Source organism: Polynucleobacter sp. MWH-UH35A (genome assembly GCF_018687075.1).
Taxonomy (GTDB): domain Bacteria; phylum Pseudomonadota; class Gammaproteobacteria; order Burkholderiales; family Burkholderiaceae; genus Polynucleobacter.
In genome coordinates, this window is sequence record NZ_CP061285.1 from 1,588,955 (window position 1) to 1,646,625 (window position 57,671).

Sequence of the window (57,671 nt, forward strand, 5' to 3'; positions counted from 1 at the left end):
CCCGCTTTTGGGCCAAACCGCCCCCCAATTCCCATTTATTGCCCTTCTGGTATCCGGAGGACATACCCAACTCATGAAGGTTTCCGGAATTGGGCAATACGAACTACTGGGCGAATCGCTGGATGACGCAGCAGGAGAGGCGTTTGATAAGACGGCCAAATTGCTCGGATTGGACTATCCGGGCGGCGCTGCGATTTCTAAATTAGCAGAACAGGGGCGTCCAGGGATTTTTGATTTACCAAAACCCATGCTGCACTCAGGAGATTTGGATTTCTCTTTCTCAGGATTAAAAACGGCCGTTCTCAATCAAATGAAAAAATTTGAAGAGAAAAAAATTGCCGATGCTGTACAGATAGCGCAATGTCATGCGGATCTTGCCAGAGGTTTTGTTGATGCCATCGTGACCGTGCTTGTCAGTAAATCTGAAAAAGCCCTAAAGCAAAGCGGCTGCAAACATTTGGTGCTTGCCGGCGGTGTCGGTGCCAACCTGCAATTACGTGCCGCACTCAATGAAAAAGCCAACCGCAATGGTTTTGCAGTGCATTACCCGCCACTTGAGCTATGCACAGACAATGGCGTAATGATTGCTTTTGCTGGAGCGCTTCGCTTGCTCGAAAAAAATAATGGCTCCACACATTCTGGAGCCTTTGATGTCAAACCCCGCTGGGATTTACAAAGCAATAATCTAAAATAAATTGACTGCTTATTAAAAGATGTTGGTTATTTGATGATGACTACTTCTTGTGGCTAATCCTAGCGAAGGCGCTGTGATTATGAATAGACTCGAAATTCTCTGCCTCAACCACAAAAGACTGGATACGCTGATCTGCCTTGAGGTTACCGGCAACATCCCGCACTAAATCTTCCACAAACTTAGGGTTGCTGTATGAATGCTCGGTTACCCACTTTTCATCAGGGCGCTTAAGCAATCCCCACAATTCGCTAGAGGCTTCGCTTTCAGCGGCGGCTACCAAATCTTCCACAGTCATCTGCGTTCTGGAATCCAAGGTCACAGTCATCGTGACATGTGAGCGTTGGTTGTGAGCGCCAAACTCAGAAATCTCTTTTGAGCATGGGCACAAACTCATTACTGGAACTTGTGCGCGCAAACCCAATTCAACATCGGAACCGCCGGCTGCATTTTGCTTAGCACTAGCCATCCAAGTCACTTCGTAATCCATCAAGCTTTCCACACCAGAAACCGGCGCCGCTTTTTTAACAAAGTGCGTATAAGTAAATTGCACATGGCCTTCGTTGGCATCCAGCAAAGGCAACATCTCCCGCACTAGTGCTACAACGGTAGCGCTATCGACAGCCTCATCCTGCTTCTGCAAAAGCGCCATGAAGCGGGACATATGCGTACCCTTCACATGCGCAGGCAAAGCCACATCCATTTCAAATGTGCCTACAGATGGAAAGTTGCCAGTCTTGCTACGAATCGTCAACGGATGACGCACACCACGAATACCTACCTGCTCAATTGGCAAAGCGCGTTCATCCCGTGTGGATTGCACATCAGGCATAGCGCTTGGCTTGAGAAAAGCGGGATTCATATCATTCATAGCTCTATTTTCAGGCAAAACTGGCTTATTTGCCTACAAGCACTGAATTTGTGGTCAATATTGTTGGAAAACGTTGTTTGATCGAGTTCGCAATACCTTCTACATCCAAGCCACACTTGGTCATCAGCAAGTTGTAATCGCCGTGTTCAATAAATTGATCGGGAAGACCTAACTGCAACAAGGGCTTATTAATGCCAAGATTCGATAAAGCCTCTAAACATGCGCTGCCAGCGCCACCAGCAATCGAACCATCTTCAATCGTTACAAAATAATCATGATCCGCCGCTAAAGATTGAATTAAATCCACATCCAGCGGTTTAACAAAACGCATATTGGCTACAGTGGCATTAATACCCTCCGCTACTTCAAGAGCTGGATAGAGCAAAGTGCCAAATGCCAAAATCGCAACGCGTTGACCAGCAGGCGCTGTGGATTTACAACGGATCTCGCCTTTGCCCATAGGTAATGTGCGCAGCTCTTTAGAAGGAGTTGTGCCAACACCCGCACCACGCGGATAGCGCACCGCACTTGGATGAGGCTGATGGAAAGCTGTTGTTAACAAGTCGCGGCACTCTGCTTCATCTGCAGGTGTCATCACCAACATATTTGGAATACAGCGCAAGAATGGAATGTCATATGCGCCAGCATGGGTTGCACCATCAGCGCCAACCAAGCCTGCTCGATCTAATGCGAAAAGCACCGGCAAATCCTGTAATGCAACATCATGAATGAGTTGATCATAGGCGCGTTGCAAGAAAGTCGAGTAAATAGCGACCACTGGCTTCATTCCCTCGCAAGCCATACCAGCTGCAAAAGTAACTGCATGTTGCTCAGCAATACCTACGTCGTAGTAACGCTTAGGGAAATTTTTCTCAAACTCAACCAAGCCAGAGCCTTCGCGCATAGCAGGTGTGATGCCAATCAACAAAGGATCGGCATGCGCCATGTCGCATAGCCACTCGCCAAATACTTGTGTAAACGTTTTCTTACTAGCAAGTGACTTCTTGACACCCTCTTCAGGATTAAATTTACTAGGGCCGTGATACAGCACAGGATCTGCTTCAGCCAATTCGTAACCCTGACCTTTTTTAGTCACTACATGCAAGAACTGTGGGCCCCGACCTTCTAGGGCTAAGCGACGCACGTTCTGCAACATTGGAATCAAGGCATCTAAATCGTGGCCATCAATCGGACCAAAGTAATTGAAGCCAAACTCTTGGAAGATTGTTGATGGCGAAACCATACCTTTTGCATGATCTTCAAGGCGTTTAGCAAATTCCCGTAGTGGCGGTGCAATGGACAAAACGCTATCAATCCCCTTTTTGGTCGCTGAGTAAATATTGCCGCTCAGCAATCTTGCTAGATGACGGTTAAGCGCCCCCACCGCAGGAGAGATCGACATGTCGTTGTCATTCAAAATCACTACCAGCGGCAAGTCGTCATATACGCCCGCATTGTTCATCGCCTCAAAGGCTTGTCCACCAGTCATGGCGCTATCACCAATCACAGCCACAGCGACGTGTCGTTCGCCTTTAGTTTGGAATGCACGAGCCATACCCATTGCCGCAGAAATACTCGTTGATGAGTGACCAGTACCAAACGCATCAAACTCGCTTTCAGAGCGATGCGGGAAACCAGACAGGCCTTTGTACTGGCGCAGAGTATTCATGCGCTCTCGACGGCCAGTCAGAATCTTGTGTGGATAGCTTTGATGTCCAACATCCCAAACGATACGATCTTCGGGCGTATCAAAAACATAATGCAAAGCAATCGATAACTCCACCGTTCCCAAATTTGACGACAAGTGTCCGCCTGTTTTCGAAACCGAATCCAAAACAAACTGACGTAACTCATCTGCTAAAGCGGGAAGCTCTTCACGTGTAAGTTTTTTAAGATCGTCAGGAGAGTTAATGGAATGTAAAGTCATTGAATCTAAGTAATCTGTACTGATGAATTTCTCTTTTGCTTCTGTTTTGCTTCTGTTTTGTTTCTCTTTTGTTTCTATCTTGCCTCTTAGTTGCTACGGTCTACAACCAAAAGAGCCAAATCTTTCAATGCTTGCGCTGATGCGCCAAAACTTTCTAAGCTGGCGATCGCTACCTCTTGTAGCTCTTTAGCCTGCTTCTGTGCATAGTCTAAACCCATCAAGGTCACATAAGTCGGCTTATTCGCTGCAGCATCCTTGCCGGCTGTTTTACCCAAGGTTTGACTATCGGCAGTGGCATCCAGTACGTCATCCACAATCTGAAATGCTAGGCCCAGGGATTTTGAATAACTCTCTAGATGCGCCATTTCTATTGGGTTAAGTTGTGCGGCAATGCCCCCTAACTCAACCGCGCATGACAACAGCGCGCCGGTTTTCATGGCATGCATTTGCTTAAGACCTGAAAGATCCAATTTCTTGCCTACGCTCTCCAAATCAATCGCCTGACCACCAGCCATACCTCGCGAACCTGAGGCCGCCGCTAATGCAGAAATCATCTTCAAGCGCACATCCGCATCAGCGTTTGTGTTGGCCAGGATTTCAAAGGCACGCGTTTGCAATGCATCGCCCACAAGCAATGCGGTTGCCTCGTCATATGCTTTATGTACCGTAGGGCGACCGCGACGTAAATCATCATCATCCATGCACGGCAAGTCATCGTGCACCAAAGAGTAAGCATGAATACACTCAATTGCTACAGCGGCTGCATCTAATGCCTCATTACATTCTTTGCCATCACCAAGCTGCCCAGCGGCATACACCAGCAGCGGACGGATACGCTTGCCACCACCCTGCGCTGCATAACGCATGGCCTCATGCAAACGGCGTGGAGTGTTTTGTGCAGCATCAAGCAAACGATCCAACGCTAGTTCAGTTCGCTCAGAGTGTGAATGAAGCCACCCCTGAAATTGCAAAGCATTACTCAAAATTAAGCCTCAAATACCCGAACTTGTTGCTCAACCCGAGCCAACATTCCTTGGCAGTGTTTTAGTAAAGCAGCGCCACGTTGATAGGCTAATAAGGTTTCCTCAAGCGAAAATTTGCCGGATTCCATGTCAGAAATAAGCTTCTCAAGCTCTTTGACGGCTTGCTCATAGCGCAAATCGGGGTCAATCTGGACCTCTAGATCGGTTTTTTGAGTCTCTGACTTCTTGGTTGCCATAAGCTGTTTCCTTCGTATTTCCTACACGGATAGCCCTACATATTAAAGCGAGAACCCTCTTGGATGGGTATAATCCACCCCTTCCTTTCCAATATCGATCCGTCGATGGTTGGATTGGTTATTCCGCTTAGCTTCGGCTGACGTTTTCGGGGGTGGGGAGAATGACTAATCTGGCTACCGCGCAGAAGCTTGCGCCGTCCAATCTACAACTGCCGGTTTCGGCATATTTTGACGCTGATTTATATCAGCGGGAAATTGAACTGCTTTTTAAGCAGGGACCTGGCTATGTTGGCCACGAACTCATGGTGCCTGAAATGGGCTCCTATCAAACCTTAAGCGCTGAAAACGAAGGACGCATCCTCGTTCGCAATGAATCTGGTGTTGAGCTACTTTCCAATGTTTGCCGCCATCGTCAAGCACTCATGTTGAATGGCAAAGGCAAGACTGACAATATTGTTTGCCCCCTACATCGCTGGACATATGACTTAGGCGGAAACTTATTAGGCGCTCCACACTTTGAAGATAAGCCTTGTTTAAATTTGGGTAAGTCACCCTTGCAAAATTGGCAAGGACTCCTATTCGAAGGTCCGCGAGATGTTCGCACTGATTTAGCCAAACTCGGCGTTGCCGATGATCTGAAATTTGATGGGTATGTTTTAGACCATGTAGAAGTGCATGATTGCAATTACAACTGGAAAACATTCATCGAAGTTTATCTCGAGGACTACCATGTGGTGCCATTTCATCCAGGCCTAGGAAAGTTCGTTTCTTGCGAAGATCTGCGCTGGGAATTTGGTGATTGGCATAGCGTACAAACCGTTGGCATCCACAAGGATTTGCAAACACCTGGCTCACCTACTTATCGCAATTGGCATGAAGCGGTATTGCGTCAATTTAACGGCAAAGTCCCACGCCATGGGGCTATCTGGCTAACCTACTACCCCAATGTGATGGTGGAATGGTACCCAGGCGTTCTTTGCGTATCCACATTGCATCCCATGGGGCCAGGCAAGACGCGCAATATTGTCGAGTTCTATTACCCAGAGGAAATTGCCTTATTTGAACGCGAATTTGTGGAAGCAGAACGTGCCGCCTATATGGAAACCTGCATCGAAGATGATGAAATTGCCGAGCGCATGGATCAAGGACGCGCAGCACTTTTAGCACGCGGCATCAATGAAGTGGGGCCATATCAAAGTCCCATGGAAGATGGCATGCAACATTTTCATGAATGGTATCGCCGCGTGATGAATTTTGATGGCGCATAATCAAATCAGGTTTATTTCATTTGGCTAGCAAATCTCACTACTACTAATAGGAAGCATCATGAGCCCACTCATCTCAGCAAACCAGTTAGAAGAAATCATCAATAGTGGTGAAGATGTATTGCTCTGTGATTGCCGCTTTGATTTGGTAGATCCGCTGATTGGCAAAAAGTCTTACGAAGAAAGCCATATCCCCGGCGCAATTTATGTTGATTTAGACCGGGATCTATCCGGTGCAAAAACCGGTGTAAATGGTCGCCACCCCCTTCCCAGCCCAGAGGCTTGGGCGCAAACCAAAGCTCGCCTCGGGATTAGCCCAAATACTTTAGTAGTGGCCTATGACAAACAAGGCTCTGTCTATGCAAGTCGCTTATGGTGGATGTTGAAAGCCACTGGTCATGCCAAGGTTCAAGTTCTGGATGGCGGCCTAGATGCCTGGAGTGGACCCATGGGCAAGATCCCAAGGGTGCCCACCCCTTGCAGTCAAGCAATTGGTGTAATGCCTTATACAGGACTTGTTTTGGTTGATGACGTCGTAGGAAATCTGCAGACTCAGAAAAGCAAAATTATCGATGCGCGTGCCAATGATCGCTTTCATGGTCAAAATGAAACGCTTGATCCAGTTGGCGGACATATTCCGGGCGCCATGAATCGTTTCTTTAAAGACAATCTCAATGCGACAGCATTTAAATCTCCAGAGCAATTATTCAAAGAATTCTCAGAACTTCTCGGTTCAATTAAAGCCTCTGAAGTGATCCACCAATGTGGATCTGGCGTTACTGCTTGCCATAACCTTCTAGCAATGGAGCTTGCTGGATTTAAAGGGTCGCGCCTATATGCAGGCAGTTGGAGCGAGTGGTGTGCAGACCCTACTAGACCTGTAGAGCTCTAGAGCACAGGACTCTGAGCGGGTTTATTTGTATCAATGCAGTAGAGATAGCAAGATAACAAAGCCCACCCCGCAGGCAATCAATACTGTTTGACGCAAAGACTCCACCCAGTGTGGGCGGCGATGCATTTGTGGAATGAGATCACTCACCGCGATATAAATAAAACTACTAGAGGCAATTACCAGCAAGTAAGGCATTGCTGCGTGAGCACGCTCAAGGAAGAAGTAGGCGAGCACGCCACCAACTACTGCCGATAAGCCACAAATAAAGTTGTATAGCAATGCCCGAGCACGCGAAAAGCCTGCATTCAACAACACAATGAAATCACCAATCTCTTGTGGAATCTCATGAGCGATGATGGCAATAGCAGTAAAGATACCTACCTGATAATCAGCCATGAAGGCAGCAGCGATCAAAATACCATCAACAAAATTATGAATTCCATCGCCAACCAAAATCATCCAACCACTTCGACCAGCATTCTCAGCGTCATGGCCATGGTGGTGATGGTGACCATCACCCTCGTGATGATGGTCGTGACGCAGTAAAGCAATCTTCTCCAGCAAAAAGAAGCCTAGCAGCCCAGCAAGCAAAGTAGCAAATAACAGCTGAGGCTTTGCGCCCTCCATGTTGAAAGCTTCAGGCAAGGAGTGCAGCAAGGCGGTGGCCAACAAAATACCCACCGACAGACTCACCAGATTGTTGACCATCTTTGAAAGCATGGCCAACGAACAGCTTGCAGCAACTAGAACGCTAGCGGTACCTGCTAATGCAGTAACCAAGAGAATGCTTTGTAACACCGTCATCGCGATTACGCTACTCCGTTTTTCTTAAACCAAGCGAGGCACTTTTCCCAACCATCTTTGGCGGGACCTTCGCGATATGTGGCGCGATAGTCTGCATGGAACGCATGCGGCGCATCTGGATACACCTCAAACTGACAGGCTTTGGCTGCCGGATTTTTTTGGGCCGCTTGCGCTAGGGCTGCACGCATTTGATCAATACTCTCCAATGAGATACCGGTATCAGCAGCGCCATACAAACCGAGTACTGGTGCCTTTAAATCAGCTGCGATATCCACAGGATGGCGTGGATTACCCTCGGTCTTTTCTCCAATGAGACGTCCATACCAGGCTACACCTGCACGAACTTGTGGCAAGGTTGCTGATAGCCAAGTAATGCGGCCACCCCAACAAAAGCCAGTGACACCAACTCTTTTAAGATCGCCACCATTTTTTCCAGCCCATACTAAGGCTGCCTGCAAGTCATTTAAGACCTGCGAATCTGGAGTTTTAGCGACGATATTTTGCTGAATCTCCGCTATCGTTCCATAGGTATTTGGATCACCTGCGCGAGTAAAGAATTCTGGTGCGATTGCAAGATAGCCTAGTTTTGCAAAACGTCTTGTGACATCAGCAATATATTCGTGCACGCCAAAGATTTCACTTGCAACAATAATGATCGGCAAAGAACCTTTTGCCTTTTCAGGACGAGAAACATAAGCAGGCATCTGAAAACTGCCTACTGGAATCATCTGCTCACCCGCCTTGATACCCTGAAAATCCGTCTCAATAGCAGCAGCCATAACTGGCTCAGATGCCGCTACAAATCCAACCCCAATAGCGGTAGCGCCAAGTGCTGAAGTCTTAATAAAATTGCGACGACTATTTTGAATCTTCTTATCCATAAATTCTGTCTCCCATTTATTAGCTTTAATGCTGACGATTAATGCGCCTCTTCCCAATTATCGCCAATCCCAATACTAACCACCAAAGGCACCTTAAGATCGGCAACATGGCACATTAAATCCGGCAACTTGGACTGCAAGAGCTCAATTTCATCCAAAGGTACGTCAAACACCAATTCATCATGGACCTGAAGCAGCATTTTGGTTTTCAACTGCTCTTTCTCAAGCCAATCCTCAACAGCAATCATTGCCAACTTAATTAAGTCTGCAGCGGTACCCTGCATGGGAGCATTAATGGCAGCACGCTCGGCGCCTTGGCGACGTGGACCGTTTGAGCCCTTGATTTCTGGCAACCAAAGACGGCGCCCGAAAACCGTTTCAACGTAACCATGCTCTCGCGCTTCCAGACGAGTACGCTCCATATATTGAGCTACCCCAGGATAGCGGTCAAAATATTTAGCAATGTAGTTTTGCGCAGCAGAACGTTCAATACCCAAGTTACCCGCCAAACCAAATGCACTCATACCGTAAATCAAGCCAAAGTTAATCACCTTGGCATAACGCCGTTGCTCAGAATTAACATCTTCCAACGGAATACCAAAGATCTCTGCTGCAGTGGCTTGGTGAACGTCTTTACCTTCTCTAAATGCGGTTAGTAGATTTTCATCTTCGGCAATATGCGCCATGATGCGTAATTCAATTTGTGAGTAATCCGCAGACAACAACTTGCAACCTTCGGCCGGAATAAAAGCCTCCCGTATGCGACGACCCTCTTCCGTACGCACCGGAATATTTTGCAAGTTGGGATCACTGGAAGCTAGGCGGCCTGTGACAGCTGTGGCTTGAGAAAAGTTCGTATGCACGCGCCCAGTCTTGGGGTCAGCCATGCGCGGTAGCTTCTCAATGTAAGTCGACATCAACTTCGCCAAACTACGATAATCCAAGATACGTGCCGGCAAAGGATAGTCTTCAGCCAGCTTCTGCAGCACTTCCTCGTCGGTAGATGGCGCACCCGATGGTGTCTTTTTAATGACGGGCAACTCTAACCGCCCAAATAAAATTTCAGCGATTTGTTTGGGTGATTGAATATTAAAAGGCTGGCCAGCCAACTTGTGGATCTCGCCCTCCAACTCCAGGAGCCGCTTACCCACCTGCTGCCCTTGCTTTGCCAGTAGCGCAGAATCAATCCGAATGCCATTGCGCTCCATGATGCCGAGTACTCGCATAGCTGGCATTTCGACGTTTTCATAAATATAGAGCAATCCTGGGCTTTCCTGAATCTGGGGCCATAGCTCTAAGTGAAGGCGGAGGGTAATGTCAGCATCTTCGGCTGCGTAATTGGTAGCAGTCTGGAGATCCACTTGATCAAAGCCGATCTGATGAACGCCTTTACCGCATACCTCTTCATAGCGAATGGTTTTTATACCGAGATGGCGTTCAGCCAAACTATCCATATTGTGAGGCATATGTGATTCGAGCACATATGACTCCAACAAGGTATCAAATGCAACGCCTTTTAAAGTAATGCCGTAATTTGCAAAAATATGGGTGTCATATTTCAGGTTCTGACCAACCTTCAAATGCGTCTCGCTCTCCAACCAAGACTTCATGCGAGCGAGCACTAGCTCGCGATCAAGGTGCACTTCACCATTGCGGTGTGCCACTGGAATGTAACAAGCCTCACCTGGCTTTACCGATAAAGAAATACCCACAAGCTCTGCAGCAAGTGCATCTAGACTCGTGGTTTCAGTGTCGACCGCAGTCAATGCAGAAGACTCGATCTTTTTCAGCCACTGGTTTAATCCAGCTTCATCCACTACGCACTCATAGTGACGTTCGATAGCATCTTGAGAGTCGCGCGTTTCTTGTGACAAATCTTTAGTTGGTGCGCTAGCAATAATCCGGGACTTTTTCTCTTCGTCACCCTGATGAATACTGGCGTTAATTGGACTGCCTGCTAGATCAAAGGAAGCCGTCTCAGACCCTTTATTCTCCTGGGTTGTAAGCTGTTTTTCGACATCACGCAACCAAGTCTTAAAGGCGTAACGCTCAAACAATTCACGTAGCAAAGGCGCATCCTCTGGCTTTGCATGCAAATCATCTAGGCCAGGCAAATGCGGTGATAAATCACAATCAGTCTTTACAGTAATCAGTTGACGTGCCTGTGGCAGCCAAGAAAGTGTGGCGCGCAAGTTCTCACCCACAACACCCTTTACTTGATCGGCGTTCGACATCAAGTTATCGAGATTGCCAAATTCTGCTAACCATTTATTTGCAGTCTTTGGTCCCGCCTTTGGTACACCCGGCACGTTATCGACAGCATCGCCAATGATGGATAAATAATCCACAATCAACTCTGGAGGCACGCCAAACTTTTCCTTAACGCCCTCGATGTCTAGCTTTTCATTCGTCATCGTATTAATGAGAGTGACTGAAGAGTTTACTAGTTGCGCTAAATCTTTATCGCCCGTGGAAATAATGGTTTCCCATCCAGCTTGCGTTGCTTGACAAGCCAAAGTGCCAATCACATCGTCCGCCTCCACCCCAGAAACCATTAATACCGGCCAACCCAAAGCCTTGACCATGGCATGAATAGGCTCAATCTGCTTGACCAAGTCCTCAGGCATCGGCGAGCGGTGGGCTTTGTAATCCGCATACATTTCATCGCGAAAAGTCTTGCCCTTGGCATCAAAAACACAGGCAATATGGTCAGCCTTGAGCTCTGTGCGAGCTCGGCGCATCATATTGACCATGCCGTAGATAGCCCCAGTAGGCTCGCCAGCCCCATTTCTCAGGTCTGGCATGGCATGAAAGGCGCGATAGAGGTAGCTAGAGCCGTCTACCAACAAGAGTCTATGTTTAGTCATACCGCAATCGTACAATCTAGTTGTGAATTGCCTACAGGTCCGGTTAGGGAACCGTCCGAGAGTAGGCTTAAAAAGGTGAAAAAATGCATTATTTAATGAACTTAATGAGCCACACAATGAGCCAAAGCCTAGCCCTCATGAGCGTTTTGGTGTTTTTGGGACTTTTTGGGGTTACTTCAGCCCAAGCTCAGAATAACAGTCAGGCACTGAGTCAGTCTGAACTAAACCGCATCAACAATCAGCCACTTGCGCCAACAGTGAGTGCTACAGGTGTTATGAATGCACCGGAGCAACGCAAACCAAATTATCAGTACAAAGATAAAAATGGCACCACAGTGACAGAATACAAAGATGTCAACTCACCAACCCAGGTCGACGTAAAAACACCCTACACCAGCTATGAAATGGCGCCCCCAACATCGGTGATGCCAGGGCCTCCAAAAGAAACCGATCTCATTAGCGTTCCCAGCATTAGCATTCCCTTCAAATAAGATCTTTTGAATTAGTTTATGGCTGTATTTACTCCAATCGAGCTTGAGGATGTTTCTCAATGGATTTCTCAGGACTTTGATATTGGCGAGGCAAGTGAAATTCGTGGCATTCATGGTGGCATTGAAAACTCTAATTTTTTCTTAGACACTACTAAAGATAGCAACAAACAGGAATATGTTTTAACCATCTTTGAAAGATTGACAGCACAGCAACTGCCTTTTTACTTGGAGCTGATGCGCCACCTTGCAAACAAAGGTGTCCCCGTCCCCAAGCCAATTGAAAATAAACAGGGTGAGATTCTTTTCACCCTTAAGGGCAAGCCAGCAGCCATTGTTACCAAGCTTCCAGGCCTCTCGAGACTTCAGCCAGAGGAAAACCATTGCGCCCTCGTCGGAGAGATGCTTGCCAAGATGCATTTAGCTGGAAAAGATTTTCCGAAATCGCAAGAAAATCTGCGCAGCCTTGCTTGGTGGCAAAAAACCATCCCTCAAGTGTTGCCACATCTCAGTACATCCCAAAGAGAACTCATTACGGATGAGTTAAAAGCACAAGAAGAATTCTTCTCCTCAGGCACCTACGACGGATTGCCACAAGGTGCTAGCCATTGCGATCTGTTTCGCGACAATGTCTTATTTGATCCAAAGGGAACCGATACCTCTCACGATCAATTAGGCGGCTTCTTTGATTTCTATTTTGCCGGCACCGATAAATGGTTATTTGATGTTGCCGTGACTGCCAATGATTGGTGTCTTGCTGACAACAAACAAGATTTGGATCCTGCACGCTTAGATGCATTTATGAAGGCCTATCAATCTATTCGCCCCCTGACTCAGGGAGAGCAAGCCAGCTGGCCACTCATGTTACGTGCGGCAGCCTTACGCTTCTGGGTGTCTAGACTGTGGGATTTTTACTTGCCACGCGATGCACAGATGCTCACTCCTCATGACCCTACGCACTTTGAACGCATTCTTTTAAGTCGTCGCTCACTATGAAACTCAATTCTGTAACGCCCAAAGAAGGCTACACCTGGATTAGGCAAGGCATCTGGCTCTTCAAACAGAATCCTTTAGGCTTCTTGATGCTGGTCTTTATGTATGTCTTTGCAGCGCAATTGGCAGTCATCATTCCAGTCATAGGCGTTTTTGCCGTACTGCTGCTCACGCCGACACTTTCGGTTGGCTTTATGACCGCCTGTCGCCAAGCGATTCAGAAAGAGCGCATTAGACCCATAGTCTATTTGGTGGCCCTGCGATCCAGTCTAATTGTTCGCAAAAGAATCTTGCAGCTTGGCTTGGTGTATGCGGGCATGGTTTTGCTGCTGAGTTTTATCTTAAGTCTCTTGGTTGACTTTGAGTTACTACTGCCATTGATGACAAGTGAAAAACCCATCACCCCCGAAGCATTGCGCCAAGTTTACTTAGTACTTTTCTTTGGTGCGTTGCTGTATGTCCCAGTAGCCATGTTGATGTGGTTCTCGCCAGTTCTGGTGGCATGGGCTGATATGTCTGTGCCGCAAGCACTCTTCTCTAGCGCATTAGCGTGTTGGGCTAATAAAGCCGCATTCTTTCTGTATCTCTCCATATGGAGCACCATCCTGATTGCCATTCCATTAACCGTAGGAATGATTTTTGATGCGCTGGATCTTGGGCAAGTAGCCTCCTTCATCATTGCCCCAATCTCCATGGCGGGACTGACAATAATGCACTGCTCTTTCTATGCAACTTGGAAGGCGTGCTTTACCGAAGGTGAAGCGGCACTAAACGTTTAATCAGTCGATCGCAGTAAGCTTTGCAATACTGAGTTGTAACCATTTAATACCATGGCGCTTGAAGTTCACTTGCGCGCGGGCATCAGCATCTACACCCTCGAGACCAGTAACACGCCCCTCACCAAACTTGGTGTGGAACACATTTTGTCCGACGGTAAAGGGATAGTTTCCGCGTGGTGGTGACGCCAATCTTTTCACTTCCATTGAGGCTGAGCCTACGCGTTTAACCGGCTTTTGACGCTCAGAGCCTGAATCAAAAAAGTCATTAGATTCATATTCGCGTTGACGGGTATAACCATCTTGCCAAGTGGAGCCAGATCTTGAGTTATTGCCGCCCCAGCGCGCATCTCTTGCCTTTGGTGTAAGCCACTTCAATGAATCGGATGGTAGCTCCTCCAAAAAACGAGAGGGCATGTTGTAGCGCACTTGTCCATGCAACATACGCGATTGGGTGTGAGACAGATACAAGCGCTCTTTAGCACGAGTAATCGCCACATACATCAGACGACGCTCTTCTTCCAAACCATTTTGTTCGTTCACGCTGTTCTCGTGCGGAAATAAACCCTCCTCGAGACCAGTAATAAACACCGAAGTGAACTCCAAGCCTTTGGCGGAGTGCACTGTCATCAGTTGGACGGCATCTTGACCAGCCTGAGCCTGATTGTCACCAGCCTCTAACGAGGCATGGGATAGAAAGGCTGCTAATGGTGATACCTCAACAACACCTGGCGCATTTTCTCCCGGCAACATAGCTGCCTCTGCATCCTGACCATAACCTTCTTCAGCAATAAAAGCAGTTGCAGCGTTAATCAATTCTTGTAAATTTTCTACGCGATCCTGCCCTTCGCGCTCCGAGAGGTAATGCTGAATTAAGCCACTATGCTGAATCACAAACTCGACCGTTTCAGGCAGGGTATTATGACGAGTCGCCTCCCGCATGTGATCAACTAAGCGCACAAACCCGCCGAGCGCTGCGCCTGCTTTGCCTTCTAAGGTAGATGCCGCTAAATACAAAGAGCATTGCTGTGCTCTAGCAGCGTCTTGCAATGCCTCGATTGATCTTGCACCAATTCCGCGCGTTGGAAAATTGACCACTCGAGAGAAAGAGGTGTCATCATTTGGATTCTCGAGCAAGCGTAAGTAAGCTAACGCATGTTTAATTTCAGCGCGCTCGAAAAAGCGCAAGCCGCCATAAACACGATACGGAATACCCGCAGAAAATAGTGCGTGCTCAATGATGCGAGATTGGGCATTACTGCGATACAGCAAGGCAACCTCGGTACGCTTGATGCCGCTATTCACAAGCGCTTTGATCTCATCAACCAACCAAGCAGCTTCAGCATGATCGCTCGGCGCCTCATAGATACGAACTGGCTCGCCATGACCAGCATCCGTTCTCAGGTTTTTACCAAGCCGCTCAGAGTTATTGGCAATCAAGTGATTTGCGGTATCTAGGATGTGACCGTGCGAGCGATAGTTCTGCTCCAACTTCACCATTAAGGGGTGATATTGCTTTTCATAGAGACGCATGTTTTCCACATCAGCGCCACGGAAAGCATAAATACTTTGATCGTCATCGCCAACCGCAAATACGGAACTGCTACCCATACCACTGACATTGATGCGACTTGCGTCATGACCTGATAACAATTTGAGCCAGGCATATTGCAATGCATTGGTATCCTGGAACTCATCAATCAAGATGTGGCGGAAGCGTTCTTGGTAGTGCGTACGAATGGCTTCACTGTGTTTGAGAAGTTCATAGCTACGCAATAAAAGCTCGGCAAAATCCACCACGCCTTCGCGCTGACACTGCTCATCATAGGCTGCATACAGTTGCGCCATCTTGGCTTGAAAGTCATCGCCGACCGATAAATCTTTGGCGCGTTGACCGCGTTCTTTAGCGTGAGCAATAAAGTACTGCAACTGCTTGGCTGGATATTTTTCATCATCTACTTTTAGACCCTTTAGAAGGCGCTTAATCGCAGAGAGTTGGTCTTGGGTATCCAAGATCTGAAAAGTGGAAGGTAAACCCGCTTCTTTATGGTGAGCGCGCAATAAACGGTTGCAAAGACCATGAAAGGTGCCTATCCACATGCCACGCGTATTAATCGGCAACATAGCGCTCAGGCGGAGCATCATCTCTTTGGCAGCCTTATTGGTAAAAGTCACCGCTAGGACGCCAATAGGGGATACCTGGCCAGTCTGAATCAACCAGGCTATACGGGTGGTGAGCACACGGGTCTTACCACTGCCTGCCCCGGCCAAAATCAAAGCCGATTGGGCTTGGCCATTTTCATTTACGGGCGGGAGGGTCACTGCCTCGCGCTGTTCTGGATTGAGGTTCGCGAGTAAGTCTGAGTACATCAGCCCAATTATAATTTGCCTCTTATGCCAAATGCCTCAAATACCCCTAATTCACCAGCGGCCAGCTCAGCGGACGAGCTCGCCAAATCCTACGAACCAGCCCCGATTGAGGCCTATTGGGGTCCAGAGTGGGAGCGCCGGGGTGTTGCCGATTCGACTATGGATGAAGGTAAGAGCAATTTTTCGATTCAGTTACCCCCTCCAAATGTGACTGGCACCCTTCATATGGGCCATGCCCTCAACCAAACCATCATGGATGGCTTGGTACGTCATGCTCGCATGTCAGGTAAAAATACTTTGTGGGTGCCTGGCACCGATCACGCCGGCATCGCTACTCAGATTGTTGTTGAGCGCCAACTCGACGCACAAAAAGTCTCTCGCCATGACTTGGGTCGTGAAGCCTTTTTAGAAAAGGTATGGGAGTGGAAAGAAACTTCCGGCAACACCATCACCAGACAAATTCGTCGCCTTGGCGCATCGATTGATTGGGGTAAAGAATATTTCACAATGGACAGCAAAATGTCCAAGGCGGTGGTCGAAGTTTTCGTACGCCTACACGAACAAGGCTTGATCTATCGCGGCAAACGTTTAGTGAACTGGGATCCTGTTTTAGGAACTGCGGTTTCTGACTTAGAGGTAGTGAGCGAAGAAGAAGATGGATCAATGTGGCATATCCACTATCCATTGAGCGACGGCTCTGGTCATCTCACAGTAGCCACCACCCGCCCAGAAACCTTGCTGGGTGACGTCGCCGTTATGGTGAACCCAGAAGATGAGCGCTACAAACACCTCATCGGTAAGTCGGTCAATCTACCTTTGTGTGACCGCCAAATTCCGATCATTGCAGATGACTATGTTGATTTGAACTTTGGTACAGGCGTTGTCAAGGTCACTCCAGCACATGACTTTAATGACTACGCAGTAGGTCAACGCCATCAATTGCCGATGATTAATATCCTTACACTGGATGCCAAGATTAATGAAAACGCTCCAGCCACATATCGGGGTATGGAACGTTTTGCAGCACGCAAACAAGTAGTTGCCGATTTAGATGCTGCAGGCTTGCTTGAAAAAGTTCAACCACATAAATTAATGGTGCCGCGCGGTGATCGCACTCAAACCATCATCGAGCCGATGTTGACGGATCAGTGGTTTGTAGCAATGTCCAAACCCAGTCCAGATAATCAATATCAACCAGGATCATCGATCGCTGGCGCAGCATTAGATGCAGTGACAAAGGGCGACATTAAACTGGTTCCAGAAAACTGGATCAATACCTATACCCAGTGGCTGGAGAATATTCAGGACTGGTGCATCTCCCGCCAACTCTGGTGGGGCCATCAAATTCCTGCTTGGTATGGCGATGACGGACAGATTTTTGTAGCACGCTCCGAAGAAGAAGCTAAAGCCAAAGCTGCCGCAGCGGGCTATACCGGCAAACTCAATCGTGACCCTGATGTTCTAGATACTTGGTTTAGTTCTGCGCTAGTGCCTTTTAGCTCATTAGGCTGGCCAGAGAAAACGCCTGCCTTAAATCACTTCCTACCTTCATCAGTGCTGGTTACTGGTTTTGACATCATCTTCTTCTGGGTAGCGCGTATGGTCATGATGACTTGCCACTTCACCGGAAAGGTGCCGTTTCATACCGTTTATGTGCACGGCTTAGTTCGCGATGCTGAAGGTCAAAAGATGAGTAAGTCCAAAGGCAATACCTTGGACCCTATTGATTTGATTGACGGCATCAAGATAGAAGACTTAGTGGGCAAACGAACTACCGGCTTAATGAACCCGAAGCAAGCCGAGAGTATTGGTAAAAAAACCAAGAAAGAATTTCCGGATGGCATTCCAGCATTTGGCACAGATGCCCTGCGCTTTACCTTTGCCTCTTTAGCCTCACTTGGTCGCAATATTAATTTTGATCAAAAACGTTGCGAAGGCTATCGCAATTTTTGCAATAAGCTTTGGAACGCCACTCGTTTTGTATTGATGAACTGCTCTGGCGGCGATGAAGATAATGGCTTAGCGCCGTGCGATAACCAGTGCGGCCCCGAAGGCTATCTAGACTTTTCGCCTGCAGATAAATGGATCGTCTCTCAACTCCAAAGAACTGAGGCAGATGTGGCTAAAGGTTTTGAGAACTATCGTTTTGACAATATTGCCAGCAGCATTTACCAATTCGTCTGGGATGAGTATTGCGATTGGTATTTAGAGCTTGCGAAGGTGCAATTACAAACTGGCACCCCTGCTCAGCAACGTGCGACGCGTCGTACTTTATTACGTGTTCTGGAAACAATCTTGCGCATGGCGCATCCACTGATTCCGTTTATCACTGAAACACTATGGCAAACCGTTGGGCCAAAGTCTGGCAAAGAATTAGCCAAGCAGGTTAAACAAACGATTGCACTGCAACCCTATCCTGTTGCTCAGCCTGAAAAAATTGATGAGCAGAGTGAAGCTTGGGTAGCGCAGATTAAAGCGATTGTGGACGCCTGCAGAAATCTACGTGGTGAGATGCAAGTTCCCCCGGGTCAAAAAGTGCCCCTTTGGATTTTTGGACCGCAGCCATTCCTAGAAAAAGCAACGCCGTATTTAATGGCATTAGCTAAGCTGGCTGAGGTCAAAATCTATAGCGATGAGTCTGCTCTAGAAAAAGACGCCCCTGGAGCGCCTATTGCTCTGGTAGGTGATATCAAGCTATTACTTAAAATTGAGGTGGATGTGGCTGCTGAGCGACTTCGCCTTGGTAAGGAAATTGAGCGACTAGCCAATGAAATCAATAAAGCCAAGGGCAAATTGACCAATGAAAGCTTTGTGGCTCGTGCCCCAGCCGAGGTTGTTGCCCAAGAGAAACAACGTCTTGCCGGCTTTGAGCAAAACCATGAGAAGCTTGTTGCACAATTAGAGCGTCTTAAATAAATTACGACTCAATAAAGCGATTGGAAGTGATATGCCATTAAGCACTAAAGCAGTTACCAAAGCAGTCTTCCCAGTTGCAGGCTTGGGTACGCGCTTTTTGCCAGCCACCAAGGCAAGCCCAAAAGAGATGCTCAATGTGGTCGACAAGCCACTCATTCAATATGCTGTTGAAGAGGCAATAGCTGCCGGCATTACTGAAATGATTTTTGTTACTGGTCGAAGCAAGCGGGCTATTGAAGATCACTTTGATAAAGCTTATGAGCTCGAGGCCGAGTTAGAGGCTAAGAATAAACAAGCACTGCTGGACATCGTTCGCAGTGTTAAGCCTAGTCACGTAGACTGCGTCTACGTACGTCAACCTGAAGCCCTGGGCCTGGGTCATGCTGTTTTATGCGCAGAAAAACTGGTGCGTGATGAACCATTTGCCGTCATCCTCGCGGATGACTTGCTTGATGGCAAACCCCCAGTACTCAAGCAGATGCTAAAAGTATTTGATGAGCAAAATGGCTCAGTGCTTGCAGTAGAAAAAATTGATCCCTCAAAAAGCAGCTCCTATGGCATTGTTTCTGGGGATGCAGTTAGCAATGGGGTTTACCGCTTAAACGGCATTGTAGAGAAGCCACAGCCCAAAGATGCTCCATCAAACCTTGCCGTAGTAGGCCGCTACGTTCTCTCCTCAGATATCTTCAGTCATATTCGCAATCTCAAACCTGGTGCTGGCGGCGAGATCCAACTTACTGATGCGATCGCTTCTTTACTCAAAGAAGAGCCTGTCTTTGCATATGAATACGATGGTGTGCGCTATGACTGTGGTAGCAAGCTTGGTTATCTCAAGGCATCGGTAGAGTTTGCCCTGCGCCACCCAGAGGTATCCGCTGACTTTGCCGCCTACCTTAAAGGCCGCTCCCTAACTTAATGATGGTGCGTGTGAAATAAAAAAGGCAGAGATTATCTCTGCCTTTTTGCTTTACAGCTTAAACATAAGCATGAAAGTAAAATCGTTTCTTATCTACGCTTCATAAAGAAAACCAACACATCGCCCTCAGTTGTACTTGCAAGCAACTCGTTACCAGTTTGTTTGGCAAATGCAGGAAAATCATGGGCGGCGCCAGCATCGGTAGCCTTAATCTTCAGAACCTCGCCAGACTGCATGGTTGCCAAAGCTTTTTTGGTACGCAAAATAGGTAACGGGCAATTCATGCCAATAGCGTCCACCTCTGCATTGAAAGCAATATTCACTGGCTCACTCATTTGCTTGCTACCCAATCTTTAACGCCTGCTAAAGCAGCGCCCAGCTTGCTTGGGTCAGTGCCGCCAGCCATTGCCATCTCTGGCTTGCCGCCGCCTTTGCCGCCGACTTGTTGGGCAACAAAGTTCACGAGATCACCTGCCTTCACTTTGCTTGTAGAGTCAGCCGTTACACCAGCAATCAAACTCACCTTATCACCTTGAACTGATGCCAACACAATGGCGGCAGTCTTGAGTTTTGCCTTTAAAGCATCCATGGTTTCGCGCAGAACCCCAGCATCAGCACCATCTATGCGCGCAGCAAGAACTTTAATGCCATTTACATCCGTTGCTTGACCAGCTAATTCGTCACTCTGACTTGCAGCTAACTTCGAGTTCACTTTTTCTAATTCGCGTTCAGCTTGGCGCAGGCTCTCTTGAAGTTGTGCAACACGATTTACTAAATCGCCAGGATGGGTCTTGAGAATCGCTGCAGCTTCATTAATCTTATCTTCTAAGCCTTGCAAGAAGTGCAACGCATTGTTTCCAGTAACTGCCTCTACACGACGAATACCAGCAGCCACACCGCCCTCAGAAACAATCTTCAAGCTACCTATATCGCCTGTACGGGATACATGCGTACCGCCACACAGCTCTTTAGAGCTACCAATCTCAAGGACTCGCACCTCGTCACCATACTTCTCACCGAAAAGCATCATGGCACCGGTCTTTTGGGCGTCATCTAAAGACATGACTTTGCCGGAAGTGGCGGTGTTGTCCAAAATCTCTTGATTCACAATATCTTCAATGCGACGAATTTGTTCGGCAGTTATTGGTGCGTTGTGCGTAAAGTCAAAACGGGTTTTTGTAGCATCTACCAAGGAACCCTTTTGCTGCACATGATCACCCAATACTTCACGCAATGCTTTATGCAAGATGTGAGTCGCGCTGTGATTGCGCATGGTGTCAGTTCGCTGCTGTGTATCTACCAAAGCGTTGAGAGAGTCGCCTACTCTAAGCTCACCTTCAAGTACTTCGCCCTGATGACCAAATACATCCGCTTGGATCTTGAAGGTATCTTCAACCGCGAAACGAATGCTCTCGTTACGGAGTTCACCTTTGTCGCCTACCTGGCCACCAGATTCAGCATAGAAAGGGGTGTTATCTAGAACAATTACGGCTGCATCGCCTGCTTTAACAGCAGGCACTGCCGAACCATCCACATAGAGAGCTGTTACTTTTGCGCCCTCATGCTTCAGGGTGTGATAACCATGAAACTGCGTAGGAGCACCTTTGTAGTCCAAGCCTTGGGCTACCTTGAACTTGCCTGCTGCACGTGCTTGATCACGCTGCTTTTGCATTGCCACTTCAAAGCCTTCAGCGTCAACCGTTACCCCGCGCTCACGACAAACGTCAGCAGTCAAATCCAATGGGAAGCCAAAAGTGTCATGCAAGCGGAAAGCAGTTTCACCATCAACTACTTTTGCACCACCAGCCAAAGCACCATCCAAAATTTCCATACCATTAGCAATCGTTTGGAAGAAACGCTCTTCCTCTTGCTTAATTACTTCGCTCACTTTGTCTTGCGCAGCGCGCAACTCTGGATAGGCATCGCCCATCTCTTGAACAAGCGCAGGGACCAACTGATAAAAGAATAGTTTGCGCGCGCCGAGTTTATAACCATGACGAATTGCGCGACGGGCAATACGGCGCAATACATATCCACGACCTGCATTACCTGGAATCACGCCATCCACTACGATGAAACTGCAGGCGCGGATGTGATCAGCAATCACTTTTAATGAAGGGCTTTGGGCATCGCAGTTGTCACCGCCAGCCGCATCTACCACTTCCTTGGAAGCCTTTAGCAGATTGACGAAAAGGTCGATTTCATAATTTGAGTGAACGTGTTGCAAGACTGCGGCAATGCGCTCAAGACCCATGCCGGTATCGACGCTAGGCTTAGGTAGCGGATGCATTACTCCCGCTTCGTCGCGGTTGAACTGCATGAACACGTTGTTCCAAATTTCGATGAAACGATCACCGTCTTCTTCTGGACTACCAGGAGGGCCACCAGGAATATGATCACCATGATCGTAAAAAATTTCTGTGCAAGGGCCGCATGGACCTGTGTCACCCATCATCCAGAAATTGTCGGATGCATAACGAGCGCCTTTGTTGTCACCGATACGCACAATACGATCCGCAGGTACGCCAATTTGCTTATTCCAAATTTCATAAGCCTCATCATCTTCGGCGTACACCGTGACTAATAGCTTTTCCTTTGGCAGCTTGAAGACTTGGGTCAATAAATCCCAGGCAAATTGAATCGCATCTTTTTTGAAATAGTCCCCGAAGGAGAAATTTCCCAGCATTTCAAAAAAGGTGTGATGGCGAGCGGTATAGCCCACGTTATCCAAATCATTATGTTTTCCGCCGGCCCGGATGCACTTTTGAGCAGTGGTTGCCCGGTTATAGGGGCGCTTATCAAAACCCAAAAACACGTCTTTGAACTGATTCATGCCTGCATTCGTAAACAGCAGGGTGGGATCATCCCCCGGAACAACTGGGCTGGATGGGACGATTTGGTGGCCCTTTTGGGCGAAGAAATCCAGGTAAGCCTGGCGAATTTGGGAGACTTTCATGGCGATAATTATCGCATTGGCACTAGCCTAGGGCAAACGCTAGGCAAGAAGCCTCAAACCTGCCTTACAATCCCACAACATCAATAAAAATCGGCACTTAAGTCGACAAACAAGGAGAGCAACTTGAAAATTCGTAATCAACGGGATTTTGGGGCCGGAATCATGTACATGGTTATTGGCCTCTTCTTCGCCATCATGGCAAACCAATATCCGATGGGTACCGCTGCCAAAATGGGTCCAGGCTACTTCCCGTTCTATCTAGGCATCTTGATGTTCTTATTGGGCATCTTGGTAGCCGTTAAAGCTTTCGGCGCCAAAGCAGCCATCGAAAGCATTCCAAAATTTAATTGGCGCATCATTGCACAAATTACAGGTGCTGTTGTCCTCTACGGATTGCTCCTGCCGCGCCTTGGCTTCTTAATAGCCGTAGTGGTGCTGGTTTTTGTTGCTGCTAGCGCTAGCAAAGAATTTACCTGGAAAGGCACTGCAATCAATGCGGCTTTCTTGGTGACATTTACTTATTCAGTGTTTGTGTTGGGTCTGAAACTTCAGTTCCCACTCCTGCCTGTATTCCTACAACAATAACGAACCGGGGACTCTGAAAAATGGATTTATTTGCTAACTTAGCTCTCGGTTTCGATACCGCGTTCACATTACAAAACCTCCTGTACTGCCTTATTGGTTGCATCTTGGGAACTTTGATTGGTGTATTACCAGGCCTCGGCCCGATTGCAACGATCGCGATGTTATTGCCTGCAACCTATGCGTTGCCTCCAATTGCTGCCCTGATTATGTTGGCCGGCATTTACTACGGCTCACAGTACGGCGGATCTACAACAGCGATTTTGTTAAATATTCCGGGGGAGACGTCGTCGGTGGTAACTGCAATCGACGGCTACCAAATGGCCCGCAATGGTCGAGCCGGTGTTGCACTCTTTACTGCTGGTATGGGCTCATTCTTTGCTGGTTGCGTAGCAACTTTAGTATTGGCCGCCTTTGCCGCTCCACTCTCTCAACTCGCATTTAAGTTTGGTCCTGCCGAATACTTCTCCTTGATGGTCCTAGGCCTGATCGGTGCAGTTGTATTGGCATCCGGCTCATTGATCAAGGCAATTGGCATGATCATCTTGGGTCTCTTGATGGGCTTGATTGGTACTGACGTGAACTCTGGTGTATCACGCTATGCGTTCGATATTCCTGAATTGAGCGATGGTATCGGCTTCGTAGCTGTGGCGATGGGCGTGTTCGGATTCGCAGAAATTATGGGCAACCTTGAAAAGTCTGGCGAAGACGAAGGCTTCCTTAATAAGCTCACCAGCATGATCCCAACCAAGACTGATGTGAAGCGTATGATTCCTTCGGTATTGCGAGGCACCACTATCGGCTCTATCTTGGGCATCTTGCCAGGCGGTGGCGCTGCACTGGCTGCGTTTGGCGCCTACTCTGTTGAGAAGAAATCCTCTAAGTACAGCCATGAATTCGGCAAAGGTGCTATTGAGGGTGTTGCAGGTCCTGAAGCAGCAAACAACGCTGCCGCTCAAACATCATTCATCCCATTGCTCACATTAGGTATTCCACCAAATGCGGTGATGGCCTTGATGGTTGGCGCGATGACTATTCATAATATTCAGCCAGGTCCACAAGTGATGACCAGCAACCCAGCACTCTTCTGGGGTCTGATTGCTTCCATGTGGATCGGTAACGTGATGTTGATCCTCCTGAACTTGCCTCTGATTGGTATCTGGGTAAAGCTCTTGAAGATTCCATATCGCTTCCTCTATCCAGCCATTTTGGTGTTCTGCTGCATTGGCGTATACACGGTAAACAACACTGTGTTTGACGTTTATGTGACTGCAGGCTTTGGCTTGATTGGTTACCTGTTCTTCAAACTGGGTTGCGAACCTCCTCCATTGCTCTTGGGCTTTGTGCTAGGACCAATGATGGAAGAGAACTTCCGTCGCGCCCTCTTGCTATCCCGTGGCGACTTCTCCACCTTTGTAACCCGCCCACTTTCTCTAGGTTTGCTGATTGCAGCAGCCCTCTTGGTAGTGATCGTGGCTTTGCCAGCAGTGAAGAAGACTCGCGAAGAGGCATTCGTAGAGGATTGATTCTCTACGCCTCCCCAGAAATGAGCCCGCAGCAGTTTGCGGGCTTTTTCTTTATGGGCCAAGGGTTTTCTCTACAATGTGGCTATGTCCCAAGATAGCAAACCCACCAAAGCAAATACCGGCACTGTAGCTGAGCCATCAAACTTCTTACGTCAGATCATTGATCATGACTTGGCAAGTGGTGCTTTTTCACAGCGCACGAATTTAGCCGGTGAAGCTATCCCACCCATCATTACCCGCTTTCCGCCTGAGCCTAATGGATACCTACATATCGGCCACGCTAAAAGTATTTGCCTCAATTTTGGCTTAGCTGCTGATTACAACAATCAAGCAGGTGGCGCGCGTTGCAATATGCGCCTTGACGATACTAACCCCGTGAAAGAGGATGTTGAGTACGCTGACAGTATTTTAGATGCAGTGAAGTGGTTAGGTTTTGATTGGGGCACCCATCTGTATCACGCAAGTGATTACTTTGACAAACTCTACGAGTTTGCCGAGATCCTCATTCAGAATGGGAAGGCATACGTTGATAGCCAAAGTGCGGATGACATTCACACCAATCGCGGCAACTTTGGCCAAGCCGGAAAAAATAGCCCCTATCGTGATCGCAGTCCAGCAGAAAATCTACAGCTATTTCGCGATATGTGCGATGGCAAGTATAAAGATGGTGAACATGTCCTGCGCTTGAAGATTGATATGGCGCACCCCAACATCGTGATGCGCGATCCCGTGGTTTATCGCATTCGCCATACCGACCATCACCGCACTGGCAGCAAGTGGTGCATCTATCCACTTTATGACTTTACCCATTGCATTTCCGATGCGCTAGAGAATGTCTCCCATTCCATATGCACACTGGAGTTTGAGAACAACCGTCCGCTATATGACTGGATTGTGAATTCCCTCAGGGAGCTAGGCGTCTTTAAAGACCCTGTGCCACACCAATATGAATTCGCCCGACTCAATCTGACTTACACCATCACTAGCAAGCGCAAGCTCCTGCAGCTGGTAGAAGAAAAGCATGTTGAAGGCTGGGATGATCCGCGCATGCCAACGATCGTTGGTATTCGACGTCGCGGCTATACCCCAGAAAGTATTCGCTTGTTCTGCGAACGTATTGGCGTCTCAAAGGCAGATAGCTGGATTGATATGAGCACTTTAGATCAAGCATTACGCGATGATCTTGAAGTCAGAGCACCACGAGCGACTGCGGTTCTCAAACCGCTTAAGTTGGTGGTAGAAAATTTTGATGCAAACACCAAAGAGCCATGTTCTGCACCACGCCACCCCAATCATCCAGAATGGGGTAATCGTGAATTTAATTTCACACGTGAGCTGTGGATTGAAGCGGATGACTTTATGAAAGAACCTATTAAGGGATTCTTCAGACTTTATCCGCCGATCGGGGATCAGCCTGGTAGCCGGGTACGTTTACGTCATGGCTTTGTAGTGGAGTGCACCGGCTTTGAAACTGATGCGCAAGGCAATGTCACGCAAGTTAATGTGGCTCACTTCCCTGATAGCAAGAGCGGTACGCCTGGCTCGAATAACTATAAGGTTAAAGGCAATATCCACTGGATCAGCGCCGCCGAGGCGATTCCGGCTGAAGTGCGCCTGTACGATCACCTCTTTAATGACCCACATCCAGATAGCGGCGATAAGAACTTCTTAGATGCCATTAATCCTCACTCCAAGCAAACGATTAGCGCTTACTTAGAGCCTTGCATGAAAGAAGCTAAACCCGAAGATCGCTTCCAATTTGAGCGTCATGGCTACTTTGTTGCCGATAAGAATGATTCAAAACCTAGCAAGCCAGTATTTAACCGTACGGTGGGGCTTAAGGATTCTTGGAAATAGTTTTTAAAAAATGTCCTACGCTGGGATAGCGTAGCGGCGTTTTGAGTTCATGCAAACGACCATTCATCACTCTGCGTGATTCGCGCATAAATGACCACAGCATTGGGCTTACAATTTTTTGCAACTCATTGCCAGGTAATCGTGCTGGCCTTTCCAAATCAAAGGCATCAGCCACTTCATCGAAGTAATCACCCATTTTGGTTTCCTCACCATCGCAGGCATTGATGATGCGCTGGGGTTTACCGTGATAAACCGCCGCACACACTAACCTCGCCAAATCATCGCTATGGATGTGATTGGAGTAAGTATCTTCCTCCGAAAGTAGCGCCGGTATTTTTGCCTGTAATCGCTCAATAGGCAAACGATCGGCAGCGTAAATTCCGGGTACACGCAAAATAGTCACAGCCACGCCATTTGCAGGGCCCCACAAGCGCAGTGCTTGCTCGGCATCCACCCTTCTTTGAGCGCGCTCACTTTGCGGGCTAACTTGGGTCACTTCACTCACCTTTCCGCCCCTATGGTCCCCATATACGCCAGTAGTACTGATATAGACTAGGCGCCTGACGGCATTGGAGCCTTGGGCTAAAATTCGTAGAAGGTTGCGGGTTCGGCAATCACGATTTCCACCATTTTGAGGTGGCGCTAGATGAATGACGGTTTGAGCTAAACCACTAAGGCGCCACAAAGACTCTGGATGATCCAGATTACCCAAAATAGGAATCGCGCCAACCTCCCTCAACTCCTGAAAGCGATTCTGTTGAGAAGTGAGTGCAAATACACGGTGACTTCTAGAGAGCTGTTTAGCTACCCGAAGACCAATATCTCCGCAGCCAATAATCAGGATTGAAGGTTTACCAAAAGATTGCATAAGTGACATCGTAACGATTTATTGAAAGGAATGAGAGTGTCTTACCAAGTCACGCTCAAAACGAGCGGCAAACAATTTACAGTCAATCCAGATGAAAACCTCCTTGAGGCTGCTCTGCGTCAAGGCATCAACCTGCCCTATGGCTGCAAAAATGGTGCTTGCGGATCATGCAAAGGTAAAGTTTTGGAGGGTCAGGTTACTCATGGCCAGCATAGTGAAAGCGCCCTTAGCAAAGCCGATGAAACATCCGGCAGCATTCTGTTTTGCTGCTCTCACCCCCAATCAGACCTGTTAATTGAGGCGCGTGAAGTTCAAGGTGCTGGTGATATTGCGATTCGTAAGGTGCCCTGCCGCGTCAACACAATTCTCAAACCAAGTGCTGATGTTGCCATCCTCAAACTCCAGCTACCCGCCGCTGAACGTTTTCAATTTCTTGCTGGGCAGTATTTAGAGTTTCTTCTGAAGGATGGTCAACGCCGCGCCTACTCAATTGCCAATGCGCCTGAGCAAGATGGGCCTCTCGAATTGCACATTCGCCATTTGCCCGGCGGTCTATTCACCGACTTTGTATTCGGCGCAGTCACCCCCGCACTAAAGGAAAAAGACATTCTTCGTTTTGAAGGTCCACTGGGAAGCTTCTTTCTAAGAGAAGATTCTAAGAAACCGATTATTTTTGTTGCCGCTGGCACAGGATTTGCGCCAATCAAATCGATCATCGAGCAAATGCAGGCCAAGAAGATTCATCGACCCATTCACCTGTACTGGGGCGGCCGTCGTCCAAACGATTTGTATTTAGATGATTTGTGCAAATCTTGGGAAAAGCAAATTGCCGACTTTAAGTACATCCCGGTGATTTCCGATGCGTTAGCTGAAGACACATGGCAGGGTCGCACAGGCTTTGTGCATCAAGCCGCCATGGCAGACCATCCTGACATGAAGGGATTTCAGGTCTACGCTTGCGGAGCTCCAGTGATGGTCAATGCGGCCCGCAATGATTTTTCATCCAAGTGTCATCTGCCTGAGGAAGAATTCTTTGCTGACTCCTTTACCAGCGCAGCGGATTTGGCTAGCGCATAAGTCCTGCGCCATAAATCCCATTCAGTTAGATAATAGATACTTCATTTGACCTTATTGACCACTAAATCAGCATGAATAAGCCAGCTCAAGCCATCGATACCCATTCAGTAATGTTCATTACTCCGCGCCCAGAAGTGGTGATGATGGAAGGCAAGGGCTCATGGCTTACAGACAATAATGGCAAGCGCTACTTAGATTTCTTGCAAGGCTGGGCCGTCAATTGCTTAGGCCATGGCAATCCAGGAATGATTGAAGCACTTAACGCACAAGCAAAAAAACTCATCAATCCAAGTCCAGCGTTCTATAACGAACCGATGATTGGTTTATCTAATCTGCTCACAGAAAATAGTTGTTTTGACAAAGTGTTCTTTGCGAACAGCGGTGCCGAAGCGAATGAAGGCGCCATTAAGTTGGCGCGCAAATGGGGTCAGCTCAATAAATCGGGTGCCTTTGAAATCATTACTTTTGATCATAGTTTTCATGGGCGCACACTAGCAACGATGAGCGCCTCTGGAAAGCCAGGCTGGGACACCATGTTTGCACCCCAAGTTCCAGGGTTTCCTAAAGCGGATTTAAACGATCTTGAATCAGTAAAAAAACTGGTAACCGACAAAACGGTTGCGGTCATGCTCGAGCCGGTTCAAGGTGAAGGCGGCGTCATTCCCGCCACCACAGAATTTATGCGCGAACTCCGCAAGTTCACCAAAGAAAACAACATTCTATTGATTGTGGATGAAGTGCAAGCTGGCTGCGGACGCACTGGCACCCTCTTTGCTTACCAAAACTACGGCATTGAGCCAGACATCATGACCCTGGGCAAGGGTATTGGCGGAGGCGTTCCATTAGCAGCCCTATTGGCAACAGATGCAGTAGCTTGTTTTGTACCTGGCGATCAAGGTGGTACCTATAACGGCAACCCACTCATGACTGCTGTTGGTATTAGCGTCATTAGACAGCTTATGGCTCCAGGATTCCTGGAGAGTGTTAAAGCCAAAGGCGAGCTACTCAAAACCGAATTACTCAAACTGGTAAGCGAGTTCAATCTTGAGGGCGAGCGCGGCGAGGGTTTGCTACGTGCGCTGATGCTTGGAAAAGACATTGGCCCAAAACTGGTTGAGCTAGCGCGCGATCGAAACCCAGAAGGTTTATTGATCAACTCTCCAAGACCAAACTTATTGCGCTTTATGCCAGCATTGAATGTATCCGATGATGAAATTCGTCAGATGTGTAATATGCTGCGCGAGTTACTCAAGGAAGCAGTTTAAAGCTATCCGCCTACTCGCCCAAGTAGGCGGCTCGTACCCTCGGATCTTCCAGCAACTCTTTTCCAGATCCGCTGAGGGTGATTAAACCGCTTTCCATAACATAAGCACGGTCCGCCATCTGCAAGGCTAAGCGCGCATTCTGCTCTACCAGCAGAATTGTCATACCGCTAGATGACAAGCTCCGCACCACATCAAAAATAGTCTCTACCATGATGGGCGATAAACCCATTGAGGGCTCATCTAGGAGCAACAATTTCGGCTCGGCCATCATCGCCCTACCCATGGCTACCATTTGCTGCTCGCCGCCTGATAGCGTGCCCGCCAATTGAGATAGGCGCTCTTTCAATCTTGGGAAATATGAGTAAACCTCTTCCAACTTGCGCTCGATTTCTTTGGCATCTGACTTTAAGTAGGCGCCCATTTGCAAGTTTTCTAAAATCGTCATGCGTTTAAAGACGCCACGACCTTCAGGCACCATGCCCAGACCCAGGCGCACTAATTCATAAGCAGGCAACCTCCTAGTCTTCTGATTTGCAAAATCAATTTCACCGGCAGAAGGGGTGAGCAAACCTGCGATTGCCTTCAGGCTCGAACTCTTACCCGCACCATTTGCGCCAATTAATGCTACGAGCTCACCTTGATTGACATGCAGATCAATTCCTTTAACAGCATTAATGCCGCCATAAGAAACCTTGAGATCTTTTACATTCAGCAAGGCACTCATTAAGCAGCTCCTTGACCGAGATAGGCTCTAATCACTTCTGGATGCACCCGAACATCCGCCGGCTTTCCGGCAGCAATTACTTTGCCATAATCGAGCACCGTGAGGCTGTCGCAAATTCCCATCACCAAACTCACATCGTGCTCAATTAGTAAGATGGTTTTACCATCAGCACGAATACGCAATAGCAATTCACGAAGCTCTAGCTTTTCGGTCGCATTCATGCCGGCTGCAGGTTCATCCAGTGCCAAGAGCTTAGGTTCAGTCGCTAATGCCCTGGCAATCTCCAGGCGACGTTGATGACCATAAGAAAGATTACGCGCCTCCATCTGAGCAAATTCGCTGAGGCCAACGTAAGCAAGTAAGGCATGCGCCTTATCGCGAATCGTTTGCTCTTCACGCTTGGTGGATGGAAAACGAAAAATTGCACCTAACAAGCCCGCTTTAGTGCGGCAGTGGCACCCCACCATCACATTCTCTAGTACGGACATTTCACTAAAGAGGCGGATATTTTGGAAAGTTCTTGCCAAACCGGATTTAGTGACCTCAGATACTGATTCTGGAAAATACGATTTGCTATCAAACAGAAAGATTCCGGAGTCCGCAGGATAGAGACCTGTAATCACATTAAAGAAAGTAGTCTTGCCTGCACCATTAGGACCAATCAAGCCAACAATTGCACCCTGTGGCACTTGCAGACCAACAGAATCTAACGCTTGCACACCACCAAAGCGCTTAGAGACATCAGTGACATCGAGCAATAAAGAGGTGCTCATCTGCCACCCCCACGCTTTTGCCAAATACCACCTGGACGATAGAGCATGATCAAAATGAGAGCTAGGCCGTAAATTAATTGACGAATAATTTCAACATCAATAATCACGTGACCGAATAGAAACTGTTGCAATGGTTGCGCAATACCGCGCAATATTTCTGGAAATACCGCCAAAAGCACCGCGCCCAAAATCACCCCGGGAATATGGCCGATACCACCCAGAACCACCATAGCCAGTACCACGATGGACTCCCAGAGCGTAAATGACTCTGGCGAAACAAAGCCCTGAAAAGCAGAAAACAATACGCCCGCCACTCCAGCAAAAGATGCGCCGATTGCAAAGGCAAGCAACTTCATATTGCGGGTATTGATGCCCATCGCTTTAGCAGCGATCTCGTCCTCACGAATCGCAATCCAAGCACGGCCAATGCGGGAGTCCTGTAAGTGCAGGCAAACAATAGCGACTGCAATTGCCAGAACCAAGAATAAATAAAACACCAGATACAAACCTGGGATTTGCACAAATCCTAAATCCAAAGGCTTGGTAAATGAGATACCAAACAACTGAATCGGATCAATTCCAGAAATTCCCTTCGGGCCATTAGTAAGATTTAATGGGCGATCTAAGTTATTCATGAAAATGCGAATAATTTCACCGAATCCCAAAGTGACAATAGCCAAGTAATCTCCACGTAATTGCAGAGTAGGCAAGCCTAATACCAATCCAAATAAGGCTGCCAAAATAATCGAGAACACCGCCACCATCCAGGGTGAAAAATGCATCCCTTCCGGAAAGCTCGCTGCTATCGATGCAAACTGAGTTGGTAAATGGGGAGAAGCCAATAAAGCAAAGCTATAGGCTCCCAACGCATAAAAGGCGATGTAACCCAAATCCAAAAGACCTGCAAAGCCAACAACCACGTTTAAGCCCAGCGCTAAAACGATATAGAGCAAAGCGAAGTCAATTACTCGAACCCAATAATTACCTCCAGCCGCACCTGCAACCCACGGCAAAAGAATTAGAGCAATGAGTCCAAGCCACAGATAAGTAGTTCCATTAAGGTGAATAAGGCGATTAGTGAAAAGGCTTTTAAGCACGATCAGAAACCTTTTCACCCAACAAACCAGTGGGTCGCAAAACTAGAACCAAGATCAATACCAAGAAAGCAAAAATATCCTGGTAGTTGGACCCAAAGACTCCGCCAGTAAGCTCACCAATATATCCAGCACCCAAAGATTCAATCAAGCCCAATAGCAAACCACCCAACATTGCACCCTGTAAATTTCCGATGCCTCCCAGAACGGCGGCAGTAAATGCTTTCAGGCCAGGAATGAAGCCCATATAAAAATGCACGTTGCCATAGTTACTGGCAATCATGACTCCCGCTAGACCCGCTAATGCGCCACCCAACATAAAGGTAATGGAGATCACGCGATTGGGATTGACGCCCATCAGAGCGGCAATTTGGGTTTGCTCAGCAGTAGCGCGCATCGCCCGACCAAGCTTTGTTTTTTCAACCAAGAACAATAAGCCAGCCATTACTACTAGGGCCACTACGATGATCACAATTTCTTTTCCAGTAATCGTCGCGCCAGTACCCCACAAATCGATGGGAGTGGATGGCAATAATTGTGGATAGGTCATTGGGTTACGAGACCAGATCATCATCGCAATCGTTTGCAACAAAATAGACATGCCAATCGCCGAGATCAGCGGAGCCAAACGAGGGGCATTACGTAAGGGGCGATAAGCAATTCGCTCAATCCAGTAACTCAATCCAGCACAGACCGCCATCGTGACTGGCAAGATGATCAAGAGCGTGAGCCAACCCGGCAAATCACTCGTTAAACCAAGAATCACACGCAATAAAGACAGTGAAACCATGGCGCCAATCATCAACACTTCGCCGTGTGCAAAATTAATGATCCCGAGCACACCGTACACCATGGTATAGCCCAAAGCAATCAGGGCGTAAATGCTGCCAAGCACTAAGCCATTAATGATTTGCTGAAGAAGAATATCCATGGAGATGGGGATTTTTTAAGCTTGATAAAAAATAGCACCGCAGTAGCGGCGCCATTGTTTATGCAAATGTCATTACATCTTAATGACATCAAGCACGGTTTTCTTTTTATCCTTGAAGTCATACAAAGTAATGACGCCCTCTTTCATATCACCTTTGCCATCAAAAGCAATATTACCCACTAAACCTTGCATTTTCGTATCCGGCATAGCAGCCAATATTTTTGCAGGATCAGTTGAGTTTGAACGCTTCATCGAATCTACTAAAACATAGACAGCATCGTAAGTGAAAGGTGCATAAATTTGCACATCAGAGTTAAAGCGCTCTTTGTAGCGCTTCTGGAAGTCGGCGCCTTGCGCCATTTTTGATAAGGCCATGCCAGCCTCAGAACAAGTGACATTCACTACTGCCTCGCCAGCCAATTCAGCGAGCTTCTCAGTACACATGCCGTCACCACCAACTACTTTGGCCTGAATACCAAGTTCAGCAGCTTGTTTAGTCAATGGTCCACCGGTTGCATCCATGCCACCATACATGATGACGTCCGGCTTACTACCCTTAATCTTGGTTAAGATCGCCTTGAAATCCGTGGCCTTGTTATTACTCGCTTCACGGGTAACTACTTTCATGCCAGCAGCTTTAACAGTTTTTTCAAACTCATCAGCCAGGCCTTTGCCATACTGAGTCGAGTCATCAATAATCGCCACAGTCTTTGCCTTCAAAGTATTAGCAACATAATTCGCCAGTGCTGGACCTTGTTGTGCGTCCGTTGCAACCAAGCGATAAGTTGTTTTAAATCCTTGCTTTGTGTAGTCAGGATTCGTGGCAGATGGAGATACTTGTGTAATGCCTGCGTCGCTATAAATACGTGACGCCGGAATACTTGTTCCAGAGTTCAGGTGGCCCACTACTCCCACAACCTTGGCATCTACTAATTTTTGCGCAACTTGCGTTGCCGTCTTAGGATCTTCAGCATCATCCTCGGGAACCAATGTCAGAACTACTTTTTTTCCGTCGATCGTCAATCCTGCTTTATTAATTTCTTCGAGAGCTAAACGCGCACCATTTTCATTATCTTTACCCAAATGGGCTATAGGGCCAGTTAGCGGGGCAACGTGCCCAATTTTTACCTCAACAGCATCCGCCGGAACCGCAGCAGACTTATCTCCGCCCTTACCACAAGCCGCCAGCAGTAAAGCCGCAGCCGCCATTGCGAAAACGCTCTTTGTAATGTGTGATTTGCTCATGTACAGCTCCTCTGTTATGAATGAATACTGAATCAACTTTAATCAACCTTAATCAACTAAATTTTTGGGCAAAGAAAAGGTTACATCCTCAACCACACCATCAAGTGCGCGAACACTCCTTGGGCCAAACTCTTGGATGCGACTAACGATCGATTGCGCCAAACTTTCTGGTGCAGAGGCTCCAGCCGTTAAGCCCACGCGTTTTTTTCCAGCGAACCATTCTGGCCTGAGTTGTTCTGGGGAGTCCACCATGTAAGCCGGAACACCCAGCTTTTCAGCAAGTTCGCGCAAGCGATTGGAGTTAGAGCTCGCCGCACTTCCGACCACAATAACCACCTCAACTTGAGGTGCCATGAATTTCACAGCGTCCTGACGATTTTGGGTGGCGTAACAAATATCTTGTTTGCGAGGCTGAACAATATTAGGAAACTTTTTGGTTAATGCTTCAACAATTTCCCTTGTCTCATCTACTGAGAGCGTTGTCTGCGTGACAAATGCAATTTTCTCTTCAGCGGAAAAAGGAAGGGAATCCACATCGCCAACTTTTTCGATTAAGCACACACCTTCCTTGACTTGCCCCATAGTGCCCTCAACCTCTGGGTGCCCTGCATGACCAATCATCAATACAGTAAAGCCGTCTTTGCACATTTTGACGACCTCAAGATGCACCTTTGTAACCAAGGGGCATGTAGCATCATAGACTTGCAGCCCTCGCGCCTCAGCATCCCTGCGGACCTCCTGAGAAACACCATGAGCACTAAATACCACGATGCCGCCCTTAGGAACTTCATGCAGTTCATCCACGAATACCGCGCCCTTATTGCGCAATTCATTGACGACATATGCGTTATGCACAATTTCATGGCGCACATATATGGGGGCGCCAAAACGATTCAGCGCCTCATTCACGATATTGATCGCACGATCAACGCCTGCGCAAAATCCACGCGGCTGAGCCATCAAAATTTCTGCGTTATCGGAAGCGCTCATGCTTTACAGAATCGCCACAATCTCTGCTTCAAATTTCACAGATCTACCCGCCAAAGGATGATTAAAGTCAAACCATGCACCCTCTTCATTAATCGATTGCAGTACGCCCGCATACTGAGCGCCGCCTGGCGCATTGAACTCAATCACATCGCCTGGATTGAATTCGACATCATCATCTCGACCCTCTCTAAGCGCTTTCAGGGAAACCCATTGCACTAAATCCTCTTTACGATCGCCAAAACTTTCTTCAGGAGTAAGTAGTGCGCTTTTTTTCTCACCAACGCCCAGGCCCAACAACACCTTTTCAAAGCAAGGAGCAAATTGTCCAGATCCCATCAGAACCGTCGCAGGACGATCAATAAATGTGTTGATGTAATCCTCCCCGCTGGGCAACGTGAGCCGATAGTTGAGGGTCAGAAAGGAATTAGGCAAAACAGTCAATTTGGTCATAAGGTGATTGTATCTAGGCCTGCGCTGGCTGTGCATTCTCCCATTACGGACTGGCCAAAAAATGAACAGCCCAGGGAGAAGCTTCGCCTAAAAGGTGCCGCAGCACTCTCTGACGCCGAATTACTTGCCATCTTTTTGCGCATTGGGGTAAAGGGAAAAAGCGCAGTCACTCTAGCCAAAGATCTCATTCATCATTTTGGAAGCCTGCCCCGCCTTTTAGCCAGTACACCTGAAGAATTCACTCGCGTCCATGGCGTAGGACTATCCAAATGGTCTCAAATTCAAGCGGCGTATGAGTTGGTTAAACGCAGCCTAGAGGACGGCCTCAGTCAAGACCCCATCTTTTCATCACCGAATCACGTGAGGGAGTTCTTGCAGGCCAAAATTGGCCGCCTGCCACACGAGGTTTTTCTCTGTCTTTACCTTGACTCAAGCCTTCATCTCATTGAGTGCGATGAGCTTTTTAGGGGCTCCATCACCCAAACAGCCATTTACCCCCGCGAAATCCTCAAAGAAGCTCTCTCTAAAAATGCGAGCGCCCTAATCGTGGCCCATAACCACCCTAGCGGTAACCCATTGCCTAGCGACGCAGATCAGGAATTGACCAAGGTACTTGAAAGCGTCTTACAAATGGTCGATATTCAGCTTTTAGATCACTGCATCGTGAGTGGCAGTGGTTTTTTCTCATTTTCAGACTCTGGTCTTATGAATATTAGTGTTAAACGATAGTGTTTACTAACTTATTAGCTTATTTTGCTCCTGAGCCTGCTTTTTACATCCAAATCCCCAAGAACAAGGCTAATTAGGGCTAGCCCAAAATAGGTCGAGACTGATACAATCTTCTTTTTTCGCAATTAATGGAGTTATGTCATGGCAAAAGTTTGCCAAGTCACTGGGAAGAAGCCGATGGTTGGCAACAATGTATCCCATGCAAACAATAAAACGAAACGTCGCTTTTTGCCGAATTTGCAAAACCGTCGTTTCTGGGTTGAATCTGAAAACCGCTGGATTAGCTTGCGCTTAACCAATGCTGGTTTGCGCGTTATCGACAAAAACGGCATCGATGCTGTGTTGTCTGATCTCCGTGCACGTGGCGAAATTTAAGGAGCGCACAAATGGCTAAAGGCGGCAGAGAAAAAATTAAGTTGGAGTCATCAGCAGGTACTGGTCACTTCTACACAACTTCAAAAAACAAGCGTACTAAGCCTGAGAAAATGGAGATCATGAAGTTTGATCCAACCATTCGCAAGCACGTTGCTTACAAAGAAACAAAACTGAAATAACGCATTTATTTAATACGTATTTTAAGTAAATAAAAAACCCGCTATCTCAGCGGGTTTTTTATTGTCTACAGTATCGAACTGTATTGTTGTTGGCCTTATTTCTTTCGTTACCTCTATTTTTATTTAAGCGTAACGACGCAATCTTAAAGAGAACTCGCGAAGACTCGTTAGGCCACTTTCTTCAGCACGCTGACACCAAGCATGTAACTGAGAAAGCAATTGCTCCTTGGTAGCAGAAGAGCGACTCCATATTGCCTGTAACTCACGACGCATTTCAATCATCTTGCGTAACTGTGCATTGCTGGCCATTAACTCTTCAAGTTTTAATTTCTCTTGCTCCGTTAAGCGAGACTCATCTTTAGCCAACCAAATCCGAGCATCACTCAAATGTGCAGCCAAGACCTGCATATGTTGCACTTCATTGCTAAAGAAACTGCGCAATGTCTTGCTATAACGCGCCATGATTTCATAACGGTTTGCAATAATAGCTTCAAGTGTGTTTTGATCGGCTGGGCGTAAATCACTCAGTACTGGCTTCGGCGGAGTCTTCTTCACAGTAGCTAAACCAACTGCACTCATGATCTGGATATACATCCAACCAATATCAAACTCATACCATTTATTAGACAGCTTCGCGCTAGTTGCAAACGTGTGATGATTGTTATGCAACTCTTCGCCGCCAATCAAAATACCCCAAGGAAAAATATTGGTGGAGGCATCTTCACAATCAAAATTGCGATAGCCCCAATAGTGTCCGATGCCGTTAATAATCCCAGCGGCAGTAATCGGAATCCACAACATTTGCACTGCCCACACTGTCAATCCAATGGCACCAAATAAAAACACATCAACGATGAGCATGATAGCGACACCCTGCCAAGAGAACTTGGAATAGATGTTGTGCTCGACCCAGTCATCCGGAGTACCGTGACCAAACTTATCCAATGTCTCTTGATTAGCGGCTTCTTTTTTATAGAGCTCAGCACCACGAGACAGTACAGTTTTAATTCCCAAAACTTGCGGACTATGAGGGTCGTCAACGGTTTCACATTTAGCGTGATGCTTGCGGTGAATCGCGGCCCACTCCTTCGTCACCATTCCCGTAGTTAGCCAAAGCCAAAAACGAAAGAAATGGGAAACGATGGGATGCAGATCTAGTGCGCGATGCGCTTGGCAGCGATGCAGAAAAATCGTTACAGCGGCAATAGTGATGTGGGTGACAACTAAGGTAAAAACAACAATTTGCCACCAAGACCAATCTAAGTATCCATTGGCAAGCCAGTGGAGGAACAAATCAAAACCTGAAACTGTATTCAAAAGGGAATCCCTAAATAGGCTAAAACTCTATTTTAGTTCCTTAGGGGTCTTCTTGTTTTTGACCTTAACCTCTTTTTGAACCTCTTTTTCAGACTGGGGAACAAGTGCAGCAGCTTTCTTTTGGAAAACTGCCCCAAAGAAACCATCCGTGCCATGAATATGGGGCCATAACTGCCACCAAGGATTGTCTGGACTGCACCCTAAAGGTAATTTTTCCTTTGGAAACAATGGTTTAAGAACATCTGCCGCTGGTACCGCCTCAAAATTGGGGTGTTTTGCTAAAAAGTCCTCAGCAATCGCCTGATTTTCTTGAGGCAATAGGCTACAAGTGGCATAAACCAAGCGTCCACCTGGTTTTAATAGTCGAGCAGCGGAAGACAGAATGCTCATCTGCTTCTGATTCAGCTCCAATACCCCTGCTTGGGTCTGACGCCACTTGAGGTCAGGATTACGGCGCAAAGTACCCATACCACTACAAGGGGCATCCACTAGCACGCGATCAATCTTGCCAGCTAAACGCTTGATCTTGGCATCATTCTCACTATCAATCCATACCGGATGCACGTTAGAGAGTCCGCTGCGGGCTTGCCTTGGCTTTAAATTGGCCAAGCGACGCTCAGACGTGTCAAGGGCATACAGGCGCCCTGTGGAGCGCATAAGCGCCCCAATTGCCAGAGTCTTGCCGCCCGCACCCGCACAGAAGTCCACAACCATCTCGCCGCGCTTTGGTGCAAGTAAATATGCCAAGAGCTGACTGCCTTCATCTTGCACCTCAAACATACCCGCCTTAAAACCAGCAGTATTTTGCAAAGCGGGCTTACCCATAATGCGCACACCATCTGGTGCATACGGAGTTGGGATTGCTTGGTAGCGACCGCCTAATGCATTCATCTGCGCAAGCAGTTCTTCGCGATTGGTTTTCATGGTGTTTGCACGCAAATCTAATAATGCTGGGTGCATTAACGATTTAGCCAATTCTTCACGAGTGTCCTCACCTGGATATTGACCAAATGCATCCCACAACCACTCGGGCAAATTGTTGCGCACTAATGAATTTAAAGCAGCGGGATCAACCGTTGCAAAACGTTGCAACCATTCATATTCACCAGGCTTGAGTACGTGCGCTAGGTCAGCAATAGCACTCTCTGCACGGTTAGCGGAACCCAGTCCACCTTCAGATAAGGCGGACAGCAAACCCAATAGGGCTAAGCGTCTAGACTGAGAGCCTTCACCGCTTGCCGCAAATTGTGAGAACTCATTTTTACGGCGCAAGATTGCAAATGCGCTCTCTGCAATCAGAGCGCGATCACGGTTTCCGAGTTGTTTCTCTTCTCTAAAATAACGACTCACTACACGGTCTGCAGGCTGCTCAAAACTCAGCAACTCTGGAAGCAAACGCTCCAGGTGAATTGCATGCTGTGGCAATGCTTTTGCATTGGAGAAATTCTTTTGACCTTCAGGGGCAATCAAGTTGCCGCTGGCATTTCGACGCTCAGGGCGACGCAATGGATCTTTCGATTTCGCTGCGTAACTTTTTTGGGGGGCTAGTCTGCTTCCAGATCTGCGGGATGGACGTTCTGCACTCATAATTTAAAAAATTGCGACTCTGGGGGTTGTAGCTTCACTTGATTACCTTCTATTCGCAATCGTCCATCGAGGAACCATTTTACGGCCCGCGGGTAAATTTGATGTTCTGCAGCCAAAACGCGCGCAGCTAGAGTGTCAGGATCATCACCTTCCAGTACAGGCACTGAAGCCTGACAAATGATGGGGCCCTCATCTACCCCCTCATTCACAAAGTGAACCGTGGCACCATGCTCCTTGACCCCAGCTTCCAAGGCCCGCTCATGGGTATGTAAACCAGGAAAGGCTGGCAACAGTGCTGGGTGAATATTGATCAATCGCCCCTCAAAATGGCGAATAAATCCAGGCGTCAGAATTCTCATAAAACCGGCGAGAACGACTAAATCAGCCCCGAGGGCATCGATCTGCTCAATTAAAGCCGCATCAAAGGATTCGCGGGTAGCGTGCGCCTTATGGTCAATAGCAAAGGCTGGAATGCCCTGCGAGCGAGCAAAATCAAGGCCCTTAGCCGCTGAATGATTCGCTATGACCCCAGCAAATGTGACTGGCCACCGCTCTTTTTGAGCCGTTTTGACAATGGCTTCGAAATTAGATCCGCGGCCGGAGATTAAGGTAACGATAGAAGGCATGCCCACAATATAATTGATGGCTACCCTGAAAGCGATTTTGTGAACGTATTCCGTGGCCCCACCCAGTTTTCTGCAGGACCAGCTTGTGCCTTAACCATCGGTAATTTCGATGGGGTGCACAGGGGTCATCGCGCCCTGCTTAAACAACTCGTGGATGGCGCTAAAGAAAGAGGTTTGGTCAGCTGCGTTATGACTTTCGAGCCGCACCCAAAGGAATTCTTCTCTCCAGACCAAGCACCACCCCGCATTCTGAATTTGCGCGACAAATTAGCAGCGCTTTCTGAACTCGGAATTGATCGTGTTGTGGTGGAGCATTTCAACTCCGCTTTTGCGAAGCTCACCCCAGATGAATTTGTTTCAGAAATTATTGTCAAGCGCTTGAACGCTAAATGGATTTTGATTGGCGATGATTTTTGTTATGGCGCAAAACGTGCCGGCAACTTTGCCAGCCTAAAAGCGGCCGGCGAAAAATATGGTTTTGAAGTGTCGAGCATTCAAACTATTCAAGAGGGTGGTGAGCGCATCTCCAGCTCTGCGCTACGTGCCGCACTTGCCAGTGGTGATATGAAGTTGACTGAAAAATTATTAGGTCGCCCTTACGGAATTTCAGGGCATGTGCTTCATGGTCAAAAACTAGGACGTCAACTTGGCTTCCCTACTTTAAATTTAGCTGTTGCTAATCATTTACATCATCGCAAACCAGCAACAACTGGAATCTTCACTGCGCAAGTTTTAGGCTTGGGCGATCAGCCACTGCCTGCGGTTGCCAGCCTCGGCGTAAGACCTACAGTAGAAGACGCTGGCAGAGTATTGCTGGAGACCCATATTTTTGATTACAACAATGATGTGTACGGGAAAATTATTACCGTAGAGCTATTAGAAAAAATTCGTGATGAGGCGAAGTACCCTGACCTCGAAACCCTTACAAAAGCGATTGCAGCAGATGCAGCGCATGCCAGAAATTATTTCCAGAAAAAAGCTTATGTCTGAAAAAGAAAATTCTTATCCCGTCAATCTTTTAGATACCCCCTTCCCAATGCGAGGAGATTTAGCCAAGCGTGAACCGCAGTGGGTTACTGGATGGCAAAAGAATAAGATCTACGAAAAGATTCGTGCAGCCCACGCCAATCAACCAAAGTTCATCTTGCATGATGGCCCCCCATATGCCAACGGCGATATTCACATTGGTCATGCGGTTAACAAGATCTTGAAAGATATGATCATCAAGTCTCGCTGGTTAATGGGTTTTGATTCAGTCTACGTCCCTGGCTGGGACTGCCATGGCATGCCGATTGAGATCCAGATTGAAAAAGAATTTGGTAAAAATTTACCAACTGCTGAGGTTCAATCTAAGGCACGCGCCTACGCACATGTCCAGGTTGAGAAACAAAAGAAAGATTTTGAGCGCTTAGGTGTTCTGGGAGATTGGAATAACCCCTATCTCACCATGAACTTCCGCAACGAGGCCGATGAAATCCGCGCCCTCGGGAAGATCTGGGAAAAAGGTTACGTATTCCGCGGCTTAAAGCCAGTGAACTGGTGCTTTGACTGTGGTTCTGCATTAGCTGAAGCCGAAGTGGAATATCAAGATAAAACTGATCCTACTGTAGATGTTGGTTTTGCATTTGATGATGCACAGCGCCCACAGCTAGCCAAAGCATTTGGACTGCCTGAGTTGCCTAATAAGCCAGGTCAAATTGTGATCTGGACAACAACACCATGGACTATCCCTGCCAACCAAGCGATGAACGTTCATCCAGAACTCACTTACGCTTTAGTAGATGCTAGTGATAAGTTATTAATTCTCGCAAAAGATCGTGTGGAGACTTGTTTGCAAGATTACGGTCTGGAAGGCAAAGTCATTGCCACTTGCCAAGGTGGCCAGCTAGCAAATATTTCTTTCTGGCACCCACTGGCTCCATTACATGAAGGCTACAAACGCCTCTCACCAATTTATCCAGCCGAGTACGTCACACTGGACACCGGCACAGGCATTGTTCATTCAGCGCCCGCCTATGGCGAAGAGGACTTCAAGTCCTGTAAGGCCAATAAGTTAGCCGACAAAGACATTCTCAATCCAGTAATGGGCAACGGCGTATACGCATCTTGGTTGCCACTCTTTGCCAATGAATACATCTGGAAAGCAAACCCCAAGATCGTTGAAGCCATGCGCGAAGCAGGCAGTCTCTTACGCGATAAAACTTACACCCATTCATACATGCATTGCTGGCGCCATAAGTCACCGATTATTTATCGCGCCACTTCACAATGGTTTGCGAGCATGGATAAGAAACCATCTGATGGCAAACCTAGCTTGCGTGAGACTGCGCTTGCCGGCATTGAGAACACTGAGTTCTTCCCTGCCTGGGGTAAGCAACGTCTTAACAGTATGATCGCCAATCGTCCCGACTGGACTTTGTCACGCCAGCGCCAGTGGGGCGTGCCGATGGCTTTCTTTGTCCATAAAGAAAGTGGTGAGCCACACCCACGCACCGTTGAGCTCCTCGAAGAAATTGCCAAACGCGTAGAAAAAGAAGGGATTGAAGCCTGGCAAAAACTAGAGGTTTCTGAGTTGCTTGGCGAGGAGGCTACGCACTATGAAAAGAATCGTGACACGCTAGACGTCTGGTTTGACTCTGGCACAACACATTGGCATGTCATTCGCGGCTCACACCGTGATGAATTGTTAACTGCTGACGCTGAAACACCAAATGGTCGCTTAGCTGACTTATATCTAGAAGGCTCCGACCAACATCGCGGCTGGTTCCACTCCTCATTGCTAACAGGTGCCATGCTCGATGGCAAGCCACCATACAAAGCCCTCTTGACTCATGGCTTCACTGTGGATGGTCAAGGTCGCAAGATGAGTAAGTCCGTTGGCAATGTGATCGCGCCTCAACAAGTAGCAGATAAACTCGGTGCGGAAATTATTCGCCTCTGGGTGGCCTCTACCGACTACTCAGGCGAAATGACGATCTCGGATGAGATTCTCAAACGCGTGACTGAGAGCTATCGCCGCATTCGGAATACATTGCGATTCTTACTAGCCAATCTGTCTGATTTTGATCCAAGCAAGCACACAATGCCTGCTGATCAGTGGCTGGAGATTGATCGCTATGCTGTTGCGCTTGCCAATGCATTGCAGAATGATGTTGAGGCACATTACAAGGCTTATGAATTCCAGCCTGCAGTCGCACGCATGTTGACTTTCTGCTCGGAGGATTTGGGTGGCTTCTATCTCGACATTCTGAAGGATCGTCTTTATACGAGCGCACCTGACTCGCCAGATCGCCGCGCAGCGCAGAACGCACTGTTCCACATCACCCGCAATCTCTTGAAGTGGTTATCCCCATTCCTCTCCTTCACTGCAGAAGAAGCCTGGAAAGACTTTCCACATGGTTCAGGAAACAAGCCTGCCGAATCCATCTTTATGGAGGAATTTGGCCAATTTCCGCAAATCGCTCAAGCTGATGAGTTGCTCGCTAAATGGAGCCGCATTCGTGAAATTCGCTCTGAAATTACCAAGGCAATTGAAGTGGAGCGTGAGGCAGGCAACGTTGGCTCATCTTTACAAGCTGAACTCACAATCAAAGTAGGTGATGTTGATTTTGCTATCCTGCATTCACTTGAAGATGATTTACGGTTTGTCACGATTACCTCTAGCGCTAATATTGAACTTAGCAATGAGGGTCTAGAAGTATTGGTAAGAGGTAGTCAATATAAGAAGTGCGGTCGCTGCTGGCATCACACTAAAGATGTTGGTAGCAGTACCGATCATCCAGAATTATGTGGCCGCTGTATTAGCAATCTCTTTGGGGATGGCGATCACCGTCTCTTTGCTTAAGATTAGCCAACATGAAGAGCCTTTCCTTGCTTCGTTATCTCGCAACTGCGATCATCGTGCTATTGCTTGATCAACTGAGTAAGTGGTCTGCGCTGAGTAACTTGCAGATGGGGGTGCCGGAGCCAGTGCTACCCTACTTAAATTGGTTGCTCCTCTTTAATCCAGGCGCCGCATTTTCGTTTTTGGCGCAAGGCTCTGGTTGGCAACGCTGGTTCTTCACAATTCTTGGCTTGGCAGCCTCAATCTACATTATTTGGCTGCTATATAAAAACCAAAGTGACAAACTACTTTGCATAGCCCTAAGCTTAATCTTGGGTGGCGCATTGGGAAATGTCTTGGATCGGGTGATGTATGGCGCCGTAGTTGACTTTATTGACGTGTATTACGGCAACTGGCATTGGCCTGCTTTTAATATTGCCGATAGCGCTATCTGTATTGGTGCCACCCTCATCATTTGGGGTGAATTACGCAAGTCATTTGGCAAATCCGCCCAATCCCATTAAGCTGGCGCCATGCAATCACTTATCAATAAGAAGATCGTTCTCGGAATCTCTGGCGGCATTGCCGCTTATAAGACTCCTGAGCTTGTGCGCCAACTCATGCAAGAAGGCGTATCGGTTCAAGTGGTGATGACTGAGGCTGCACAGCAATTTGTAACACCAGTAACTTTGCAAGCCCTCACTGGCAATCCTGTTTATTTAAGCCAATGGGATAGCACGATTCCAAACAACATGGCGCACATTGAGCTATCCCGTGCTGCGGATGCTATTTTGATTGCGCCTGCCAGTGCAGATTTGATGGCAAAACTTTCCTTAGGCCTGGCTGACGACCTGCTCACTACTCTGTGTCTTGCGAGAGACTGCCCCCTATTACTTGCACCAGCAATGAATAAGCAAATGTGGGAACATGCCGCCACACAAAGAAGTGTGGTTCGCCTTGCACAAGATGGCGTTGCTCTATTAGGCCCAGCTAGCGGATTTCAGGCATGCGGTGAAGTTGGCATGGGCAGAATGCTCGAGCCAGCTGAAATTACAGAGCAAGTGATTGCCTTCTTTCAGAAGAAATCTTTGGCTGGGAAAAAAGTATTAATTACTGCAGGCCCCACATTTGAAGCCATTGATCCCGTGCGCGGCATCACCAATCACAGCTCTGGCAAAATGGGTTTTGCAATTGCACGTGCCGCTGTCGAGGCGGGCGCTCAAGTCCACCTCATTGCGGGGCCATGCGATTTAACAACACCACTTGAAGCTACCGGACAAATCATCCGCACAAATGTTGTTAGCGCCAAGGAAATGCATGCGGCTGCCCTAAGCGCAACGGACTGCGATATCTTCTTTGCAGTAGCTGCTGTTGCCGACTGGGGAATTGCGAAGCCCGCAAAAGAAAAGATTAAACGCCAAGGAAATGAGGCGCCATGCATCGAATTTTCAGCGAATCCAGATATCTTGTTAGAAGTTGCCAAGTCAGTGAAGACCAAGGGCGGTAAACCTTACCCTTATTGCGTGGGCTTTGCGGCTGAATCCACTGACCTAGAAAAGCATGCCAACGAGAAACGTCAGCGCAAGGATATTCCCATGGTCGTTGGCAACATTGGCCCAGATACTTTTGGCAGCGATCTCAATCAATTGCTTGTAATTGATGCTAACGGGTCCAAGAAAATAGCTAAGGCAGAAAAGCTTCAGCTGGCACGTCAACTAATTCAACTAGTCGCCAAGAAAATTTAAGCAACACACCCTCGTACCCCTATTTATATTCCCCGTTTTTAGGAAATTTCATGCAATCACTCCAAGTCAAAATTCTCGATGAACGTATGCGCGATCAGCTGCCCAGTTATGGCACCCCTGGAAGTGCAGGATTAGATCTCCGGGCCTGCATTGATGAGACGATTGAGATTGCACCTGGCCAAACTGTTTTGGTGCCTACTGGATTGGCAATTTATGTAGAAGACCCACGTTATGCCGCATTTATTCTTCCACGCTCTGGCTTAGGTCACAAGCATGGCATTGTGCTCGGCAATCTAGTGGGATTAATAGATTCAGATTATCAGGGCCAGCTGATGGTCAGCACGTGGAATCGTGGATCTACCCCATTCAAACTTGAGCCTATGGAGCGCCTAGCTCAACTCGTAGTAATGCCAGTACAACAAGTAGAGCTTAAGGTAGTTGAAGAGTTTACCGAGAGCAGTCGTGGCGCCGGCGGCTTTGGTAGTACTGGTCGAGCTTAAAGACTCGGACAACATTCGCTAGCTATAAAAAAGCCACCCGTAGGTGGCTTTTTTGTTTAACAAGAATTAAAGCTATTACTTACGAATATGTGCCTTACGTGCTGCATCTTGTGACATACCAGCACCAGCGCCTTCACGAGACTCTTTTTCAGCGGTAATCTCTTTGCGGCGCTCTTTGCATGAACCAGCAATTTCTTGCAGCGCTTTACGGGCACGAGCAGCCGATGCCTTAATGCCCTTGCCTTGAAACTTTTCATTTTCCGCTTTGTAAGTTTCGAAAGCCTCTAGTAGTTTTTCGTGATGAGACATGCTTTTCCTTTTATATGTATTGATTCAATAAGTTGGTTAATTAAATTTCTTCGGCTGGCGCTATGTCAGCTTTGGCGCGTTTACCCGGCAATACAGGCGCATCAAAGTTCAGCAATACCTTACCTTCCGCATCAATATCGACATCTACATGACCGCCCTGGGCTAACTTGCCAAACAAGAGCTCGTCAGCAAGTGCCTTGCGTACAGTGTCTTGAATAATGCGCTGCATTGGACGTGCGCCCATTAAAGGATCAAAGCCATGCTTAGCCAAATGGGAACGTAACGCCGGACTAAATGTTGCATCCACCTTCTTCTCATGCAATTGCTCTTCAAGCTGCATTAAGAACTTGTCAACTACGCGCATGATGATGGACTCATCAAGCGCCTTGAAGGAGACAATGGCATCTAAACGATTGCGGAACTCCGGCGTAAAGAACTTTTTGATGTCTGCCATTTCATCGCCAGACTCACGTGCATTGGTAAAGCCAATAGTCGATTTCTGCATCGCTTCAGCACCAGCATTGGTAGTCATGATGATGATCACGTTACGGAAATCTGTCTTACGGCCATTGTTATCCGTCAAGGTGCCGTGATCCATGACCTGCAGCAGAATATTAAAGATATCTGGATGGGCTTTTTCAATTTCATCAAGCAGGAGCACACAATGCGGCTTCTTATTAACAGCTTCTGTGAGTAAGCCACCTTGATCAAAGCCAACATAGCCTGGAGGCGCTCCAATCAAACGGCTCACCGCATGACGTTCCATGTATTCAGACATATCAAATCGCAGCAGTTCAATGCCGAGAATATAAGCCAGTTGCTTAGCCACTTCAGTTTTACCAACGCCTGTTGGACCAGAGAATAAAAATGAACCAATCGGTCTATCAATCTTGCCAAGACCAGCACGCGTCATCTTAATTGCGCTAGCTAAGGATTCAACTGCAGGGTCTTGACCAAATACGACGCTCTTGATGTCTCGATCAAGAGTTTGCAACTTACTACGGTCGTCCACAGTGACTGATTGTGGCGGTATGCGTGCAATCTTTGCCACAATCTCTTCAATCTCTGGGCGGCCAATGGTTTTCTTCTGTTTAGACTTTGGCAATATACGTTGAGCTGCCCCAGCCTCGTCAATGACGTCAATTGCTTTATCGGGCAAATGACGGTCATTAATATAACGAGCAGATAGTTCAGCGGCAGCAACCAATGCACCGGCCGCATACTTCACGCTATGATGCTCTTCAAAACGAGATTTCAAGCCGCGCAAAATTTGCACCGTTTGATCCACTGTTGGCTCTACAACATCGACCTTCTGGAAACGGCGTGATAACGCTGCATCCTTTTCAAAGATACCGCGATATTCTGTAAAGGTAGTTGCTCCAATGCATTTGAGCTGACCATTAGACAATGCTGGTTTAAGCAAATTGCTTGCGTCTAATGTTCCACCAGAAGCTGCGCCCGCGCCGATAAGCGTATGAATCTCATCAATAAACAAAACGCCATGCGCATTATCTTTTAGCGACTTGAGAACACTCTTTAAGCGCTGCTCAAAATCACCGCGATATTTTGTGCCCGCCAAAAGAGCGCCCATATCTAATGAGTAAACCGTCGCATTGGCCAAAATTTCTGGCACATCACCCTTAACAATTCTCCAGGCAAGGCCCTCGGCAATCGCCGTTTTACCTACACCAGCCTCACCAACCAGCAAGGGGTTGTTCTTGCGACGACGACATAAAACTTGAATGACACGCTCTACTTCACTCTCGCGCCCAATTAAAGGATCAATTTTGCCCTGGCGAGCCATTGCGTTCAGGTTTTGGGTGTACTGCTCCAGCGGGCTTTCTTTACCGGAAGAACTAGATTCTTCAGTCTCCTGGGAAGGCTCAACAGGCTTCACATGCTCAGACTGATCTTTACGCACACCATGACTGATGAAGTTCACTACATCTAGACGTGTAACACCTTGCTGTTGCAAGAAATACACTGCATGCGAATCTTTTTCACCAAAAATTGCAACCAGCACATTTGCACCAGTTACTTCTTTTTTGCCATTCGATGTCGATTGAACATGCATGATGGCGCGCTGAATGACGCGCTGAAATCCTAGCGTAGGTTGCGTATCCACCTCATCATTTCCAGGCACTACGGGAGTATTGTCATTAATGAAGTTTTTAAGTTGTGCGCGCAGTTCCGCAATATTAACTGCGCAAGCCTTTAAGACATCGACCGCAGTAGCGTTATCCAGTAGGGCTGCGAGCAGATGCTCAACGGTAATGAACTCATGTCGTGAAGCCCTTGCGTCAACAAACGCCATGTGCAAACTGACTTCTAATTCTTGGGCAATCATGCTTCCTCCATAGTGCACTGTAGTGGGTGACCCGCTTCACGGGAGAGTTCAATAACTTGATGCACTTTTGTGGCAGCAATATCTCGGGTAAATACTCCGCAAACGCCCTTACCAACTAAATGTACTTGCAACATGATGCGTGTAGCAGTTTCGTGATCCTTATTAAAATACTCCTGAATCACCATCACCACAAATTCCATTGGCGTGTAATCGTCATTCAAGAGCAACACTTTATACATCGATGGCGCTTTAACTTGCTCGACCTGTTTTTCGAGAAGAATAGTGTCCTCAGCATATGGATTGCTTGGGTTGCCAGTAGTGGGATTTTTTGGTGCGCGACTCATGAGAAACATTCTAAACACAGATATTCAAACTTTAATTTATTGGGGTCTTGTTGCGAAAAACACGCAAAAACGCCTTCTAAACCCATATTGGGGCATTTTTCGATAAAAAAAGGGGTATTTACTAGGGGGTAGGGCCATATAACTCCTTGACACCCCTCCAAAAAGGGCAAACAATCAGGGGTAGGCTTCAAAAGAGGTTCTATTTAGGCGTGTTGTGGATTGAGACTGATTAAAAAGTATTTACCCTCATCACGGTTGTTTTAAGTTTATGTAATGGAGTTCGCATGGCGACCGGAATTGTTAAGTGGTTCAATGATGCAAAAGGTTTTGGCTTTATCAAACCTGATGATGGTGAAGAAGAGTTGTTCGCGCATTTCAGCGCAATTACTATGCCTGGGTTCAAGACCCTTAAGGAAAACCAAAAGGTAACGTTTGACATTACCCAAGGCCCTAAAGGCAAGCAAGCTACCAATATCCAAGCGGCTTAATAGTCCTTAGATCATTATTAAAAACCCAGGATTCGTTCCTGGGTTTTTTTTCGCCTGCAATTTGTCTCACTTAAAATCCACTCATGCTTACCTCAAAAAACAACCTCATCAAACTATTTGCCACTCTTTTTTTCTTTGGCTCCAGCCTTACGCTGGGCCAGGTCAATATTGGTCTACCCACCATTGAGCTCAAAGCGGGCATCTACCGTATTCAGGCTGAACTAGCTGATACACCCAAGTCAAGGGAAGTGGGGCTGATGAATCGCACTAGCATGCCAACCAATTCTGGAATGCTATTTGTATTCGAACAAAAAGCAGGCCACTGCTTCTGGATGAACAACACCAAGATTCCACTCTCCATTGCATTCATTGCGGATGACGGCAAGATTGTGAATATTGAAGAGATGCAAGCTGAAACCACTAACAATCACTGCCCCAAAGCAGCTGTGCGCTATGCATTGGAAATGAATAAGCAATGGTTCTCAGAGAGAGTGATTGTTCCAGGAACCACTATTACTGGCCTACCGAAGCGGTAGAGGCATTAGGGAAATAAAAGGCAATAAAAAACGCAGACCGAGATCTGCGTTTTTGCTTTACACGTTTACCTATTTATTCAAAATGGCAAACGTAGTGCACGGGTTGCTCGGCACGAATAATGAAGTAGCCGCCCTTTTCCACTTCCCAGCTTTGACCTGCTTTGAACTCTTGCTCGGGAGCGCCATTGATGCTGACAAAAGCATTACCATCTACAACTTCCATAATTTCTTTAGTACTTAAGTCAAAACGCAAGGTGCTTGGCAATACAACACCAACGGACTTGCGTACGCCATTTGGCAATGTCACAGTATGAGATACACATTTGCCATCAAAAAATACATTGGCTTTCTTGCCTACGGAAACTTGATCAAATTGCATTGAAGTTCTTTCTGTTCTCTTTAGTTCTATTCGTTTATGTCATTTTTCTTTTAGTTATTTCTTGGCGCGCTTACGCTTCGCTGTCTCAGCAATGCGCATACGTAGAGCATTGAGCTTAATAAAGCCACCAGCATCTGCTTGGTTGTATGCGCCACCATCATCATCAAAGGTTGCAATATTTTGATCAAACAAAGTATTTGCTGAATCACGTGAAATTACAGATACAGATCCTTTGTAGAGCTTCAAACGAACAACACCGTTAACAGCTTGTTGTGTATGGTCAATCAAAGTCTGCAATGCCAAACGCTCTGGCGCCCACCACAAGCCGTTGTAGATCAAGCTTGCATAGCGAGGCATTAAGTCATCCTTCAAATGCGCCACCTCACGATCCAAAGTGATACTTTCGATACCACGGTGAGCTTTCAGCAAAATAGTGCCGCCAGGTGTTTCGTAGCACCCACGACTCTTCATGCCCACAAAGCGGTTTTCTACCAGATCTAGGCGACCAATGCCGTGCTTACCACCAATACGATTTAATTCCGCTAGCAACTCATGTGGCTTATAAGTCTTGCCATCAATCGCTACTGGGTCCCCGGCTTTAAACTCGATCTCAATAATTTCAGGGGTGTCTGGCGCCTTTTCTGGAGAAACCGTCCAACGCCACATTGACTCTTCTGCTTCAGCATTCGGATTTTCTAAATGACGACCTTCGTAGCTAATATGCAAGAGGTTTGCATCCATAGAATATGGTGATCCGCCTTGCTTATGCTTCATCTCAACTGGAATGCCATGCTTTTCTGCATAAGCCATCAACTTCTCACGTGAGAGAAGATCCCATTCACGCCAAGGAGCAATCACTTTGATACCAGGCTCTAAGGCGTAGTAACCCAACTCAAAGCGGACTTGGTCGTTACCTTTACCAGTAGCGCCATGCGATACAGAGTCTGCACCAGTTAAGCGGGCGATCTCAATCTGACGCTTCGCAATTAATGGGCGAGCAATGGAGGTACCCAATAAATATTCGCCCTCATAAATCGTATTGGCACGGAACATCGGGAACACGAAGTCGCGCACAAATTCTTCGCGTAAGTCATCAATAAAAATGTTTTCAGGTTTGATGCCAAATTGCAATGCCTTAGCACGTGCTGGCTCTAACTCTTCGCCCTGACCCAAGTCAGCAGTGAAAGTTACGATCTCACAGCCATAAGTATCTTGAAGCCACTTCAAGATTACGCTGGTATCAAGACCGCCGGAATACGCTAGAACTGCTTTTTTAATATCGGACATTTTTTATTCAATCAAAAATTAACTAAAAACTTACTAAAACGAAATTGGGGCAAATTACTTCGTATTTTATTGCTGACGTTGTATTAATCCAAACGACCGCAGAGCAAATACTCCATCAAAGCCTTTTGCACGTGCAAGCGATTTTCCGCCTCTTCCCAAACAATACTTTGAGGCCCATCAATCACTCCAGCAGATACCTCTTCGCCACGATGGGCTGGCAAGCAGTGCATGAACAAGGCGTCAGGTTTAGCTAGAGACATTAACTCCTCATCAACCATCCAGTCCTGGAAGGCATTCATCCGCGAAGTGTTTTCCGCCTCATAGCCCATACTGGTCCATACATCGGTTGTGACCAAGTCAGCACCTTTGCACGCCTCTTTTGGATCGGCACAAATTGTTAAATGCTTTGCTGCCTGAGGAGTCAAGCGAGCTGGATCCAATTGATAACCCTCTGGCGCTGAGAAACGCAACTGGAAGTCTAAGGACTCAGCCGCTTGCAACCAGGTGTATGCCATATTGTTTGCGTCGCCAACCCAAGCCACTGTCTTGCCCTGAATCGGGCCACGAGCCTCTACAAAAGTAAAGATATCAGCCAACACTTGGCAAGGATGGAATTCATTGGTTAAGCCGTTAATCACTGGAACGCGTGAATTCGCAGCAAAGCGCTCAATAATCTCTTGGCCAAAGGTGCGAATCATGATGATGTCGGTCATCCGTGAAATCACCTGCGCAGCATCCTCTACCGGCTCGCCACGACCCAACTGAGTGTCGCGAGTATTAAGGTATACAGCATGACCACCAAGTTGATGAATTCCCGCTTCAAAGGAGAGACGTGTGCGAGTGGAATGCTTTTCAAAAATCATAGCCAAGGTACGGTCATGAAGAGGGTGCCATGTCTCATAACTCTTAAATTTCGCCTTGAGCCAGGCCGAGCGCTTGAGTAAGTAGTCATACTCTTCACGAGTTAGGTCGGAAAACTGCAGATAGTGCTTTACCTTACCAGGCACTTGAGGCTTTGCCAGGGATGTCATAGTTGAGCTTTCTACTAAAGTTTTGGCTTGCATTTTTTTCTTCAAACATTCGGTTGCACGAAAATAGGTCCTAAAGTCATCTTACGGCCAACTTGGGCTGTTAAGCTAGAGGGCTTAGCAACACTCTTCTTACAACCATCATTACGCGAACTTGAACCACAAAAAGCTTTTCATTCAAGGCATTACCACTTCGGGCAAACCATTTCGGCCTAGCGATTGGGCGGAGCGTCTGTGCGGGGTGATGGCTACTTTTCGCCCTCCTGGTGATTCCGGAGACCCCCGCTTCACTTATTCGCCCTATGTCAGACCAGTGCTTATTGCAAAAGTGAAATGCGTTGTTATCGATACCAGACTGAGAGACCTAGATCCTCGAGCGCTAGACTTTGTCATGAACTTTGCCAAAGACAATGGCCTACCAATCGAAGAGGCATGTGAGTTCAACCCAACAGCCCCAGCCCAGCCTTAAAAACAAAAACCCGCTCTGATGAGGAGCGGGCCTAGGTCGAAACTACTTCGACCAGCCTACAACTGAAAACGTATTACGCTGCCATCGCCTTAATGGCTGCTGACAAACGGGACTTCTGACGAGCTGCAGTATTTTTATGTGCAATCTTTTTATCAGCAATCTTGTCGATAGTTGATTGAGTTGCTGCGAATACTTTCGCTGCAGCAGCCTTGTCACCAGTTTCAATCGCTTTACGAACCGCTTTAATGGAAGTGCGGAGCTTTGAACGCAAACTGGAGTTATGTTCGTTTTGTTTTACTGCTTGGCGTGCACGCTTACGCGCTTGTGCTGTATTGGCCATCTTTAAACCTTGCCTCTATAAATTGCAAAATGCGATTAGTTAAAAATCTTGCGGACTTGCTAGATTCATAAGCAAGCTCGCCAAAACCCTAGATTTTACCTTAAAGGGGCAAAAAAGCCCAGCCAACCAATAAATAGGTGAAAATTGGCTCATGAACCTGCTTTCTGCCGCCGCTAAGGTTAGCTCACTAACCATGCTTTCCCGCATTACGGGACTGCTGCGGGAGACCCTAATTGCCCGTAGTTTCGGGGCTTCCGAGTGGACAGACGCCTTTAATGTGGCTTTTAGGCTACCAAATCTGTTGCGCCGACTCTTTGCTGAAGGGGCTTTTTCACAGGCTTTTGTGCCCATTTTGGGCGAAATTTCCACAAATGAGGACCAAAGCAAGGCCAAAATCCTCATCAATGCGGTCGCTACGCTCTTATTTTGGGCTTTGCTGCTCACGGTATTACTAGGCGTGATTGGCGCCCCCTTACTCATTTTGGTGATTGCTACAGGCTTTAAAGGGGGGCAGGCTTATGACGCTAGCGTAGTTATGACCCGCATCATGTTCCCCTATATCGGACTGATTTCCATGGTCTCACTCTCAGCCGGAATTCTAAACACCTATCACCGTTTTGCCATTCCTGCTTTCACCCCTGTTTTACTCAATCTTGCCCTGATCGGCAGCGCCATCTTTTTAGCGCCTCATTTAGAACAGCCGATTTATGCACTCAGTATTGGTGTTTTATTGGGCGGTATTTTGCAATTGGCAATACAGCTTCCAGCTCTCTCACGTCTTGGCTTATTGCCGCGCATTGACTTACTTCCAGGCGCCATCAAAACTGCAATGACTAATCCCGACGCACGACGAGTTCTCAAGTTGATGGGGCCTGCAGTATTCGCTGTGTCTGTGGCCCAAATTTCACTCATCATCAATACCAACATTGCTTCGCGCTTGCAAGCTGGCAGTGTGTCATGGCTATCTTATGCAGATCGGCTCATGGAATTTCCGACAGCGCTTCTAGGCGTAGCATTGGGCACTGTGCTTCTACCAAGCCTGAGCAAAGCCAATGCGAAGAATGATTTAGTGCATGCTGGGGAGCTATTAATTTGGGGTTTGCAACTCACTTTTTTACTAGCAGCCCCTGCAGCAATCGCATTATTTATTTTTGGCGAGCCACTAGCCGCCGTTCTTTATCACTACGGCAAATTTAGTGCGTTGGACGTGCTGATGACACAACGCGCATTAGCCGCTTATGGCGTTGGTCTGATTGGCTTAATTCTGGTCAAGATTTTGGCTCCTGGTTTTTATTCGCGGCAAGACATTCGCACCCCGGTCAAAATTGGCCTCCTCGTCCTACTTGCAACACAGCTGGCTAATTTGGCATTTGTTCCTTGGCTTGGGCATGCAGGACTGGCACTATCAGTGGGAATGGGTGCCTGCCTAAATGCCGCCCTCCTCTGGATTGGTCTGCATCGTCGTGGAGCCCTGCCTAACTCCGCCTGGGCTAAGTACTTAGGTCAATTGCTTTTTGCCTTGATACCTTTTGGGGCAGTCCTTTTTTATGCAGCAGGTGCGCATAACTGGATCGCCCTGCAATCTGAACCATGGCTGCGCATTGGCCTCCTAGCTGCATGGCTAGGCGCAGCTGCCATTGTTTACTTCGCATCCCTGGGATTGGTTGGAATTCGCTGGCAAAAATTCTTGCGTCATGCAAAATAGGATTTATGCCAACACAACAACTCGACTATTTCACCTCATTAGTTGCCGAAGACGAGCACTTCCCTTTAACTGAGGCCGCGATCGCTGTTGCACAACATGCTTATCCAGATTTAGATGTGCAAGGGGTGTTGGATAAGCTCGATCAAATGGGCAACAAATTAAAGTCACGCGTAACACCAGATACATCACCGATCCAGCGACTGCAAATACTAAAGCATTTCTTTTATACAGAGCTAGGCTTTGGGCCCAACCCCAATGATTTTTATGCGCCTGAAAATTCCTACCTTCATTACGTTCTTGAAAATCGCAGAGGCATTCCTATCTCTTTAGCGATCTTGATGATGGAACTTGGCAATCAAATTGGCCTAAAAATTCGGGGCGTCTCATTTCCGAATCACTTCATGATGCGCATCTCTTTGCAACAAGGCGAAGTGATCATGGACCCCTTGACAGGCGAATCACTGTCCAAGAACCAACTACAAGAAATGCTAGATCCTTACCTTGATGCTAAAGGTTATCGGGGTGAGCTCAGCCTGCCACTCAATATCTTCCTGCGCGCATCCAGCTCACGCGAGATTCTGTCGCGCTACCTCAGAAATCTCAAAATGATTTACTCAGAGCACGAGCGCTGGGAGCGTTTGCTAGGAATCCAAGAGCGCCTAGTTATTCTTCTGCCAGATGCGATTGAAGAAATCCGAGATCGCGGACTCATCTTTGCTCAACTCGAGTATTTGCGCCCTGCATTAGAGGATATGCACCGCTATCTCAGTGAAATGCCAGAAGCCGAAGATGCAAGTGATATTCGTGAGCATATTGCTACGCTCGAGAGTCAAACCAAGCTTCACTAAAGCCGAATCACTTTTGCTGTTTAGCCTTTCTTACGCTGGAATATTTTGTAGATGGCTGCAAATGCAACGGGTACTGCTGCTGCACCAACACCCACCAGCACAATCACATTGAGATTCTGGCGAATAATGGGAATATTGCCAAAGAAATATCCTGCAACGACTAAACCAAAGACCCACAGCGCAGCCCCAGTAATATTGAATAACTGAAAGCGTGAAAAGTTCATCTCGGATACTCCAGCAACAAAGGGTGCAAAAGTTCGAATGATCGGCAGAAAACGCGCAAGGATAATGGTCTTACCGCCATGCTTTTCATAGAAAGCATGCGTCTTTAATAAAGCACCTTGATCGATCCAACGCGATTGACTACTAAAAACTCTTTTTCCAATCCAACGGCCAATGAAATAATTCACGGTATTGCCTGCGACTGCAGCAACAAGCAAACCGATGCATAGTGACCAGATATTAAAATGCTCAGTAGCACAATAAGCGCCAGCGA

At 47.4% G+C, this 57,671-nt stretch carries 55 protein-coding genes (2 of these 55 running past the window's edge); 26 read left to right on the forward strand and 29 right to left on the reverse strand.

The window, feature by feature from the left end:
* Positions 1-694, forward strand: the 3' portion of a protein-coding gene (gene tsaD, locus ICV36_RS08335) for a tRNA (adenosine(37)-N6)-threonylcarbamoyltransferase complex transferase subunit TsaD (protein ID WP_215400241.1). It extends 380 nt beyond the left edge of the window; 694 of the gene's 1,074 nt are visible here — the last part of the coding sequence; the start codon falls outside the window, past its left edge; the stop codon is at positions 692-694.
* 40 nt (positions 695-734) lie between these two features.
* On the opposite strand, the gene folE2 is transcribed toward tsaD, so the two are convergent.
* The 4 genes from folE2 to xseB all read right to left on the reverse strand — a co-directional run bounded on the left by folE2 (position 735) and on the right by xseB (position 4,708).
* Positions 735-1,562 (reverse strand): GTP cyclohydrolase FolE2, encoded by an 828-nt coding sequence (gene folE2 / locus ICV36_RS08340; RefSeq protein ID WP_215400242.1) that lies wholly within the window; start codon positions 1,560-1,562, stop codon positions 735-737.
* Positions 1,563-1,587: 25 nt separating this feature from the next.
* Positions 1,588-3,489 (reverse strand): 1-deoxy-D-xylulose-5-phosphate synthase, encoded by a 1,902-nt coding sequence (dxs, locus tag ICV36_RS08345; protein ID WP_215400243.1) that lies wholly within the window; start codon positions 3,487-3,489, stop codon positions 1,588-1,590.
* Positions 3,490-3,575: 86 nt separating this feature from the next.
* A complete protein-coding gene (locus ICV36_RS08350; protein WP_215400244.1) occupies positions 3,576-4,472 on the reverse strand; it encodes a polyprenyl synthetase family protein in 897 nt (298 codons plus the stop codon).
* Positions 4,473-4,474: 2 nt separating this feature from the next.
* On the reverse strand, positions 4,475-4,708 hold the full coding sequence (gene xseB / locus ICV36_RS08355; protein ID WP_215400245.1) for an exodeoxyribonuclease VII small subunit: 234 nt from the start codon (positions 4,706-4,708) through the stop codon (positions 4,475-4,477).
* A 161-nt stretch (positions 4,709-4,869) separates the two neighbouring features.
* Between xseB and ICV36_RS08360 the strand changes: the two genes are divergently transcribed.
* Complete coding sequence (locus ICV36_RS08360) at positions 4,870-5,976, forward strand: SRPBCC family protein (RefSeq protein ID WP_215400246.1); 1,107 nt, start codon at positions 4,870-4,872, stop codon at positions 5,974-5,976.
* Between the two features lie 58 nt (positions 5,977-6,034).
* Positions 6,035-6,865, forward strand: a complete 831-nt coding sequence (locus tag ICV36_RS08365; RefSeq protein WP_215400247.1) for a sulfurtransferase — start codon at positions 6,035-6,037, stop codon at positions 6,863-6,865.
* Positions 6,866-6,895: 30 nt separating this feature from the next.
* Here ICV36_RS08365 and ICV36_RS08370 read toward each other — a convergent pair whose 3' ends face one another.
* The 3 genes from ICV36_RS08370 to polA are packed head-to-tail and all read right to left on the reverse strand — an operon-like array spanning position 6,896 to position 11,417.
* Positions 6,896-7,669: a ZIP family metal transporter gene (locus tag ICV36_RS08370; protein ID WP_215400248.1), complete on the reverse strand. Its 774-nt coding sequence runs from the start codon at positions 7,667-7,669 to the stop codon at positions 6,896-6,898.
* 5 nt (positions 7,670-7,674) lie between these two features.
* Positions 7,675-8,550 carry a dienelactone hydrolase family protein gene (locus tag ICV36_RS08375; RefSeq protein ID WP_215400249.1) on the reverse strand — a complete coding sequence of 292 codons (876 nt, stop codon included), beginning with the start codon at positions 8,548-8,550 and terminating at the stop codon, positions 7,675-7,677.
* 38 nt (positions 8,551-8,588) lie between these two features.
* Complete coding sequence (gene polA, locus ICV36_RS08380) at positions 8,589-11,417, reverse strand: DNA polymerase I (protein WP_215400250.1); 2,829 nt, start codon at positions 11,415-11,417, stop codon at positions 8,589-8,591.
* Between the two features lie 116 nt (positions 11,418-11,533).
* Here polA and ICV36_RS08385 point away from each other — a divergent pair, with 116 nt between their 5' ends.
* Genes ICV36_RS08385 through ICV36_RS08395 form a run of 3 tightly spaced genes read left to right on the forward strand, consistent with a single transcriptional unit; the run spans position 11,534 to position 13,677 of the window.
* Positions 11,534-11,908, forward strand: coding sequence for a hypothetical protein (locus ICV36_RS08385; RefSeq protein ID WP_251374978.1), 375 nt, complete (start codon positions 11,534-11,536; stop codon positions 11,906-11,908).
* Between the two features lie 18 nt (positions 11,909-11,926).
* Positions 11,927-12,901, forward strand: coding sequence for a homoserine kinase (locus ICV36_RS08390; RefSeq protein WP_215400252.1), 975 nt, complete (start codon positions 11,927-11,929; stop codon positions 12,899-12,901).
* Positions 12,898-13,677, forward strand: a complete 780-nt coding sequence (locus ICV36_RS08395; protein WP_215400253.1) for a BPSS1780 family membrane protein — start codon at positions 12,898-12,900, stop codon at positions 13,675-13,677. The genes ICV36_RS08390 and ICV36_RS08395 overlap by 4 nt, the downstream gene beginning before the upstream one ends.
* Here ICV36_RS08395 and ICV36_RS08400 read toward each other — a convergent pair whose 3' ends face one another.
* Positions 13,678-16,044, reverse strand: coding sequence for a UvrD-helicase domain-containing protein (locus tag ICV36_RS08400; protein WP_215400254.1), 2,367 nt, complete (start codon positions 16,042-16,044; stop codon positions 13,678-13,680).
* Between the two features lie 24 nt (positions 16,045-16,068).
* Here ICV36_RS08400 and ICV36_RS08405 point away from each other — a divergent pair, with 24 nt between their 5' ends.
* Together ICV36_RS08405 and galU are read left to right on the forward strand one after the other, a co-directional pair.
* Positions 16,069-18,960 (forward strand): valine--tRNA ligase, encoded by a 2,892-nt coding sequence (locus ICV36_RS08405; protein WP_215400255.1) that lies wholly within the window; start codon positions 16,069-16,071, stop codon positions 18,958-18,960.
* Positions 18,961-18,991: 31 nt separating this feature from the next.
* On the forward strand, positions 18,992-19,876 hold the full coding sequence (gene galU, locus ICV36_RS08410; RefSeq protein WP_215400256.1) for a UTP--glucose-1-phosphate uridylyltransferase GalU: 885 nt from the start codon (positions 18,992-18,994) through the stop codon (positions 19,874-19,876).
* Positions 19,877-19,965: 89 nt separating this feature from the next.
* On the opposite strand, the gene ICV36_RS08415 is transcribed toward galU, so the two are convergent.
* Both ICV36_RS08415 and alaS read right to left on the reverse strand, forming a co-directional pair.
* Positions 19,966-20,211 (reverse strand): sulfurtransferase TusA family protein, encoded by a 246-nt coding sequence (locus tag ICV36_RS08415; RefSeq protein ID WP_216860890.1) that lies wholly within the window; start codon positions 20,209-20,211, stop codon positions 19,966-19,968.
* Positions 20,208-22,832, reverse strand: a complete 2,625-nt coding sequence (gene alaS, locus ICV36_RS08420) for an alanine--tRNA ligase (RefSeq protein ID WP_215400257.1) — start codon at positions 22,830-22,832, stop codon at positions 20,208-20,210. Before alaS ends, ICV36_RS08415 begins: the two co-directional genes overlap by 4 nt.
* Positions 22,833-22,955: 123 nt before the next feature.
* Between alaS and ICV36_RS08425 the strand changes: the two genes are divergently transcribed.
* The 3 genes from ICV36_RS08425 to ICV36_RS08435 all read left to right on the forward strand — a co-directional run bounded on the left by ICV36_RS08425 (position 22,956) and on the right by ICV36_RS08435 (position 26,797).
* A complete protein-coding gene (locus tag ICV36_RS08425; RefSeq protein ID WP_215400258.1) occupies positions 22,956-23,417 on the forward strand; it encodes a tripartite tricarboxylate transporter TctB family protein in 462 nt (153 codons plus the stop codon).
* Between the two features lie 20 nt (positions 23,418-23,437).
* Entirely contained in the window at positions 23,438-24,940 is a 1,503-nt protein-coding gene (locus tag ICV36_RS08430) for a tripartite tricarboxylate transporter permease (RefSeq protein WP_215400259.1), read from the forward strand.
* 84 nt (positions 24,941-25,024) lie between these two features.
* Positions 25,025-26,797 carry a glutamine--tRNA ligase/YqeY domain fusion protein gene (locus tag ICV36_RS08435; RefSeq protein WP_215400260.1) on the forward strand — a complete coding sequence of 591 codons (1,773 nt, stop codon included), beginning with the start codon at positions 25,025-25,027 and terminating at the stop codon, positions 26,795-26,797.
* Here the strand turns inward: ICV36_RS08435 and ICV36_RS08440 are convergent.
* The gene (locus ICV36_RS08440) at positions 26,778-27,674 is read right to left on the reverse strand and encodes an SDR family oxidoreductase (protein ID WP_251374980.1); all 897 of its coding nucleotides are present in this window, start codon (positions 27,672-27,674) and stop codon (positions 26,778-26,780) included. The genes ICV36_RS08435 and ICV36_RS08440 overlap by 20 nt on opposite strands.
* A 27-nt stretch (positions 27,675-27,701) precedes the next feature.
* On the opposite strand from ICV36_RS08440, the gene ICV36_RS08445 reads away from it, so the two are divergent.
* Both ICV36_RS08445 and ICV36_RS08450 read left to right on the forward strand, forming a co-directional pair.
* Positions 27,702-28,742: a CDP-6-deoxy-delta-3,4-glucoseen reductase gene (locus ICV36_RS08445; RefSeq protein WP_215400261.1), complete on the forward strand. Its 1,041-nt coding sequence runs from the start codon at positions 27,702-27,704 to the stop codon at positions 28,740-28,742.
* A gap of 71 nt (positions 28,743-28,813) precedes the next feature.
* Positions 28,814-30,007 (forward strand): acetylornithine transaminase, encoded by a 1,194-nt coding sequence (locus tag ICV36_RS08450; RefSeq protein ID WP_215400262.1) that lies wholly within the window; start codon positions 28,814-28,816, stop codon positions 30,005-30,007.
* 10 nt (positions 30,008-30,017) lie between these two features.
* Here ICV36_RS08450 and ICV36_RS08455 read toward each other — a convergent pair whose 3' ends face one another.
* From ICV36_RS08455 to ICV36_RS08485, 7 genes are all read right to left on the reverse strand, one after another.
* A complete protein-coding gene (locus tag ICV36_RS08455) occupies positions 30,018-30,731 on the reverse strand; it encodes an ABC transporter ATP-binding protein (protein ID WP_215400263.1) in 714 nt (237 codons plus the stop codon).
* Complete coding sequence (locus ICV36_RS08460) at positions 30,731-31,504, reverse strand: ABC transporter ATP-binding protein (protein WP_215400264.1); 774 nt, start codon at positions 31,502-31,504, stop codon at positions 30,731-30,733. The genes ICV36_RS08455 and ICV36_RS08460 overlap by 1 nt, the downstream gene beginning before the upstream one ends.
* Positions 31,501-32,571, reverse strand: a complete 1,071-nt coding sequence (locus tag ICV36_RS08465) for an ABC transporter ATP-binding protein (protein ID WP_371743220.1) — start codon at positions 32,569-32,571, stop codon at positions 31,501-31,503. The genes ICV36_RS08460 and ICV36_RS08465 overlap by 4 nt, the downstream gene beginning before the upstream one ends.
* Positions 32,572-32,593: 22 nt before the next feature.
* Positions 32,594-33,529, reverse strand: coding sequence for a branched-chain amino acid ABC transporter permease (locus ICV36_RS08470; protein WP_215400266.1), 936 nt, complete (start codon positions 33,527-33,529; stop codon positions 32,594-32,596).
* A gap of 72 nt (positions 33,530-33,601) precedes the next feature.
* Positions 33,602-34,774: a branched-chain amino acid ABC transporter substrate-binding protein gene (locus tag ICV36_RS08475; RefSeq protein ID WP_251374982.1), complete on the reverse strand. Its 1,173-nt coding sequence runs from the start codon at positions 34,772-34,774 to the stop codon at positions 33,602-33,604.
* A gap of 48 nt (positions 34,775-34,822) precedes the next feature.
* Entirely contained in the window at positions 34,823-35,764 is a 942-nt protein-coding gene (gene ispH / locus ICV36_RS08480) for a 4-hydroxy-3-methylbut-2-enyl diphosphate reductase (protein WP_215400267.1), read from the reverse strand.
* A 3-nt stretch (positions 35,765-35,767) separates the two neighbouring features.
* The gene (locus tag ICV36_RS08485) at positions 35,768-36,214 is read right to left on the reverse strand and encodes a peptidylprolyl isomerase (protein WP_215400268.1); all 447 of its coding nucleotides are present in this window, start codon (positions 36,212-36,214) and stop codon (positions 35,768-35,770) included.
* A gap of 30 nt (positions 36,215-36,244) precedes the next feature.
* On the opposite strand from ICV36_RS08485, the gene radC reads away from it, so the two are divergent.
* The 3 genes from radC to rpmG all read left to right on the forward strand — a co-directional run bounded on the left by radC (position 36,245) and on the right by rpmG (position 37,497).
* A complete protein-coding gene (gene radC, locus ICV36_RS08490; protein WP_251374984.1) occupies positions 36,245-36,943 on the forward strand; it encodes a DNA repair protein RadC in 699 nt (232 codons plus the stop codon).
* A gap of 141 nt (positions 36,944-37,084) precedes the next feature.
* Entirely contained in the window at positions 37,085-37,318 is a 234-nt protein-coding gene (rpmB, locus tag ICV36_RS08495; RefSeq protein WP_011903570.1) for a 50S ribosomal protein L28, read from the forward strand.
* Positions 37,319-37,329: 11 nt separating this feature from the next.
* Positions 37,330-37,497 (forward strand): 50S ribosomal protein L33, encoded by a 168-nt coding sequence (gene rpmG / locus ICV36_RS08500; protein ID WP_015421876.1) that lies wholly within the window; start codon positions 37,330-37,332, stop codon positions 37,495-37,497.
* A 123-nt stretch (positions 37,498-37,620) separates the two neighbouring features.
* Here the strand turns inward: rpmG and ICV36_RS08505 are convergent, their stop codons facing one another.
* The 3 genes from ICV36_RS08505 to purN are packed head-to-tail and all read right to left on the reverse strand — an operon-like array spanning position 37,621 to position 41,027.
* Positions 37,621-38,814, reverse strand: a complete 1,194-nt coding sequence (locus ICV36_RS08505) for an acyl-CoA desaturase (RefSeq protein WP_215400270.1) — start codon at positions 38,812-38,814, stop codon at positions 37,621-37,623.
* 27 nt (positions 38,815-38,841) lie between these two features.
* Entirely contained in the window at positions 38,842-40,401 is a 1,560-nt protein-coding gene (locus tag ICV36_RS08510) for an RsmB/NOP family class I SAM-dependent RNA methyltransferase (protein ID WP_215400271.1), read from the reverse strand.
* Positions 40,398-41,027: a phosphoribosylglycinamide formyltransferase gene (purN, locus tag ICV36_RS08515; protein WP_215400272.1), complete on the reverse strand. Its 630-nt coding sequence runs from the start codon at positions 41,025-41,027 to the stop codon at positions 40,398-40,400. Before purN ends, ICV36_RS08510 begins: the two co-directional genes overlap by 4 nt.
* Before the next feature lie 39 nt (positions 41,028-41,066).
* Here purN and ICV36_RS08520 point away from each other — a divergent pair, with 39 nt between their 5' ends.
* The 5 genes from ICV36_RS08520 to dut are packed head-to-tail and all read left to right on the forward strand — an operon-like array spanning position 41,067 to position 47,095.
* Positions 41,067-42,017, forward strand: coding sequence for a bifunctional riboflavin kinase/FAD synthetase (locus tag ICV36_RS08520; protein ID WP_215400273.1), 951 nt, complete (start codon positions 41,067-41,069; stop codon positions 42,015-42,017).
* Positions 41,992-44,871 (forward strand): isoleucine--tRNA ligase, encoded by a 2,880-nt coding sequence (gene ileS / locus ICV36_RS08525; RefSeq protein ID WP_371743221.1) that lies wholly within the window; start codon positions 41,992-41,994, stop codon positions 44,869-44,871. The genes ICV36_RS08520 and ileS overlap by 26 nt, the downstream gene beginning before the upstream one ends.
* A gap of 11 nt (positions 44,872-44,882) precedes the next feature.
* Entirely contained in the window at positions 44,883-45,374 is a 492-nt protein-coding gene (gene lspA / locus ICV36_RS08530; RefSeq protein WP_215400275.1) for a signal peptidase II, read from the forward strand.
* Between the two features lie 9 nt (positions 45,375-45,383).
* Positions 45,384-46,595 carry a bifunctional phosphopantothenoylcysteine decarboxylase/phosphopantothenate--cysteine ligase CoaBC gene (gene coaBC / locus ICV36_RS08535; protein WP_215400276.1) on the forward strand — a complete coding sequence of 404 codons (1,212 nt, stop codon included), beginning with the start codon at positions 45,384-45,386 and terminating at the stop codon, positions 46,593-46,595.
* 50 nt (positions 46,596-46,645) lie between these two features.
* A complete protein-coding gene (dut, locus tag ICV36_RS08540) occupies positions 46,646-47,095 on the forward strand; it encodes a dUTP diphosphatase (RefSeq protein WP_215400277.1) in 450 nt (149 codons plus the stop codon).
* Between the two features lie 75 nt (positions 47,096-47,170).
* Here the strand turns inward: dut and ICV36_RS08545 are convergent, their stop codons facing one another.
* Genes ICV36_RS08545 through clpS form a run of 3 tightly spaced genes read right to left on the reverse strand, consistent with a single transcriptional unit; the run spans position 47,171 to position 50,104 of the window.
* On the reverse strand, positions 47,171-47,404 hold the full coding sequence (locus ICV36_RS08545) for a hypothetical protein (protein ID WP_215400278.1): 234 nt from the start codon (positions 47,402-47,404) through the stop codon (positions 47,171-47,173).
* A 40-nt stretch (positions 47,405-47,444) separates the two neighbouring features.
* On the reverse strand, positions 47,445-49,751 hold the full coding sequence (gene clpA / locus ICV36_RS08550; protein ID WP_215400279.1) for an ATP-dependent Clp protease ATP-binding subunit ClpA: 2,307 nt from the start codon (positions 49,749-49,751) through the stop codon (positions 47,445-47,447).
* The gene (gene clpS, locus ICV36_RS08555) at positions 49,748-50,104 is read right to left on the reverse strand and encodes an ATP-dependent Clp protease adapter ClpS (protein WP_371743222.1); all 357 of its coding nucleotides are present in this window, start codon (positions 50,102-50,104) and stop codon (positions 49,748-49,750) included. Before clpS ends, clpA begins: the two co-directional genes overlap by 4 nt.
* A gap of 275 nt (positions 50,105-50,379) precedes the next feature.
* Here clpS and ICV36_RS08560 point away from each other — a divergent pair, with 275 nt between their 5' ends.
* On the forward strand, positions 50,380-50,583 hold the full coding sequence (locus ICV36_RS08560) for a cold-shock protein (RefSeq protein ID WP_011903586.1): 204 nt from the start codon (positions 50,380-50,382) through the stop codon (positions 50,581-50,583).
* 83 nt (positions 50,584-50,666) lie between these two features.
* Positions 50,667-51,119, forward strand: coding sequence for a DUF192 domain-containing protein (locus tag ICV36_RS08565; protein WP_215400280.1), 453 nt, complete (start codon positions 50,667-50,669; stop codon positions 51,117-51,119).
* Positions 51,120-51,192: 73 nt separating this feature from the next.
* Here the strand turns inward: ICV36_RS08565 and ICV36_RS08570 are convergent, their stop codons facing one another.
* The 3 genes from ICV36_RS08570 to argF all read right to left on the reverse strand — a co-directional run bounded on the left by ICV36_RS08570 (position 51,193) and on the right by argF (position 53,816).
* Positions 51,193-51,498 carry a pyrimidine/purine nucleoside phosphorylase gene (locus ICV36_RS08570; protein WP_215391545.1) on the reverse strand — a complete coding sequence of 102 codons (306 nt, stop codon included), beginning with the start codon at positions 51,496-51,498 and terminating at the stop codon, positions 51,193-51,195.
* A gap of 54 nt (positions 51,499-51,552) precedes the next feature.
* Complete coding sequence (locus ICV36_RS08575; RefSeq protein WP_215400281.1) at positions 51,553-52,785, reverse strand: argininosuccinate synthase; 1,233 nt, start codon at positions 52,783-52,785, stop codon at positions 51,553-51,555.
* 83 nt (positions 52,786-52,868) lie between these two features.
* A complete protein-coding gene (gene argF, locus ICV36_RS08580; RefSeq protein ID WP_215400282.1) occupies positions 52,869-53,816 on the reverse strand; it encodes an ornithine carbamoyltransferase in 948 nt (315 codons plus the stop codon).
* 151 nt (positions 53,817-53,967) lie between these two features.
* Here argF and ICV36_RS08585 point away from each other — a divergent pair, with 151 nt between their 5' ends.
* Entirely contained in the window at positions 53,968-54,282 is a 315-nt protein-coding gene (locus ICV36_RS08585; protein WP_215400283.1) for a DUF3579 domain-containing protein, read from the forward strand.
* Between the two features lie 73 nt (positions 54,283-54,355).
* Here ICV36_RS08585 and rpsT read toward each other — a convergent pair whose 3' ends face one another.
* On the reverse strand, positions 54,356-54,622 hold the full coding sequence (rpsT, locus tag ICV36_RS08590) for a 30S ribosomal protein S20 (protein WP_062310407.1): 267 nt from the start codon (positions 54,620-54,622) through the stop codon (positions 54,356-54,358).
* Between the two features lie 151 nt (positions 54,623-54,773).
* On the opposite strand from rpsT, the gene murJ reads away from it, so the two are divergent.
* Together murJ and ICV36_RS08600 are read left to right on the forward strand one after the other, a co-directional pair.
* Positions 54,774-56,327 carry a murein biosynthesis integral membrane protein MurJ gene (gene murJ / locus ICV36_RS08595; RefSeq protein WP_215400284.1) on the forward strand — a complete coding sequence of 518 codons (1,554 nt, stop codon included), beginning with the start codon at positions 54,774-54,776 and terminating at the stop codon, positions 56,325-56,327.
* 5 nt (positions 56,328-56,332) lie between these two features.
* On the forward strand, positions 56,333-57,175 hold the full coding sequence (locus ICV36_RS08600) for a SirB1 family protein (RefSeq protein WP_215400285.1): 843 nt from the start codon (positions 56,333-56,335) through the stop codon (positions 57,173-57,175).
* A 20-nt stretch (positions 57,176-57,195) separates the two neighbouring features.
* On the opposite strand, the gene ICV36_RS08605 is transcribed toward ICV36_RS08600, so the two are convergent.
* A protein-coding gene (locus tag ICV36_RS08605; RefSeq protein WP_215400286.1) for a VTT domain-containing protein crosses the window boundary here: on the reverse strand, positions 57,196-57,671 show its 3' portion. 169 nt of this gene lie beyond the right edge of the window; 476 of the gene's 645 nt are visible here — the last part of the coding sequence; its start codon lies beyond the right edge, outside the window; its stop codon occupies positions 57,196-57,198.

What these genes read in the sequence shown, in the direction of transcription:
- coaBC (WP_215400276.1), top strand. Translation starts at nt 45,384, where the DNA reads ATGCAATCACTTATCAATAAGAAGATCGTTCTCGGAATCTCTGGCGGC.
- ICV36_RS08385 (WP_251374978.1), top strand. Translation starts at nt 11,534, where the DNA reads ATGAGCCAAAGCCTAGCCCTCATGAGCGTTTTGGTGTTTTTGGGACTT.
- ispH (WP_215400267.1), bottom strand. Translation starts at nt 35,764, where the DNA reads ATGAGCGCTTCCGATAACGCAGAAATTTTGATGGCTCAGCCGCGTGGA.
- xseB (WP_215400245.1), bottom strand. Translation starts at nt 4,708, where the DNA reads ATGGCAACCAAGAAGTCAGAGACTCAAAAAACCGATCTAGAGGTCCAG.
- dxs (WP_215400243.1), bottom strand. Translation starts at nt 3,489, where the DNA reads ATGACTTTACATTCCATTAACTCTCCTGACGATCTTAAAAAACTTACA.
- ICV36_RS08600 (WP_215400285.1), top strand. Translation starts at nt 56,333, where the DNA reads ATGCCAACACAACAACTCGACTATTTCACCTCATTAGTTGCCGAAGAC.
- ICV36_RS08450 (WP_215400262.1), top strand. Translation starts at nt 28,814, where the DNA reads ATGAATAAGCCAGCTCAAGCCATCGATACCCATTCAGTAATGTTCATT.
- ICV36_RS08415 (WP_216860890.1), bottom strand. Translation starts at nt 20,211, where the DNA reads ATGAGTGAGCCAGTGAATATTGCTTTCAATGCAGAGGTGGACGCTATT.
- ICV36_RS08440 (WP_251374980.1), bottom strand. Translation starts at nt 27,674, where the DNA reads ATGTCACTTATGCAATCTTTTGGTAAACCTTCAATCCTGATTATTGGC.
- ICV36_RS08485 (WP_215400268.1), bottom strand. Translation starts at nt 36,214, where the DNA reads ATGACCAAATTGACTGTTTTGCCTAATTCCTTTCTGACCCTCAACTAT.
- folE2 (WP_215400242.1), bottom strand. Translation starts at nt 1,562, where the DNA reads ATGAATGATATGAATCCCGCTTTTCTCAAGCCAAGCGCTATGCCTGAT.
- murJ (WP_215400284.1), top strand. Translation starts at nt 54,774, where the DNA reads ATGAACCTGCTTTCTGCCGCCGCTAAGGTTAGCTCACTAACCATGCTT.
- ICV36_RS08430 (WP_215400259.1), top strand. Translation starts at nt 23,438, where the DNA reads ATGGATTTATTTGCTAACTTAGCTCTCGGTTTCGATACCGCGTTCACA.
- purN (WP_215400272.1), bottom strand. Translation starts at nt 41,027, where the DNA reads ATGCCTTCTATCGTTACCTTAATCTCCGGCCGCGGATCTAATTTCGAA.
- argF (WP_215400282.1), bottom strand. Translation starts at nt 53,816, where the DNA reads ATGACATCCCTGGCAAAGCCTCAAGTGCCTGGTAAGGTAAAGCACTAT.
- dut (WP_215400277.1), top strand. Translation starts at nt 46,646, where the DNA reads ATGCAATCACTCCAAGTCAAAATTCTCGATGAACGTATGCGCGATCAG.
- ICV36_RS08475 (WP_251374982.1), bottom strand. Translation starts at nt 34,774, where the DNA reads ATGAGCAAATCACACATTACAAAGAGCGTTTTCGCAATGGCGGCTGCG.
- clpA (WP_215400279.1), bottom strand. Translation starts at nt 49,751, where the DNA reads ATGATTGCCCAAGAATTAGAAGTCAGTTTGCACATGGCGTTTGTTGAC.
- ICV36_RS08395 (WP_215400253.1), top strand. Translation starts at nt 12,898, where the DNA reads ATGAAACTCAATTCTGTAACGCCCAAAGAAGGCTACACCTGGATTAGG.
- ICV36_RS08575 (WP_215400281.1), bottom strand. Translation starts at nt 52,785, where the DNA reads ATGTCCGATATTAAAAAAGCAGTTCTAGCGTATTCCGGCGGTCTTGAT.
- rpmB (WP_011903570.1), top strand. Translation starts at nt 37,085, where the DNA reads ATGGCAAAAGTTTGCCAAGTCACTGGGAAGAAGCCGATGGTTGGCAAC.
- ICV36_RS08570 (WP_215391545.1), bottom strand. Translation starts at nt 51,498, where the DNA reads ATGCAATTTGATCAAGTTTCCGTAGGCAAGAAAGCCAATGTATTTTTT.
- rpmG (WP_015421876.1), top strand. Translation starts at nt 37,330, where the DNA reads ATGGCTAAAGGCGGCAGAGAAAAAATTAAGTTGGAGTCATCAGCAGGT.
- ICV36_RS08545 (WP_215400278.1), bottom strand. Translation starts at nt 47,404, where the DNA reads ATGTCTCATCACGAAAAACTACTAGAGGCTTTCGAAACTTACAAAGCG.
- ICV36_RS08400 (WP_215400254.1), bottom strand. Translation starts at nt 16,044, where the DNA reads ATGTACTCAGACTTACTCGCGAACCTCAATCCAGAACAGCGCGAGGCA.
- ICV36_RS08565 (WP_215400280.1), top strand. Translation starts at nt 50,667, where the DNA reads ATGCTTACCTCAAAAAACAACCTCATCAAACTATTTGCCACTCTTTTT.
- ICV36_RS08470 (WP_215400266.1), bottom strand. Translation starts at nt 33,529, where the DNA reads ATGGATATTCTTCTTCAGCAAATCATTAATGGCTTAGTGCTTGGCAGC.
- ICV36_RS08455 (WP_215400263.1), bottom strand. Translation starts at nt 30,731, where the DNA reads ATGAGTGCCTTGCTGAATGTAAAAGATCTCAAGGTTTCTTATGGCGGC.
- clpS (WP_371743222.1), bottom strand. Translation starts at nt 50,104, where the DNA reads ATGTTTCTCATGAGTCGCGCACCAAAAAATCCCACTACTGGCAACCCA.
- ICV36_RS08460 (WP_215400264.1), bottom strand. Translation starts at nt 31,504, where the DNA reads ATGAGCACCTCTTTATTGCTCGATGTCACTGATGTCTCTAAGCGCTTT.
- polA (WP_215400250.1), bottom strand. Translation starts at nt 11,417, where the DNA reads ATGACTAAACATAGACTCTTGTTGGTAGACGGCTCTAGCTACCTCTAT.
- ICV36_RS08365 (WP_215400247.1), top strand. Translation starts at nt 6,035, where the DNA reads ATGAGCCCACTCATCTCAGCAAACCAGTTAGAAGAAATCATCAATAGT.
- alaS (WP_215400257.1), bottom strand. Translation starts at nt 22,832, where the DNA reads ATGAAAGTCTCCCAAATTCGCCAGGCTTACCTGGATTTCTTCGCCCAA.
- ICV36_RS08435 (WP_215400260.1), top strand. Translation starts at nt 25,025, where the DNA reads ATGTCCCAAGATAGCAAACCCACCAAAGCAAATACCGGCACTGTAGCT.
- ICV36_RS08510 (WP_215400271.1), bottom strand. Translation starts at nt 40,401, where the DNA reads ATGAGTGCAGAACGTCCATCCCGCAGATCTGGAAGCAGACTAGCCCCC.
- galU (WP_215400256.1), top strand. Translation starts at nt 18,992, where the DNA reads ATGCCATTAAGCACTAAAGCAGTTACCAAAGCAGTCTTCCCAGTTGCA.
- ICV36_RS08560 (WP_011903586.1), top strand. Translation starts at nt 50,380, where the DNA reads ATGGCGACCGGAATTGTTAAGTGGTTCAATGATGCAAAAGGTTTTGGC.
- rpsT (WP_062310407.1), bottom strand. Translation starts at nt 54,622, where the DNA reads ATGGCCAATACAGCACAAGCGCGTAAGCGTGCACGCCAAGCAGTAAAA.
- ICV36_RS08360 (WP_215400246.1), top strand. Translation starts at nt 4,870, where the DNA reads ATGACTAATCTGGCTACCGCGCAGAAGCTTGCGCCGTCCAATCTACAA.
- ICV36_RS08390 (WP_215400252.1), top strand. Translation starts at nt 11,927, where the DNA reads ATGGCTGTATTTACTCCAATCGAGCTTGAGGATGTTTCTCAATGGATT.
- lspA (WP_215400275.1), top strand. Translation starts at nt 44,883, where the DNA reads ATGAAGAGCCTTTCCTTGCTTCGTTATCTCGCAACTGCGATCATCGTG.
- ICV36_RS08375 (WP_215400249.1), bottom strand. Translation starts at nt 8,550, where the DNA reads ATGGATAAGAAGATTCAAAATAGTCGTCGCAATTTTATTAAGACTTCA.
- ICV36_RS08405 (WP_215400255.1), top strand. Translation starts at nt 16,069, where the DNA reads ATGCCAAATGCCTCAAATACCCCTAATTCACCAGCGGCCAGCTCAGCG.
- ICV36_RS08370 (WP_215400248.1), bottom strand. Translation starts at nt 7,669, where the DNA reads ATGACGGTGTTACAAAGCATTCTCTTGGTTACTGCATTAGCAGGTACC.